Raw genomic sequence first — 57,671 nt, 5'->3', positions numbered from 1 at the left:
TGTGCGAAAGCGGCGACATCAGTGAGCAGGAAAGGTATTGCGATACGCCCTCCAGTTCACCAACGGTAAAGGTCATCTCGCCATACGGCAGACGCAGTCCGATTTTTTCGCTGACTTTACGCACCGGCCAGATCTGGTCCGGTCCGGGGAAAATCAGTGCGCTGAGCATCCAGGGCGTGATAATACACCCCGTCCACTGTCCTTCAAACAACGTAAATTCAGAGACATATACCGGCATGTTCGGATGCAGGAAAGAGAGATCGTGCATTGAACGCCGGGCAACCTCTTCAAACGCGGCCTGAATTTGCATCTTCGGGGCCGTCTGAAAACCGACAAACTCCTCAGACATGAGCCGCCTCCCGCGGGATCGCTTCAACACCTGATTCGCGAAGCGCGGCAAGAACCTGCTCAAGCGCGGGTTCAATCATCGCTTCAACCGTTGGCGTTAGTCCGATATGCGGCTCCAGCGATTCCGGAATAACACCGACTAACGTCAGCTTTTTCGGGAACTCGCCGGTGAAACGCAGGGCCGACAATACGTCGGCCAGACCAAGCTGGTGCGGTGAGATTTTGTTGGTAAACAGCGCCGGGATCTCTTCATCCCGCAGGACCATCAGCGTTCCTGGCGTGTTTTTCTTCGACACAATGGCGTCAGCAATGATCAGATGATCTCTGTTCGCCATATCACCGAGAAGCTCCATCCCAGCCGTACCACCGTCCAGAACATCAACAAAGTCTGGCAGGACGTACCGTTGTTCTAATGCCTCAACGATACGTACTCCGATGGCTTCGTCGGTCAGCAAAATATTGCCGACCCCTAAGACTAATATCCGCATTACAGAACCTTAACTGAGACCACTTCGTTCCCATCAACGTCCACCACATGCACCGCACATGACATACAAGGGTCGAAGGAGTGAATGGTACGAACCACTTCCAGCGGTTTGTTTGGATCGGCAATCGGCGTACCTAACAGCGAGCGCTCATACGGTCCCACTTCATCATTAAAGTTACGTGGGCCAGAGTTCCAGGTTGACGGTACTACCGCTTGGTAGTTGCTGATAATGCCATCTTTGATCACCATCCAATGAGACAGCATACCGCGCGGCGCTTCGAGGAAACCGACACCTTTAAATTCACCCGTTGCCGGGATATCCGGTTTCACGAAGGTGGTGTGGTCGCCTTTGCCGATGTTCACAATCAGCGCATTGTACTGATCCTGCAGAACGTTCTGCAGTTCACAGCAGTGAACGGTACGGCCAATAATACGGCCCAACGTAGAGTGCAGCTGTGACACTTCGATAGTTTTACCGGTCAGTTTGGTGTAAATCGCGATGATTTCATTCAGCTTGGCATGGGTAGACTCGCGTTTGGCCGCCAGTTTACACAGCATGTTGGCCAACGGACCCACTTCAACCGTTTTACCGTAGAAGGTCGGTGCTTTAACCCAGGAGTACTTGCCATCATCTGACCAACCGGTGTAATCAGGAACCGTTGTGCCTTCCCACGGAGCCTGCGGCGCTTCGTCTTTGTACCACGCGTGTTTCGCACTCTCCTGAATCCCTTTGATCAGGTACTCATCGGAGTGAGAGGTGATCGGACGATAGGTCGACAGATCTTCATTGGTGATGTAACCACCCGGGAACAGGAAGCTGCCGTTTTTACCGTCAGTCGGGAATTCCGGTGCGCTCAGATAGTTAACCGCACCTTGACCACGTTCCAGCCACTCAGGGTAAAACGCAGCAATAACCGCGGTATCAACCTTGTAAACCTGCTCAACGAAGTCGCTCAGCTTATCGATAAAGGACTTGATATACATCAGGCGCTCGAGGTTCAGCACGCCAAGGCCGTCGAGGTTAATTGGGTTAGCAACCCCGCCTACCGCCAGGTTCTGAATGTGCGGCGTTTTACCGCCCAACAGCGCCACAACACGGTTAGCATCACGCTGGCATTCCAGCGCCTGCAGGTAGTGAGCGACCGCAATCAGGTTCACTTCTGGCGGCAGCTGCATTGCCGGGTGACCCCAGCAACCGTTGGCAAAAATGCCTAACTGACCGCTGGCAACAAGGTCTTTGATCTTGTTCTGAACCTTAGTGAACTCTTCTGCGCTGTTCAGGTGCCAGGAGGACACGCCGTTCAGCATGGCAGACGCTTTCGCTGGGTCTGCTTTCAGTGCAGAGGTGATATCCACCCAGTCCAGCGCAGAGAGCTGATAGAAGTGAACAATGTGGTCATGCGTGGTGTGCGCGGCCAGAATGATGTTACGGATATACTGTGCGTTCACCGGAACATCAATATTCAGCGCGCTTTCTGCTGCACGAACGGAAGAGATAGCGTGAGTGGTAGTACAAACGCCACAGATACGCTGCACAATCATCCAGGCATCGCGCGGATCGCGGTTTTTCACGATCTCTTCCATGCCGCGCCACATGGTACCGGAAGCCCATGCTTTAGATACCACGCCATTTTCGATTTCGCAGTCGATGCGTAAATGACCCTCAATACGGGTTACCGGATCAATAGTAATTCTCTGGCTCATGCTTTGCTCGCCTCATGACGATTTTGATCGTTTTGTTTTAAAGGAGGAAGTATCGGCAGTAGACGAATGAGTACGATGTATGCACAAATCTCAATAGCCACAAAACCAATAGAAATCAACAGTTCTTCCCAGGTCGGGAAGTAGTGGTAGCCACCACCAGGATTGAACGCCACCAGCGAATAGGACAGACGCCATGTCGCACAACCCAGCAATGCGCTCAGCGCAGACAGATACAGCATGCGCGAGTCGTTACGCAACTTAGTGACGCGCAGCACCACCAGCGGGAAGACCATCAGCACGACTTCAATCCAGAACATCAGGGAGTAAAGATCGCCTGAGAACGCATAGGACAGCTTGTCGCGATAGATCAGTTCGCCAAAGCGCAGGACCACGAAAATCGCCAACAGCACACTGATGGTATTCGTCAGCTTGATGAACAAACTTTTCTCGTCCGGACCATTACCTTTCAGCCCGGCTTGTACCAACGAGCCTTCAAAGATGACGATCGAGAAGCCCATAATAAAAGCGGTTAATACGGAGAAAAGCGGCAACATTTCATAAGCTTGCCATAGCGGATGCACCTTATAGCCCGCAGAAATCATCAATGACCCCATTGAAGACTGGTGCATAGTTGGCAGCAGCGCGCCAAGGGCAATAATAAAGAACATCACTTTATTCAAACGTTTGAGAGAGACTTTCCACCCCAGACGTTCAAACAAAGCCGGAGCAAATTCCAGCGCCATGATGCCGATATAGATGGTCATACAAACCGCCGTTTCGAACAGTACCGAGTTCACGTTGAAGTGGCCCGGAATGTAGAAATACGGCAGGTTCCAGTAACGACCGACGTCAATGGTGATCGACAGACCACCCAGCGAGTAGCCAAACAGACTCGCCAGCAGCGCCGGACGTACCAGTGGATGGTATTGTCCTCTGTTGAAAACATACACCGCCCACGCCAGCGCCCAGCCACCACATGCGAAGCCGGTACCAATCAGCAGGTCAAACGCGATCCATACACCCCATGGGAAACCGCCGTTCAGATCGGAGACTGAGCCCAATCCGAAGACCAGACGTTTCACGATCAGGAGCATACACAGGACGATAAGCGGCCCAAAAATAATGACCGGTTTGCTGATTATTTTTCCGCCCAGCGGTTTAGGATCATGACTCATGATCGTCTCCTCCATCGTGATGGTCGTTTTTCGTGTTACGACGAACCAGCACGGTTAAGCCCGCCAGCGCAGCCAGGGGTAATATCATGCCCTTGTACAAGGAATGTTGAACATGTTCGGAACGCGCACCGGTTGAAAGATCATCCAGTTTCGGCAGATCCAAATCCTCGTAAGGAACGCCCGTCAGTACCATAACCTGTGTACCACCACCCTCTTTCTCGCCGTACAGATGGGGGTAATACTTCGGTACCGTATGCAGATAGGTATCGCCTGCTTTCACCGTCTGACGCGGATAGTGGTATTCGCTGCCAGGCTTCAGCGCGAGACGTTTTTTCGCCTCAGCCATCAGCTCTTCACGCGTACCAAAAATCACCGCACCGGCAGGGCACACTTCAACACAACCCGGTAAACCGCCTTTATCCAGACGCTCAACACCTTTCTGGTTACACAGTTCACATTTGTGAAGCGCACCAAACGGGTTGTTGTAGTCATACTTAGGCACATTGTACGGGCAGGCGACCATGCAGTAACGACAGCCCGTGCAAACATCTTTGTCATAGTGGACGATGCCGGTTTTCGGATCCTTCTTCAGCGCGGAGACCGGGCAAACGGAGACACAGTTCGGATCGACACAGTGCATGCACTGCTTCTTAATGTATGCGTAGCCGTTTTCTTCCTGGTCTTTGTTGACACCTGTTCCGCTACGCCACACCTGGATGATGTTATTGGTATACGGTGACAGTTTGTCGTTGTTCGACCAGGTCTGCTCGCCTTCCGGGTTACGCGCCGGGAAGTTGATATCCTGACACTTGGTGACACAGGCCTGGCAGCCTACGCACAGCGTCGAGTCATAGAGCATCCCAAGAGAACCAGGGATCGGCGGACGGTTTTCTGCAGCCGCATGGCTGATGGACGGCGCAGCGCCCAACAGCAATGCCCCGCTGGAGGCTGCTTTAATAAAGTTACGTCTGTTCACGGTTATTCTCCCCGTGAGTCAGCGTTATCTTTCTTCTGCTGACGCCCCAGTTCACGAACCGCCATCACGCTGACACCGGCAACCAGTCCTACTACGCCACCAAGCAGCCCAATCGCCCCGGCAGAAATATTGCCGCCTTCTTTCATATTGACGTCAGGTTTCTCGGAACGCGGTGTTTGGTTTTCCACATGAGCAAGCTGGTGAATACCTTTATGGAAACCGACACCTTCTTCGTTACAGCCGTAGCAAGGGTGACCGATAGCCACCGGCCACACGCCGCCAACATCGCAGAATTGCAGCGTTGAGCAGTTGCCGTAGGTTTCTGGTCCTTTACAGCCCAGATGGTAGAGGCACCAGCCTTCACGGTGACCTTCATCGCCAAACTCTTTAGCAAAACGACCTGCATCGAAGTGCGGGCGACGTTCGCAGTGTTCGTGAATCAAACGACCATAGGCAAATGTCGGACGGTTTTTGGTATCCAGCTTCGGCGGCTTACCGTAAGTGATGATATGCGCGACCGTTGCAAGGAAGTTGTGCGGGTTCGGAGGACAGCCGGGGATGTTGATGATGGTTTTGCCTGGCAGAACTTCCTGCAAGCCGACGGCACCCGTTGGGTTAACGCCAGCAGCAGCAACACCACCCCACGCGGCACAAGAGCCGATGGCAATGATAGCGGCAGCGCCTTCTGCGGCCCGGCGGATGTGATCTACGATCGGCTCACCGGCAACCATGCAGTAAATACCATTGTCTTTCAGTGGGATAGAACCATCTACAACCAAAACATATTGCCCTTTGTACTTCTCCAGAGCGTTATGTTTATTCTCTTCGACCTGGTGGCCGAAGGCGGCAGAGAGTACCTCATGGTATTCCAGAGAGATTGTCTCCAGAACGAGGTTTTCCACTGTAGGGTGTGTCGCGCGAAGTAGCGATTCAGTACAACCCGTACACTCCTGCGCACCAATCCAGATAACCGGTGGACGCTGAGGACGAGAAACTGATTCGGCCATTTCTGCGGCGGCTTTGCTACTGAGCCCCATGGTAGCGGCCAGTGCTGCACAAAGCTTCATGAAATCACGGCGATTGATGCCGTTCGAATTGATGAGAGAGTTATCTCCAGTCATTTTATAGTTATTCCGTTGCGAAGACCTGGCTTTTATTTTGCACCTTTCGCATGTTGCATATTGCGATCGGCGCGCCATTTACCACACTTTTTATATGGTTATGTGCATTATAATACTTCGGCGGAGCAACAAAACGAAGGCGTAGGTCAATAGTGTAATTAATTAAAGCAAGATAATACCCCTTTCGGATCAAGCTTCGAGACGATAGCCAGCCATGAAAAAACGAATTGTTGTACTGGACTGGTTCTCTTTAAAGAAATCCATAACCATCTCTTTATCCAGCCCATAGCGACGCGTGAGGATCCCCGCTTCCCACGCGCTGAGCTGTCGATCGCCCGTTTTTTCAAACATTCGATGAGAAAATCCCAGCACAAAACCGCGTTTATAATCAGCACAAAAATTGGCCGCCGTGCGTGCGCTATCCGCACTTGACGCGTTTAATCCGGCCATCAAGCCTTTTCCAAAATGGTTGTCCATGCATAACCTCCAATCGCTATATAACAAATTATATAGCGATTTTTTAAGCAAAGACCAGAGGTATCACGTACTTTTTTATGCCCGCTTAAAAGGACACCCATTCATCCTTTTTAGCGGCCGCAGGCGTTTTGCTGTCTGCTGAAGGGGAAGCGGTACTGGCGGCGGCGTACTGCACATCGTTTGCTGAAAGGCGGAACTGTTGTACCGAGCGTTGCAGCTCCTCCGTTTGCCGTTCAAGCGCCACAGCCGCGGCGGAAACTTGCTCTACCAGCGCGGCGTTCTGTTGCGTTACGCTGTCCATCTGCGTGATCGCCACGCTCACCTGCGAAATGCCCTTATTCTGTTCTTCTGAGGCAGAAGCAATTTGCTTCATGATAACGGTCACTTCGGTGGCTCCGCGCAGAATCGCCTCCATGGTTAATCCCGTCTCTTTAACCAGTCGAGCGCCCTGATCGACGCGACGCGACGATTCGCCAATCAGCGTCTCAATCTCTTTCGCCGCCCCGGCGCTACGGCTGGCAAGGTTACGCACCTCACCGGCAACAACGGCAAAACCACGCCCCTGCTCACCTGCTCTGGCAGCTTCAACTGCCGCGTTCAGCGCCAGAATATTGGTCTGGAAGGCAATGCTATTAATAACAGACGTAATTTCCGCGATCTGTTTAGAGCTGGCGGCAATGCCGTCCATCGTCTCAACCACTTCTGAAACCAGGCTGCTCCCTTTACCTGCCGTCTCTGTCGCCGTATCGGCAAGCTGGCTGGCTTCACGCGCATTTTCGGCGTTCAGTTTTACCGTTGCGGTCAGTTGCTCCATGCTGGCAGCGGTCTCTTCCAGCGCCGCAGCCTGCTCCTCAGTACGCGATGAGAGATCGTTATTGCCGGTGGAAATTTCCGTAGCCCCTCGCCAGATGTTGTCACTACCTGAGCGAATTGTACTGACGGCTTCGCGCAGGCTGTCCTGCATCGCGCACAATAACGGCACCAGTTGGCCCACGCAGTTACGGCCAAAATCTTCGATTGGATGGCTGAGATCGCCCTGAGCAATCTGCTGGAACTGCTGGCGGATACGTCCCAGGGGTTTCACCATCATGGCGACGAGGTAACGATCTGTGAAGAACAGGAGAGCAATACCGAGGACCACGGCGGTAATAATTAGCGTCCTGATGATAGACGTTTTGCCATCGACCATGACACGCGTGGTATCAAGCCGCTCACCTGCCGTGGCGTTAAAACGTTCGGCACTGGCGCCAAATTCACGGCTCAGCGCTGGCGTAACGGTGCTGGCATGCTCCGCAAAGGCCGTAAGCGTGCCCTGCTGCGCCAGTTGCATTTGCGGAATCACCCCGTTATCCAGCAGCGCCTGCCACTTCGTCAGTACCGCCGCGGCAACGTCCGGATCCATAGGCCCCGGAGACAACGTTTTCATCTCCTGGAGTTTTTTGCTCATATTCTCCAGGGACTGCTGCGCTGGTGCAAAATCAGGCGTTCCGCCGCTCATTTTGACATCCATGGCGCGACTTAAGCGCGTTACGAAGCGAAAATACTGATCGTTCCCCTGACTGAGCACCGTCATCTGATGGACAAGATGACGGTCAATATCATTGCCTTCAGATATTTTTGATAAAGAATGAAGACTGAATAAACCCACGCCAGACCAGAGCAGGCAAAAAAGTCCCAGTATTGCCAACATGACAATACGAATAGTGAAGTTTTTCAGCAAACGCATAATAATTTCCTTGCCGTTGATGAGGAATTCGCCATCAGGCGATACTTATCCTTGTTATCGGCAGGCAACAGAGAAGATATAATGCATTCTTTATTTTTTTACTTTCTTAAGTGCATCCAATATTATTTACACTATATCAACATGAATGCTAATGAAATTAGCTAGCATTATTATTCAGATAATTAACCTGAAGCATTAAATAATCCCTTGTTTTCTATCGTAAATATTTGTTAAACCATGCAAGAGTACGCTCCCAGGCCAAATCAGCGGCAGCATTATCATAACGCGGTGTCGAGTCATTATGAAAACCATGATTAACGCCGGGATAGATATATGCCTCATAGACTTTCTTATTGGCTTTGAGCGCCGCTTCATAGGCAGGCCATCCCTCATTAATTCGGGTATCTAATTGCGCATAGTGCAGTAATAAAGGCGCTTTGATTTTAGGGACATCTGATGCAGGAACCTGACGCCCATAAAAAGGCACTGCGCAGGCCAGTTCAGGAAAAGCAACGGCTGCGGCATTCGATACGCCACCACCGTAGCAAAATCCGGTGATACCCACCTTTCCCGTCGCGCCTGAATAACGCTGCATAAATTCAATGGCGGCAAAAAAGTCATTCATCAGCTTTACGGGGTCAACCTGCTGCTGCAACTCCCGACCTTTATCATCATTGCCAGGATAGCCCCCTACTGAACTTAATCCATCAGGCGCGAGTGCAATATAGCCCGCCTTCGCCACCCGCCGTGCCACATCCTCAATATACGGATTCAGCCCACGATTCTCATGCACCACCACTACCGCCGGAACTTTCCCCGTCGCTTTCGCAGGTTTAACCAGATACCCACGCACATCACCATGCCCTTCAGGTGAAGGATAAGTCATGTATTCCGCCAGGATATCAGGATCGGTGAACTCCACCTGCGTTGCGAGGGCATAATTGGGTTTCAACACATTGAATAATGCCAGCGCCGTCATACCACCGACTGCATATTTCGCAGCAAGATTGAGAAACTCGCGTTTCGTTATTTTGCCATGAGCGTAATAGTCATAGTAGTCGAGCAATTCTTGCGGAAAGTCTTTGGCAGTTAGACGCGGCATGGCAGCACTCCAGATCGATGTTTTTTTAAGCAAAGCACAGTGGTCTGTTTTTGCCCAGTTTTTCATTCCAGTGTGACCTGGTGAACGGGATATTCATCATGAACCCGCTAGAATAGAAACGTTGTTTCGAAATTCACCTGCACTAAGGAGATCTCATGGACTGGTTTGCCAATCCTGAACGTTACGAGCAGATGCTCTATCGCTACTGCGGGCGCAGCGGTTTACGTTTACCCGCGCTATCGCTGGGTTTGTGGCACAGTTTTGGGCACGTTCAGGCGCTGGATTCACAGCGCGCTCTGCTGCGTAAAGCATTTGATTTAGGCATCACGCATTTTGATTTAGCCAATAACTACGGGCCGCCTCCGGGCAGCGCAGAAGAGAATTTTGGCCGATTACTGCGCGAGGATTTTGCACACTATCGTGATGAACTGATCATCTCCACCAAGGCAGGCTATGACATGTGGCCAGGGCCATACGGTTCTGGCGGTTCGCGCAAATACCTGCTCGCCAGCCTCGACCAGAGCCTGAAACGCATGGGCCTCGACTATGTCGATATCTTCTACTCGCACCGCGTTGACGAAAATACGCCAATGGAAGAGACCGCCTCAGCGCTGGCCCATGCGGTGCAAAGCGGTAAAGCGCTGTATGTCGGCATCTCATCCTATTCCCCGGAGCGTACGCAGAAAATGGCCGAGCTGATGCGGGAATGGAAAATTCCGCTGCTGATCCACCAGCCTTCTTACAACCTGCTTAACCGTTGGGTAGACAGCAGCGGTCTGCTGGATACGCTGGAATCCAACGGCATGGGCTGCATCGCATTTACGCCGCTGGCCCAGGGGCTGCTGACGGGGAAATACCTCAACGGCATTCCGGAAGGTTCACGCATGCAGCGTGAAGGGAAAAAAGTTCGTGGGCTGACGGAAAATATGCTGACGGAAGAAAACCTTAACAGCCTGCGTTTGCTCAATGAGATGGCGCAACAGCGCGGACAGTCGATGGCGCAAATGGCCTTAAGCTGGCTGCTGAAAGACAACCGGGTGACGTCGGTATTAATTGGCGCCAGCCGACCGGAGCAACTGGAGGAGAACGTTCAGGCGTTGGCTAACCTGACGTTCAGCGCCGAAGAACTGGCGCAGATCGATAAGCATGTCACGGATGGTAAACTGAACCTGTGGCAGGCCTCATCTGACAAATAGCCGTTTGTAACTCTGTGCCGGGAAGCGGCGTTAGCCTCCCCGGCACGTAACAGGGCCAGCCAATCCCTTCACACCTCTTCCGCTTAGATCTCTGGACGTTGAAATTCCGGCCACACCAGCGCGACAAGCGCAGGATAAGCCTCCAGACTGAACTCCCTGAAGCACTGGCGTAAGTTAAGCACATCCAGATCGGCATGCGGGACTTTCTCACCGCTCAGACAGCGCTTTTTTATATTGTCGTAATATTTATACACCGCAGAGTTGAGATCGCTACAACGCCGCTGTGCATCAAATAGCCCTGGCGTCTCATTTAGCTCTACCATTGTCATCCGCTTGATCGTTGAGTGGATAAAATCGATATATTCGTGATTAACGCGCCAATACCATACTGGGGTAATCGAATTCATCAGTACCGAAAAATGATCTTCCCCCTCTTCTTTACTCAGCATTTCCGGCTGGTTTTCAGAGTGCCCATTTTCTGCATATCGGTTTTTATTTGCACTGCGCATCAACAAAAGTACCCCGCAGGTAAGCAATAGCAGGGTAATAACAGAATAAAATATACTGTTCATATACTGGCTCCATTTTTTTTGATTTTAAAATTACGCCATGCTATTGTCAACGCAGCCTGGTTTATTTAGAACAACATATCATTGGCATCAAAGGATATTTCAACATGCTTCCCGAGCATCTTGTTCCCTCTCGTTTTCACTTATCCAGCTCATCTACTAATACCAGTCCCACAGATAATAGTGAAAATTTGACTCAGGGAAAGAGAACATTAAGCGATTACGAACCCGATATTTTGATTAGCTCTACCGCTAACGGCCAGGCGCGCAATATGTTATTTGAAGAGTGCGATCGCCATTTAAAAGAGCGCCTGTTTCGTGCCGCGAAAATTGAGTCCTTCACTCGCCTGCTCAATTCACTACAAGCGGAAGGCGACATTAACGCTCAAGAATTAAGTAAAATTTTATCGACAAAAACAGCCAGCGTAAATGAACAGGGCAATAAAATTTGGCTTAATTTAATTACGCGTGAGACCAGCGATCCTATTTTTTATTCTCTGGAAGAGAAATAAAATGAAAGATGTTGAGGATAATAATGTTTATTTGGCTTTAGATGACCATAAAAGCGATGAGTTTGTCTTAAAGCAAAATTTGGCCGTATTGATTGCCAATAAAAATGCGACGTTGGAAAGCGTTGCCCAGGAGATGGTCTCTATTCCCGCCGCGCTGGTGCGGATGAAATGGCAAAATCGTCGCGAAATTTATGCGCTGCAGGCTAAAGAAGAGATCTATGGCGCCGCGATTGAAGCCATTATGGAGCAGCTACCAGAACTACGGGACAAAATCATGGCCCGGCTGGAGAGCACATACCAGCATATACTCCAGCGAGAAACAGCCACCTTACGCCTGACGCGTAAACTGTCTGAAGGGAACTACGAACCCACCAGGATAACGGCAGTCGCACTGGATGAGGACAGATAAGGGCGTGTGGGGAGAGTTAAATCAGGAGAGGAAGGCCGGGTAAGGCAACAACCATTACCCGGCAATCAGGATTACTTCGCTTTCACGGTCTCTTCACCGACCAGACCAATCTTCAGGAAACCCGCCTGATGCAGCGTATCCATAACTTTCATCATGGTTTCATAATCGACGGTTTTATCCGCACGGAAGAAAATCGTGGTGTCTTTCTTCCCATCGGTCAGCGTATTTAATTCGCTAATCATGGTGTCATCCGTCACCTGATTGTTGCCAATAAACATACTCTTATCGGCTTTAACAGACAGGTAAACCGGTTTTTCCGGACGCGGCTGCGGCGTGCTGGTGGAAGCCGGGAGATTCACCTTCACATCCACCGTTGCCAACGGTGCGGCCACCATAAAGATGATCAATAAAACCAACATAACATCGATAAACGGCGTCACGTTGATTTCATGCATTTCACCGTTATCGTCCAGGTTTTCATTAAAGCTCATTGCCATGGAACATTATCCTACACGTAATTTCTGCGCAGCACGTACCGGATGGGCAGAAGCGCTAGCGTTCAGGTCCAGATCGCGACTTTGCAGCAACAGTACCTGTGCCGCGACATCGCCCAGCATCGCTTTATAGCTGCCAATCTGACGTGCGAAAATGTTGTAGATAACAACCGCAGGAATTGCCGCGACCAGACCGATCGCCGTCGCTAACAGTGCTTCTGCGATACCCGGCGCAACAACGGCCAGGTTGGTCGTTTGGGTTTGTGCAATCCCGATGAAGCTATTCATGATGCCCCATACGGTACCGAACAGACCCACAAATGGAGAGATAGCCCCGATGGTGGCCAGGTAGCCGTTACCACGTCCCATATGACGACCTACCGCCGCCACACGACGCTCCAGACGGAAGCCGGTACGCTCTTTAATACCTTCGTTGTCGTCGCTGCCTTCTGACAATTCCAGTTCGTTCTGCGCTTCGTAAATCAACTGTGCGCCCAGGCTTTTGCCATCAAATCCTGCAGCAATCTCATTTGCCTGGTCTAAAGAGCGGGCGTCCGCCAGCAGTTGCTGTTCACGCTTAAGGCGGCGTTTCTGAGTAAAGAACTCAAGGCTCTTACTAAAGAAGATAGCCCAGGTGACCACTGATGCCAAAATCAGCCCAATCATCACGCACTTAACCACGATATCGGCGTGCTGATACATACCCCAGACGGAAAGATCCGTCTGCATCAAATTATTACCCACTCTGTATCTCCAGGACGCAAATCACAAAATCTGAGCGTAATGATATCAAAACGACGTCGAATTGATAGTCGTTCTCATTACTATTTACATATTGCCGCACCTTTGGTTTCTTTTCCTTGCGCTTACGCAGTAAAAAAGTCACCAGAAGCATTTTGAGATTATTTTCTACTGTATGACCGTTCTGCAGGATGCGTCATCTTTGATTCATGGTAGTTTAGACATCCAGACGTATAAAAACAGGTAAGACGACATGGCAGATAAGCAACTTGAAACCAAACTCGTTCACGCAGGACGCAGTAAAAAGTACACGCTGGGCGCGGTAAATAGCGTGATCCAGCGCGCTTCTTCGCTAGTGTTTGACACCGTAGAGGCCAAAAAGCAGGCTACGCACAACCGTGCTAACGGTGCGCTTTTCTATGGACGTCGCGGAACCTTGACGCATTTTTCCCTGCAGGAGGCAATGTGTGAACTGGAAGGCGGCGCGGGTTGTGCGTTATTCCCCTGCGGCGCGGCGGCCGTTGCCAACACCATCCTCGCCTTTGTGGAACAAGGGGATCATGTGCTGATGACCAACACCGCCTATGAACCCAGCCAGGATTTTTGCACCAAAATTCTCGGCAAACTCGGCGTGTCCACCGGATGGTTCGATCCGCTGGTTGGTGCCGATATTGTGAAGCACATACAGCCGAACACTAAAGTCGTATTTCTGGAATCTCCCGGCTCTGTCACCATGGAAGTACATGATGTTCCTGCTATTGTTGCCGCCGTCAGAAGCGTCGCGCCGGATGCGATCATCATAATTGATAACACCTGGGCTGCCGGAGTGCTGTTCAAAGCGCTGGATTTTGGCATCGACATTTCTATTCAGGCTGGCACCAAATATCTGATTGGCCATTCCGACGCCATGGTCGGCACTGCGGTAGCTAATGCCCGTTGCTGGGATCAACTGCGCGAAAATGCCTATCTGATGGGGCAAATGCTGGACGCCGATACCGCCTATATGACCAGCCGCGGACTGCGTACGCTAAGCGTTCGCCTGCGCCAACATCATGAAAGCAGCTTAAAGGTCGCCGAGTGGCTGGCCAGCCATCCGCAGGTCGCCCGCGTGAACCACCCCGCGCTGCCCGGCAGTAAAGGCCACGAATTCTGGAAGCGTGATTTCACCGGCAGCAGCGGACTGTTCTCATTTGTATTGAATAAGAAACTAAATCATGAAGAGCTGGCCGCGTATCTCGACCACTTCAGCCTGTTCAGCATGGCCTACTCCTGGGGCGGTTTTGAGTCGCTGATTCTCGCTAATCAGCCGGAACACATTGCGGCAATCCGTCCCCAAGGCGAGGTGGACTTCAGTGGAACGCTCATCCGTTTGCATATCGGTTTAGAGAATGTTGACGATCTGATTGCCGATTTGGCCGCAGGATTTGCCCGAATCGAGTAAAATTGCCATAGATGGACATATATGCAGACACTTCTGGTGGAAAAGTCTGCAATTGTTGCGTCCGGGATCAAGGCATCCCGGACAATTCAGGAGTACAATCCACACATAAACGCTGTTCCACAGGAAAGTCCATGGTAGTCATTCAAGATATTGTCTCCGCGCTTTGGCAACACGATTTTGCCGCGTTGGCGGATCCGCACGTTGTGAGCGTGGTGTACTTCGTAATGTTCGCCACACTGTTTTTAGAAAATGGCCTGCTGCCTGCCTCCTTTTTACCCGGAGACAGCCTGTTATTGCTGGCAGGGGCGCTGATCGCTCAGGACGTGATGAGTTTTATACCTACCATAGCTATTCTGACTGCCGCAGCCAGTCTGGGCTGCTGGCTGAGCTACATTCAGGGACGCTGGCTGGGCAACACACGGACGGTAAAAGGCTGGCTGGCGCAATTACCTGATAAATATCATCAGCGCGCTACCTGCATGTTTGACCAACACGGGCTGATGGCACTGCTGGCTGGGCGTTTCCTGGCATTCGTTCGTACCTTGCTGCCAACAATGGCGGGAATTTCGGGCCTGCCAAACCGTCGGTTCCAGTTTTTTAACTGGCTGAGCGGTCTGCTGTGGGTCACCGTCGTCACCGGCTTTGGCTATGCGCTGAGCATGATCCCGTTCGTCAAACGCCATGAAGATCAGGTGATGACCTTTTTAATGATCCTGCCGATTGCCCTGTTAACCGCGGGTCTGTTGGGAACCCTGTTTGTAGTGATTAAAAAAAAATACTGTAGCGCCTGAGCATTAACCGTAGGCCGGGGTTCCCCCGGCATTTTCGCCTGATGACGTTTCGCTTATCAGGCCAGCGCTGAGCAAGTTTAACTCCCCTGCATCATTCGAATTCTGGCTGCATCCTCCCCCGGCGTTACGCCAAAGAAACGTTTGAATTCCCGACTGAATTGCGATGCGCTCTCATAGCCGACGCGCATGGCAGCCGCACTGGCCTTCATCCCGTCGTGGATCATCATCATCCGTGCTTTATGCAGACGATAGCTCTTCAGGTATTGCAGCGGCGACGTGCTGGTCACCGCTTTAAAATTATGATGAAACGCCGACACGCTCATGTTCGCTTCTGCCGCCAGCTGTTCGACATTGAGATTTTCGGTGTATTTGGTTTCAATGCGCTTCAGCACCCGGCTTATCAAACTGAAATGCGTCTGGCGACTGACCAGCGCCAGTAATGCGCCGCCGCGCGGCCCGGTCAGCACATGGTAGAGGATCTCGCGAATAATCTGTTTCCCCAGAATACGCGCATCCAGCGGTCGCTCCATCACATCCAGCAGGCGCTCAGCGGCGCACAGTATTTCGTCAGAAAGCGTCGCGGAGTTGATCCCGCTGGCCGCCATGGCGGGCTGGAACAGCTCATCTTCCCCAATGTCCATCAACAGCTCCTGCAATTGCAGAATATCGACATTCAGGTAGATACCGGCCAGGGGAACCTCCTGCGTTGCATACGTTTCACATTCAAAGGGTAGCGGTACGGTTAGCAACAGGTATTCGTTGGCGTCATAACGAAATACACGTTCATTGATATAACCAATTTTATGTCCCGAAAAGAGAAATATGATTCCTGGCTGATACATTACCGGTGTACGCGCTGCCGGCTCAGTGCCGTGCAGCAGGCGGACATCTGGCAGCAGTTCGCTGAGTTTATTTTCATTGTTTTTCAGCTGCTTAATTTTATCTGTCAGCAGAAGGCAGATCTCATCACGGTTCATAGAGCACCATTTCATCATCGGTTTGCAACCCTGACATAATGCGCAGATTTATCCGTTTTCTCCAGCAGTCTGTAGAAATGGGCAAGACATCGGCAGAAATGAGCATTGAGAGCAGCGCGGCTGACGACCACAATGTTCATCATCCGGCAGACACTCTCCTGCCCTCTTTTTTTTACCCACATAAGGGAACGAGCAATGAACAACTTTAATCTCCATACCCCAACCCGCATTCTGTTTGGTAAAGGTGCGATTGCTGAGCTGCGCGATCAAATCCCTCAGGATGCTCGCGTATTGGTTACCTATGGCGGCGGTAGCGTGAAAAAAACCGGTGTCCTGGCACAGGTTCAGGATGCGCTGAAAGGCCTGGACGTGCTGGAGTTTGGCGGTATTGAGCCGAACCCGTCTTATGAAACGCTGATGAACGCGGTAAAAATCGTGCGTGATGAGAAAGTGACGTTCCTGCTGGCGGTAGGCGGCGGTTCGGTGCTGGATGGCACCAAATTCATCGCGGCTGCGGCACAATACGCTGACGGCATCGATCCATGGCGCATTCTGGAAACCCACGGCAACGACGTAACAAGCGCTATCCCGATGGGCTCCGTATTAACCCTGCCAGCAACCGGCTCTGAATCTAACTCCGGCGCGGTCATTTCGCGTAAAACCACCGGCGATAAGCTGGCCTTTATGACCCCATTTGTGCAGCCGGTATTCGCCGTGCTGGATCCGGTTTACACCTATACCCTGCCGCCGCGTCAGGTTGCGAACGGCGTCGTAGATGCCTTCGTACATACCGTTGAGCAGTATGTGACTTATCCGGTTGACGGGAAAATTCAGGATCGCTTTGCTGAAGGTATTCTGCTTACGCTGGTAGAAGAAGGCCCGAAAGCATTGCAGGAGCCGGAAAATTACAACGTGCGTGCGAACGTTATGTGGGCGGCAACCCAGGCGCTGAACGGTCTGATTGGCGCAGGCGTACCACAAGACTGGGCAACGCATATGCTGGGCCACGAACTGACCGCAATGCACGGTCTGGATCATGCTCAAACATTGGCTATCGTTCTGCCAGCGCTGTGGAATGAAAAACGCGATACCAAACGTGCCAAACTGCTGCAATACGCAGAGCGTATCTGGAATATCACCGAAGGTTCCGATGACCAACGCATCGACGCCGCTATTGCCGCAACCCGCGCTTTCTTTGAACAAATGGGCGTACCGACTCGTCTGTCTGACTACGGCCTGGACGGTAGCTCCATCCCGGCGCTACTGGAAAAACTGCAAGCGCACGGCGGTACGAAACTGGGCGAACATCAGGACATTACGCTCGAGGTCAGCCGTCGGATTTACGAAGCTGCCCGCTAAGGTTTTTTCACCTCCGCCTTTCATTTTTGGGTATTTATATTCTAAATAATTCGAGTTGCATAAAGGCGGCAAAGGAGAGAATCCCCAGGAACTTACATAAGTCAGTGACTGGGGGTGAAACGACAAACCTGCCGGGAGCAGATTTGAACGCTGCTTGCAGCGGACCTGAAAGGGTGAGGCTCATGGATGGGCCGCGTAATAAAGCCAACGCATATGCAGCTTGAAGTATGACGAGGATAGGCCAGACTTAAGTCACACCTAACTTACCGGGGCTTGCCTCGGTAAACTCAATTCAGGGGAGGAATTATGACCGGTCCAACCATTATTAAACTACAGGATGGTAACGTCATGCCGCAACTGGGCCTGGGGGTCTGGAAGGCAAGTAACGAAGAGGTCATCACTGCCATTCATAAAGCGCTGGAAGTGGGGTATCGCTCAATTGATACCGCTGCGGCGTACAAAAACGAAGAAGGTGTCGGCAAAGCAATACGCGATGCGGGCGTACCGCGGGAAGAGTTATTCATCACCACCAAGCTATGGAATGATGACCAGAAACGTCCTCGGGAAGCCTTGCTCGAAAGCATGGAGAAACTCCAGCTCGATTACCTCGATCTTTATCTGATGCACTGGCCGGTTCCGGCGATCGACCACTACGTTGAAGCGTGGGAAAGCATGATCGATCTGCAAAAAGAAGGGCTGATTAAGAGCATCGGCGTGTGTAACTTTCAGGTCAATCATCTCCAGCGACTGATGGATGAAACCGGCGTACCACCGGTGATTAACCAGATAGAACTTCACCCGCTTATGCAACAGCGCCAACTGCACGCCTGGAACGCAACGCATAAAATCCAGACCGAATCCTGGAGCCCGCTGGCGCAGGGCGGCAAAGACGTCTTTGATCAAAAGATCATCCGCGATCTCGCGGAGAAATATGGCAAATCACCGGCGCAGATTGTCATCCGCTGGCATCTGGATAGCGGCCTGGTGGTTATTCCGAAATCAGTCACTCCTGCGCGTATCGCAGAAAACTTTAACGTCTGGGACTTCCGCCTGGATAAAGATGAATTAGGCGAAATCGCAAAGCTCGATCAGGGCAAACGTCTGGGACCAGACCCGGACCAGTTCGGCGGTTAACCCCTTCTCTCCTGCCCGACCTCTTGTCGGGCCTTTACTGATTTGAATTTCGACGTAGACCACGTGCACAGATCTGCCCCACTGGAAGCCGATTGAATCGCAGCAGAACCAATTTTTCGAGCAGTATGAAGGATATCTGTCGTCACACGATCGTGAACGGGCGGATGATGCAAAACTGGCCGCATTAGCGGCCAGAATTCGTGAGGCATAATTACTGAGCACTTCTGCCAGATGGCACCTTATCCGGCCGACGGTCTTTCAGGCCCGGTAAACATTTCACTCCCGGGCAAGACAGATTAGCGCCCAGCTACTTTCCCACGTTTTTTGTTCGCGGCGGGCGTCTGGCGCTGATGCGCCACAGGCGTGTGCTTGGTCAACGCCGGACGGGTATGACGGTTCTGGCGACGCGCTTCGCGCATCTCTTCCAGCGTAGGCGCCGGAACCAGACATTCGCGACGACCACCGATCAGATGCTTTTTCCCCATATCTTCCAGCGCCTGGCGGATTAACGGCCAGTTGGCTGGGTCGTGGTAACGCAGCAGCGCTTTATGCAGACGACGCTGTTTATCACCTTTCGGCACCACCACGTCTTCACTCTTGTAACCAATTTTACCCAGCGGGTTTTTCCCGGTGTAATACATGGTTGTGGAGTTCGCCAATGGTGATGGATAGAAGTTCTGCACCTGATCCAGACGGAAACGACGTTGCTTCAGCCACAGCGCCAGATTCACCATATCCTCGTCACGCGTCCCAGGATGCGCAGAAATAAAGTACGGGATCAGGTACTGCTCTTTACCGGCCTGTTTAGAGTAGGTGTCGAACAATTCCTTAAAGCGATCGTAGCTGCCCATCCCCGGCTTCATCATCTTCGACAGCGGGCCTTCTTCAGTATGCTCTGGCGCAATCTTCAGATAGCCGCCCACGTGGTGGGTCGCCAGCTCTTTGATATAGCGCGGATCTTCAACCGCGATGTCATAGCGCACACCTGAAGCGATAAGGATCTTTTTAATGCCTTTCAAATCACGCGCACGGCGATAGAGGTTAATCGTCGGCTCGTGGTTGGTATCCATATGCGGACAGATATCCGGGTAGACGCATGACAAACGACGGCAGGTTTGCTCCGCACGCGGTGACTTACAGCGCAGCATATACATGTTCGCCGTTGGGCCGCCGAGATCGGAAATCACGCCGGTAAAGCCCGGAACGGTGTCGCGAATAGCTTCGATTTCATTGATGATCGAATCTTCAGAGCGGCTCTGGATAATGCGGCCTTCATGCTCGGTGATCGAACAGAACGAGCAGCCGCCAAAACAGCCACGCATAATGTTGATCGAGAAACGGATCATCTCATAGGCCGGAATGCGGCTGTCGCCATACGCCGGATGCGGCACGCGCTTGTACGGCAGCGCAAAGACGCTGTCCATTTCTTCGGTAGAGAGCGGAATGGCTGGCGGGTTGATCCAGATGTAGCGATCGCCATGCTTCTGCATCAGCGCGCGCGCACAGCCTGGGTTGGTTTCGTGGTGCAGGATACGCGACGCATGTGCATACAGCACTTTATCGCCCTTCACTTTTTCGAAGGACGGCAGCAGCACGTAGGTTTTTTCCCACGGTTTCGGGCGCGGCGGCTGTACAGTTACCGCTTTCGCTTCCTGCTTTTTCGGTGCGACAGGTTTGTTGTCGGCACACGGCAAATCCTCGCCGTATGGATGCGGGATCGGGTCAATTTTGCCCGGCGTGTCGAGACGCGTGGAATCCACCCCACTCCAGCCCGGCAGCGCTTCTTTAACCATAATCGCGGTGTTACGCACGTCGCGGATCTGATCGATAGTTTCACCCATCGCCAGACGATGCGCCACTTCCACCAGCGGACGTTCGCCGTTACCGAACATCAGCATGTCGGCTTTTGAATCCACCAGCACGGAGCGACGAACGGTATCAGACCAGTAGTCGTAGTGCGCGGTACGGCGCAGGCTGGCCTCAATACCGCCGAGAATAACCGGCACATCTTTCCATGCTTCCTTACAGCGCTGGGTATAGACCAGCGTCGCGCGGTCCGGGCGTTTGCCCGCCACGTTGTCTGGCGTATAAGCATCGTCATGGCGCAGTCGGCGATCGGCGGTATAACGGTTGATCATCGAATCCATGTTGCCCGCGGTTACACCAAAGAACAGGTTCGGTTTACCCAAACGCATAAAATCGTCTTTGTTGTTCCACTCCGGCTGGGCGATAATCCCAACACGAAAGCCCTGCGCTTCCAGCATACGGCCGCAAATTGCCATGCCAAAGCTGGGATGATCGACGTATGCATCGCCGGTAACCAGAATGATGTCGCAGCTATCCCAGCCAAGTTGGTCCATTTCGTCGCGTGACATCGGCAAAAATGGTGCCGGGCCAAAACAGGCAGCCCAGTACTGCGGCCAGGAGAAAAGGTCTCTGTCCGGCTGGATCAGGGATATTGCGCTCATAGTGCTTCCAAAAATGGTAAAAAAATAATCAAAGGCCGGGGATTATACGCTGTATGTCGGCAAGAAATGAAGTGGAGTCTGAGTCAGACAAGTAGAAAGTGATTTAAATTGTTAAATTTTACGACGCCCATTTTTATCATTCATAATTAACACCATGCCGGCCAGCTGAGATAACTCTTTTTCGGCGGGGGATTTTTCATTGCGACTCAACGATTCACTGCATATTTCCCAGTTACGGGTAGTTGTTCACCTGTGCGGATTTCTGGTTCTTCTCTACAGCTTCTCCATGCTGCCGCCGATGGCCATTGCTCTGTTAAATAAAGAGCGGAGCTTTTTCGCCTTTTTCAGCACATTTATGACGTTCTTTACCCTCGGCAGTGGAGCGTGGCTGGCAACCAAACATGCAGGAATTCAACTACGAACCCGGGATGGCTTCGTCATTATCGTCCTGTTCTGGCTGCTGTTTTCGTTTATCAGCGCCATGCCGATGTGGATGGACGATGGCTTAAATCTCTCCTTTGCCGATGCCCTGTTCGAAGGGGTTTCCGGGATAACCACCACTGGCGCTACGGTGATTGACGACATCAGCGCCTTGCCGAAATCGTATCTGTACTATCGGGCTCAGCTCAATTTTATTGGCGGCCTGGGGGTTATTGTCCTTGCCGTGGCGGTATTACCCCTGCTGGGTATTGGTGGTATGAAGCTGTATCAGTCTGAAATGCCAGGTCCCTTTAAAGAAGAACGCCTCACGCCAAGGCTTGCTGATACCGCACGTACGCTGTGGCTGACCTACGTCATTCTCGGCCTTATTTGTACTCTGGCCTACTGGGTTGCCGGGATGTCGTTTTTCGATGCCTTATGCCACGGGCTGTCGACGGTCTCTCTCGGCGGATTTTCCACCCGTAGTGAGAGCATCGGTTTTTATAACAGCCACGCTATTGAGTTAGTCGCCGGACTGTTTTCACTGCTGTCTGCGTTTAACTTCACCCTCTGGTACGTAGCTATTGTGAAACGTACCTTTAAGCCCTTTCGTCGTAATGCCGAGCTGCGTTTCTTTCTGCTTATTGCGCTGGTTGTCACCTTGATCGCCACCTGGCAGGTCTGGCGGGCGGGTATGTACGGGATAACGGACAGCCTGGTGCATGCCTTTTTTCTGGCCAGTTCGATGCTGACAGATAATGGCCTGTCGACGGCGGATTATGCGCAGTGGCCTTCGCACACGATATTCATGCTGCTCAGCGCCAGTTTCTTCGGCGGTTGTGTCGGCTCGACCTGCGGGGGGATTAAGGTGCTGCGTTTTTTGATTATGTTCAAGCAATGCCGTCAGGAGTTACACCAGCTCGCGCATCCTCGCGCCCTGCTGAATATCAAAGTGGGCAATAACGTAGTAAGCGACCGAGTAGTGCGTTCGGTATGGAGCTTTTTCTTTCTCTACGTTTTATTTACCAGCTTTTTTATCTGGGCGCTCAATCTGATGGGCTACGATCTCTTCTCCTCATTCGCCACCGTTGCCGCCTGCATCAATAACATGGGGCTGGGATTTGGCATCACCGCAACGACGTTTGGCACCTTAAACGAGGAGGCAAAATTTCTGATGTGCGCGGCCATGATCATGGGGCGTCTGGAGATTTACCCCATTCTGATCCTGTTCTCGCGCATGTTCTGGCGGGCGTAACGGAAACTCCGGCGCATTACGGCGCCGGGTTCACCAACATCTGTCCGATCGAGCCACGATCCGCCATTTCCAGCGTCTGACTGTTAAAGTAGAACGGGAAATGAGCCCAGGAAGGTTGTCCGTAGTAGACCAGTAATTCAACCTGGCCGTCGACCCAGACGGTATCTTTCCAGCCCCGGTCTTCCGGGAACGGCATTGCGCCATTCACATTACGGATCAGGAACGAGACGCCTTCGATATGGAAAGACTGAGGCATATCCGCTCGTACCGTCCAGCGCTCCCAGGAGCCCTGCTGAGCGGTAATATCCATGCGGTTGACGTCCCACAGCTGACCGTTGATGCCGGGATCGTCATCCAGACTGATATCACGGCTGCGAATCGGTGAACCACTGAGGATTTCCGTTGGCAGCAGGCGCATTGGCAGACTGTCGGTCACCAGCGGCAGGAGACCGGTCGGGCGCAGCGTCAATACCAGCGTGGAGATGAGAATACTGGAAGGCTCAAAGAATCCGCGGATCCTGTCGACAATGCTGGCCGCCTCACCACAGGTGATAGAGACCTCATTTCCGTTAGTCATATCCACCAGGATCTCACGGCGCTCGCCAGGCGCCAGCGAGAGCTGCTTCACCGAAACGGGCGCAGGTAAAAAGCCCTGATCGCTGGAAATCACATGCAGCGCGCGGCCATCGCTCATTTGCAACTGGTAACGACGCGAGTTTGAAGCGTTCAGCAAACGCAAACGCACCCAGCCGCGAGAGACTTCGACATACGGGCTTTGCGCCCCGTTGACCAGCAGCGTATCACCGACAAAACCACCGCTGCCGGGTTCGCTGTATTCCGGCGTACCAAAGTTGTCCAGACGCTTGTCCTGGATAATGATCGGAAAATCATCCACGCCGTAGTGGTTGGGAATAGACAGTGATTTACTCACTTCATCTTCAATCAGCCACATTCCGGCAAGACCGTTATAAACCTGCTGGGCAGTACGATTTGGCGTATTGGCGTGATACCACAGCGTAGCGGCATTCTGACGAATCGGCAGCACTGGTGCCCAGTCTGCATTAGGGGACATCATGCGCGCCGGGCCGCCCATCAGCGGACCTGGCACCTGTAATCCAGCGACAGTCATCGAGACATTTTCAGTCAGACGGTTGCTGTAGATAAGTTTGACGTCATCCCCTTTCCAGACGCGGATCGTCGGTCCCAGGTAGCGACCGTTAATCCCCCAGACAGGTGCGCGCGTGCCTTGCGTGAAGGACCAGTGGGCGCGTTGCAGCGTCATAAATAACGGCTGCCCCCGACGGGACTCCAGCAGCGGAGGTACGGGTAACGGTTGTTGCTGACCGGCAGCATTAGCCTTCAGCGGAACAGCACCTGCACACAGTGCGATCCCCGATGCCTGAATGAACTGACGCCGACTGAATGACATATAAACTCCATGAAAAACTGGCGATTAACACGCAGGAAATCTTTTCCTGTAACAAACCCGAATTGCGCGGATTAAACCTTACCGGCGGCTTCCCGCTCAGCAACTTCTTTATCGAGTTCTGCGATTTTTTGTTCCATCAGCGTACGGCAATGCGCTGCCAGTTCACGAACCTGATCTTTCCCAAAATGGCTAATATCTACCGGTGGCAACATCTCTACAATCGCCAGACCATTATTGAGTCGGTTGAGTTTTATCTTGTTCGAGGTAGTTGAAACGCACACCGGAATAACCGGGACACCCGCCGCAATCGCCGCATGAAACGCGCCGGTTTTAAACGGCAGCAGACCGCGACCACGGCTGCGCGTTCCTTCCGGGAACATCCAGATAGAAATACGACGTTTTTTGAAATGATTCACCACCGCCGCAATGGTGCTGTGCGCTTTGGTACGGTTGTTTCTGTCAATCAGCAGGTTGCCGGTTAACCAGTACAGCAGCCCGAAGAATGGGATCCACAACAGGCTTTTTTTGCCTACTGTCACCGTCGGCGGCTGAACGATATTCGCAGCGGTAACCATGTCATAGTTGTTCTGATGATTACAAATATAGATAGCATTACCATAGTTCTGCGCGTCTGCCGGCATGCGGCACTCAACCTTCAGGCCATAAAGGGGAGCCAGGCGGCCAAACATATGACCGAACGTTGCGACGTGTTTTGGATTTCGTGGGCTGAACAGACAGTATATGCAACCGAAAATACAGACCAGAACGCAGTAAATAACAGTAATGATTAAACGAAAAATATATAGCATAACAACCTCTGAGGCCTAAGAGCCTGGCATTTTACGTCACCTGATTCATCACGCAGTATCAGGTTAGGGCTTTGTTAAGGGCGGCTCTCTGGAAAAGCGTATTGTTAATCGCAACGCACGAATAAACAACGGTTTCACGGGAATTTTTAACGTTGGCTCTCCCCGGGCTAAAACAGGGAGAGCCGGACGGTAGCGTTATTCTTCGCTGTCGCCGTGACTGGCGCGTCGAGGCGAGTCAATGTCAATGCGATCGATACGCTGCAGACCACGCATTAGCGTACCGCGACGGCCACGCTCGCCGGTCACTTTCTGCAACTCTTCAGGACGCAGTTTAATTTTGCGCTTACCGACGTGGATAGTCAGCGTGCTTTGTGGCGGCAACACGTAGAGCTGCGCCAGGCCATCTTCACCTTTCGCCGCTTCCGCTGAAGGGATATTGATAATCTTGTTCCCTTTGCCTTTTGACAATTGCGGCAAATCGCTTACCGGGAACATCAACATGCGACCGGCCTGGGTGATTGCCAGCAGCATATCGGTTTCATCTTCAATCACAACCGGCGGCATAACGCGCGAATTTTCTGGCAGCGTAATCAATGCCTTACCAGCACGGTTACGAGCTACCAGGTCGTTGAAGGTGCAGACAAAACCGTAACCCGCATCTGATGCCATCAGCAGTTTCTGATCGTCGCCTTCCATCAGCATGTGCTCAACCGTCGCGCCCGGCGGCAGCGTGAGCTTCCCGGTCAGCGGTTCACCCTGTCCACGCGCCGACGGCAGCGTAATCGGGTCGATGGCGTAGCTGCGTCCGGTCGAGTCCACGAACACCACTGGCTGGTTGCTCTTACCCTTCACCGCAGACTTAAAGCTGTCGCCCGCTTTATAGCTTAATCCCGGCGCATCAATGTCGTGGCCTTTCGCGCTACGCACCCAACCACTCTGAGACAGCACAATGGTCACTGGCTCTGACGGCAGCATGTCGTGCTCGCTCATCGCCTTCGCTTCTTCACGTTCCTGCAGCGGAGAGCGGCGTTCGTCGCCATAGGCCTCGGCATCAGCCTGCAGCTCTTTCTTCAGCAGGTTACTCATTTTACGCTCAGAAGCCAGAATGCCTTGCAGCTGATCGCGCTCTTTCGCCAGCTCATCCTGCTCGCCGCGGATTTTCATCTCTTCGAGTTTGGCAAGGTGGCGCAATTTCAGCTCAAGAATGGCTTCAGCCTGGGTTTCAGAAATGCCAAACCGCGACATCAGCTCGGGCTTAGGTTCATCCTCATGACGAATAATTTCGATCACTTCGTCAATGTTGAGGAACGCCACCAGCAAACCTTCAAGGATATGCAGGCGTTTAAGCACTTTTTCCAGACGATAGTTCAGGCGACGACGTACGGTATCGCGGCGAAACGCCAGCCATTCGGTGAGGATCTCCAGCAGATTTTTCACCGCCGGACGACCATCAAGACCGATCATATTCAGATTGATGCGGTAGCTTTTTTCCAGATCGGTGGTGGCAAACAGGTGGTTCATCACCTGCTCCATATCCACACGATTGGAGCGCGGGACAATCACCAGACGGGTCGGGTTTTCGTGATCCGATTCGTCGCGCAGGTCGTCTACCATCGGCAGCTTTTTATTGCGCATTTGAGCGGCGATCTGCTCCAGCACTTTTGCCCCGGAAACCTGATGCGGCAGTGCGGAAATCACCACCGCGCCGTCTTCTTTCGTCCATACCGCGCGCATACGTACGGAGCCACGTCCGTTTTCGTAAATCTTACGAATCTCTGCCCGCGAGGTAATGATCTCCGCTTCGGTCGGGTAATCCGGCCCCTGCACGATGTCCAGCAACTGATCCAGCGTCGTTTTCGGCTGCTCAATCAGGGTAATCGCCGCTTTCGCCACTTCACGCAGGTTATGCGGCGGAATGTCCGTCGCCATACCAACGGCAATACCGGTCGTGCCGTTCAACAGAATATTTGGCAGACGCGCAGGCAGCATCTTCGGCTCCTGCATGGTGCCGTCGAAGTTTGGCACCCAGTCCGACGTTCCCTGGCCAAGTTCACCCAGCAGAACTTCCGCATATTTAGACAGGCGGGATTCGGTATAACGCATCGCCGCGAAGGATTTCGGATCGTCCGGCGCCCCCCAGTTCCCCTGCCCGTCGACCAGCGGATAACGGTAAGAGAACGGCTGCGCCATCAGCACCATCGCTTCATAACAAGCGCTGTCGCCGTGTGGGTGGTATTTACCCAGTACGTCACCGACGGTACGGGCGGATTTTTTAAATTTGGCGCTGGCATTCAGCCCCAGTTCGGACATCGCGTACACGATGCGACGCTGAACGGGTTTCAAACCATCGCCAATAAACGGCAACGCCCTGTCCATGATGACGTACATGGAGTAGTTCAGATAGGCGGTTTCCGTGAATTCATGCAGCGCCAGGCGCTCTGCCATATCGCTCATTAATCGTGGTTCCTCAACTTTGTACCCCTCTATTGAAGGGCAATATTGCCGCAGATACTACCCTATCTGGCGTGTTGAGTCACAAAGAAAAGGGCCACGAGTGCGGCCCTGATGGGGATTATTTGGCAACTTTGGTAATCTGTTTCACGTCGATTTCAACGGAGTTCCAGTCTTTATCCACTTCCCCCTGGATTTCAACCACATCCTGTGGTGTGACGGTTACGCCGTTCCAGCGCTTGTGGTCGATATCCACATTCACCGTGCCAGTCGCATCTTTAAACACATACAGGTCGTCGGAAATACGCTCAACGATGTTCCCGCGCAGGGTAACCCAAGTGTCATCACGCAGTGATTTGGCGCTTTCTACCGTCGCGCTGCTACCATTCGGGCCGACAAATCCGCCATTTTGGCTTTGCGTGGTGGTTGTCGGTCCAGAGAAACCGCCCTGCTGCGCTGCCAGAACAGGTGCGGAACACAGTGCCATTACAGCAACCATTGCAGCTAATTTTTTCATCGTCATGTCTCCCTTTCATTTTGGTTTACGACTATTAAATAAGTTAATCCTTAACAAGTTCTTAAGGCAAAAAAAGATACTTTTTTTGCTGTACAGAGGCTGTAGTCACAAGGTTTACTGACGCTAATGAGAGCGGCTGCAGGGAAGAACATATGCGTATTTTACTGATCGAAGATGACACGTTGATCGGCGACGGCCTGAAAACAGGTCTGAGTAAAATGGGTTTCAGCATCGACTGGTTTACCGAGGGTCGCCAGGGGAAAGAAGCGCTCTACAGCGCCCCTTATGATGCGGTGATCCTCGACCTGACGCTGCCAGGCATCGACGGACGGGAGATCTTGCGCGAATGGCGAGCCAACGGGAAGCAGGAGCCAGTGCTGATTCTGACCGCTCGCGACGCGCTGGCGGAACGCGTTGAGGGTCTGCGTCTCGGCGCGGATGACTATCTGTGCAAACCCTTTGCGCTGATCGAAGTTGCCGCCAGGCTGGAGGCGCTGGTGCGCCGTGCCAGCGGCCAGGCGAGCAACATATTGCGCCATGGCCAGGTGACGCTTGATCCCGGCGCGCTGGTTGCCACGTCGGCAGATGAGCCTTTGTCTCTCAAACCCAAAGAGTTCGCTCTACTGGAGCTGCTGATGCGCAATAAGGGTCGCGTCCTGCCCCGCAAACTGATTCAAGAAAAACTGTATACCTGGGACGAAAACGTCTCCAGCAATGCGATTGAAGTACACGTCCATCACTTACGCCGTAAGCTCGGCAGCGACTTTATCCGTACCGTGCATGGCATTGGCTACACCCTGGGTGACGCATGAAACTCACACAACGCCTCAGCCTGCGCGTCAGGCTAACGCTTATTTTTCTGATTCTGGCATCAGCAACCTGGGCCGTTTCCAGCTTTGTAGCCTGGAAGCAGACCACCGACAATGTCGATGAGCTGTTTGATACCCAACTGATGCTGTTCGCCAAGCGGCTCAGTACGCTGGATATCAGCGACGTCACCACCTCAAGCAATATGGCTCGCACGCCGAAGAAGCTCAAGCACGGCCATATTGATGACGACGCGCTGACGTTTGCCATCTTCACCATCGACGGCAAAATGGTATTGCACGATGGCGACAACGGCCAGGATATTCCCTACAGCTACACCCACGAAGGCTTTACCGATGGCCAACTCAAGGGGGACAACGACGCATGGCGTTTTCTGTGGCTGAATTCCGCTGACGGCAAATACCGCATTGTGGTAGGCCAGGAGTGGGAGTATCGAGAGGATATGGCGCTGTCGATCGTCACCGCCCAGTTAACACCGTGGTTGATTGCGCTGCCGCTGATGTTGCTAATCCTGGTGGTCATGATTAGCCGTGAACTCAGGCCGCTGAAAAAACTGGCGCAGGCTCTGCGCTGGCGCTCACCGGAATCGGAAGAGCCGCTCGACCCGAAAGGTGTGCCAAGCGAAGTACGCCCGTTGGTTGAATCGCTCAATCAGTTGTTTACCCGCACCCATTCCATGATGGTCCGCGAACGGCGCTTCACTTCTGATGCTGCCCACGAGCTGCGCAGCCCGTTGACCGCGCTTAAAGTACAAACGGAAGTGGTGCAACTGTCAGACGACGACCCGCAAACGCGGGAAAAAGCGCTGGTACAGTTGCATGCGGGAATTGAACGCGCCACCCGGCTGGTCGATCAGTTACTAACGCTTTCACGCCTCGACTCCCTCGACAATCTTCAGGATGTGGCGGAAATCTCGCTGGAGGAGCTTTTGCAATCCGCGGTGATGGATATCTACCATCCAGCCCAGCAGGCGCACATCGACGTGCGTTTGCAGATTAACGCGCATAACATCATGCGCACAGGACAGCCGCTGTTACTGAGCCTGATGGTACGAAATCTGCTGGATAATGCGATCCGCTACAGCCCGCGGGGTAGCATTGTGGAAGTGACGCTCAACGCCCGTAATTTTAGCGTCAAGGATAATGGTCCTGGCGTTGCGCCAGAGGTCCTGACGCACATCGGGGAACGCTTTTATCGTCCACCGGGACAAAGCGTGACCGGCAGCGGTCTTGGCCTATCGATTGTCCGCCGTATCGCAATATTGCATGGAATGTCAGCCTCGTTTGGCAACGCTCCGCAAGGTGGCTTTGAAGCGAAGGTCAGTTGGTAATTGCGTTATTATTGCTCAAATAGCAAAAGACTTTGCACATTTTGCTAATTTCACCGCGTCGCTGGTAGGGGTAAAATCGTCTTCAAACGTATTTCCCTGAGGACACAAAATGAGCAACATTCTGATTATCAATGGTGCGAAAAAATTCGCCCACTCCAACGGTCAGTTAAACGACACCCTGACCGAGGTCGCGGATGGCCTTCTGCGCGACCTCGGGCATGATGTTAAAATCGTGCGCGCCGACAGCGACTATGACATTCCTGATGAAGTACAGAACTTCGTCTGGGCCGATGTGGTTATCTGGCAAATGCCTGGCTGGTGGATGGGTGCGCCGTGGACCGTGAAAAAATACATTGATGACGTGTTTACCGAAGGTCACGGTACGCTGTACGCCAGCGATGGTCGCACGCGTTCAGATGCGTCTAAAAAATACGGCTCCGGTGGGCTGATTCAGGGCAAAAAATACATGCTGTCACTGACCTGGAACGCACCGATGGAAGCTTTCACTGAAAAAGATCAGTTCTTCCATGGCGTTGGCGTTGATGGCGTTTATCTCCCGTTCCATAAAGCAAACCAGTTCCTGGGAATGGAAGCGCTGCCGACCTTTATCACCAATGACGTGATTAAAATGCCGGACGTCCCGCGTTATATCGCAGAATATCGCAAGCATCTGAACGAAATTTTTGGTTAACTGGTAACCTGGAATTAGAAGGAGTTAACCATGCTTACCGTTATTGCAGAAATCCGTACACGTCCAGGTCAACATCACCGCCAGGCGGTACTGGATCAATTCGCTAAAATCGTTCCAACCGTATTGAAAGAAGAAGGCTGCCACGGCTACGCGCCGATGGTCGATCATGCTGCTGGCGTCAGTTTTCAGACCACAGCCCCGGACTCAATCGTGATGGTTGAACAGTGGGAAAGCATTGCGCATCTTGAAGCGCATTTGCAGACACCGCATATGAAAGCCTATAGCGAAGCCGTGAAAGGCGACGTGCTGGACATGAGTATTCGTATTCTGGAGTCTGGCATTTAAGATTGTCGATTTGCCGGATAACGCCATAAACAGACGTATCCGGCTTATATTGCAATCCTCAGGCCTGGTAAGCCCAGCGCCACCAGGCATTCACGGTCAATTACCCTTCGAGATCCGCCAGGTCGCCTTTCTCCTGCAACCAGTTACGGCGATCTTCAGAACGCTTCTTGGCCAGCAGCATATCCATCATTGCGTTGGTACGCTGATCGTCTTCGTCATCGATGATGAGCTGCACCAGGCGGCGAGTGTTCGGATCCAGCGTGGTTTCACGCAGCTGCATCGGGTTCATTTCACCCAGACCTTTAAAGCGCTGCACGTTCGGCTTGCCTTTCTTGCGTTTTAACTGCTCCAGCACGCCCGCTTTCTCTTCTTCCGTCAGCGCGTAATACACCTCTTTACCGAGGTCGATACGGTATAACGGCGGCAGCGCCACATAGACGTGACCGTGTTTCACCAGCGTACGGAAGTGTTTCACAAACAGCGCGCACAGCAGCGTGGCGATGTGCAAACCATCGGAATCCGCATCCGCCAGAATACAGATCTTACCGTAGCGCAGCTGGCTCAGATCATCACTGTCCGGATCGATGCCGATCGCCACCGAAATATCGTGAACTTCCTGCGAGGCCAACACTTCATCGGAAGAGACTTCCCAGGTGTTGAGGATCTTACCTTTCAGCGGCATGATCGCCTGATATTCACGATCGCGCGCCTGTTTAGCCGATCCGCCCGCCGAGTCACCTTCGACGAGGAACAGTTCGGTGCGATTAAGATCCTGTGCGGTACAGTCCGCCAGTTTCCCCGGCAACGCCGGACCGCTGGTCAACTTTTTACGCACCACTTTTTTCGCCGCACGCAGACGACGCTGGGCACTGGAAATCGCCATCTCAGCCAGCAGTTCGGCTGATTGCACGTTCTGGTTCAGCCACAGGCTGAAAGCATCTTTCACCACGCCAGAGACGAATGCCGCGCACTGCCGCGAAGAGAGGCGCTCTTTGGTTTGTCCGGCAAACTGCGGATCCTGCATTTTTACCGACAGCACGTAAGCACAGCGATCCCAGATATCTTCCGCCGACAGCTTCACACCGCGCGGCAGAATATTGCGGTATTCACAGAACTCGCGCATTGCATCCAGCAGACCCTGACGCAGGCCGTTAACGTGCGTACCGCCCTGCATGGTTGGGATCAGGTTCACATAGCTTTCAGTCAGCAGCTCGCCGCCTTCCGGCAGCCAGAGCAGCGCCCAGTCCACGGTTTCTGTTTCACCGCTGAAATTACCGATAAACGGTTTTTCCGGCAGCGTCGGCAGGCCATTCACCGCTTCGCTCAGATAGTCATTCAGGCCATCCTGGTAGCACCAGCGCTGTTCACTGTTATTGACCTCATCCTTAAAGGTGATCTCAACGCCTGGGCACAGCACCGCTTTGGCTTTCAGTACGTGCGTTAAGCGCGAAACGGAAAAACGCGGGCTGTCAAAGAAGCTTTCATCCGGCCAGAAGTGCACGCTGGTTCCGGTATTGCGTTTACCGCAGGTACCGACAACCTGTAAATCTTGCACCTTATCGCCGTTCTCAAACGCGATGTTGTACACCTGCCCGTCGCGGCGCACGTTCACTTCCACACGCTTCGACAGGGCGTTGACCACGGAGATCCCCACCCCATGTAAACCACCAGAGAACTGATAGTTTTTGTTGGAGAACTTACCGCCTGCGTGCAGACGACAGAGGATCAGCTCTACCGCCGGAACGCCCTCTTCAGGGTGAATGTCTACCGGCATGCCGCGGCCATCATCAATAACTTCCAGAGACTGGTCGGCATGTAAAATCACGTCCACGCGTTTTGCGTGGCCCGCCAGTGCTTCATCCACACTGTTATCAATCACTTCCTGTCCAAGATGGTTCGGACGGGTTGTATCGGTGTACATCCCCGGGCGACGGCGTACCGGCTCAAGCCCAGTGAGTACCTCAATGGCATCAGCGTTATAAGTTTGCGTCATGGTTTAAATAAGCAATTCGAATTGATCGTCAGAAACTGTGCAGTCCAAGGAAATCGACAATCGGGTTGAAATAATCTTCGAAGCCCGTGAATGCGTGGTTTCCGCCCTCAATAACTGTCTGGCGGCAGGAGGCGTAATACGCCACCGCCTGGCGGTAGTCCAACACTTCATCGCCCGTTTGTTGAAGCAGCCAGATCAAATCCGGCGCTTCCAGCGGGTCAATCTGCATGACTTTAAGATCGTAAATATGGCGTGACTCTAGCACATATTGCTGCCCCGTGTAGGGGTTCTCGTTTTGACCGAGATAGTCGACCAGCAGTTCATAAGGTCGGACAGCAGGGTTCACCACCACCGCGGGCAGCATAAAACATTGCGACAGCCAGGTGGCGTAATAGCCTCCTAGCGAGGAACCGACAATTCCCAGCGACTCTCCGCCATGTTCGAGAATGATCGATTCCAGCATCTCTGCGGCCTGGGCCGGATACGGTGGCAACTGGGGTACGATCATCTCAACGTGCGGATGATGCTCCGCCAGCCAGTTTTTCAGCAAACATGCCTTCGCCGAACGAGGAGAACTATTAAATCCGTGAAGATAAAGAAGCGTAGACATCAGTAGCCTTCTGAAGCGGTATCAGGGTGGAACCGATTACCCTGCAGACGGCGTACCTGCGTCTGCAACGTCCCGTCAGCAAAAAGCTCCAGCGTCCGCCAGCCTGGGCTGATGGTATCTAGCGTGAAGTTGGAACAGTGTGGCTTAAACTGCACACAGGTCGACGGCGTCGCCAGCAGGCGGCGTCCGTTCCAGTCCAAATCCAGTTCCTGATGAATATGCCCACACAACAAATACTTGGCACGAGGATAATTCACCAGCACGTTATCCAGCTCTGCGGCATTACGCAGGCTATGCTGATCGAGCCAGCTACAACCTGCTGGCAGAGGATGATGATGCAGAAGCAGCAAAGTATTGCGCTCAGGCGCATCGGCAAGTTTACGTTCCAGCCATTCGAGCTGAAATTCGCTTAATTCACCGTGGGGAACGCCGAACACCTGGCTGTCCAGCAACAGGATTTGCCACTGTTCACCAATAAAGACGCGTTTAGCGGGTGAGATCCCCGCGTCCTGTAGCGCGCTGTACATTGCCGGCTGAAAATCGTGATTGCCCGGTAGCCAAACGCAGGGCGCACGAAAGCTTGCGATGCCCTCAGCAAAATGCTGATAGGCCGCAGCGGATTGGTCCTGCGCCAAATCACCAGTCGCGACGATCAGATCGTATTCAGGCGACTCTGCATGTATTGCATCCAGTACGGATTGATAGCTGTCCCAGGTGTTTACACCCAGCAGCGTTTCATGCTTTTCGGCAAACAGGTGAGTGTCTGTAATTTGTAAGATCCTGACTCTGGCCTCACCAGCCAAAGGAAGGGTTAACAGGCTTTCCAAATGGTGTCCTTAGGTTTCACGACGCTAATAAACCGGAATCGCCATCGCTCCATGTGCTAAACAGTACCGTAACCAGTCGGCCAGAAACTGATTAATTTGATGCTTTTCGTCGCGTTGATGCAACTTTTTATTTGGATAATCATACCGCGCTTTGAAGCGAAAGATCTGCTGACTCGAACACACTTCGGCCACCCTCGCGTCATGATACAGGCGGACTGTCAATGACGGCAGGCTCCAGTAAGTGACCGCGGGTGCCGTTTGTTCGATCGCGACAAGCGTAGTGTATCGGGTCGATTCAACGATCGTTAACCGATATTGTGCGTTTGCTACCTGATAGCTCACTGTTTCACCGGCTGCATCATTACGTGGCAGCAGGCGGCGCAATTGCGAATAGTTGGTTTCGCACAGGCGCATCATTTCAGGGAAGTCAGGTGTGTAACGCTTCATTTTTTCCACTCAGTTTTTAACTCTTGATAGTGCAGCTGTAACCATTGCAAGGCGATGACAGAAGCCGCGTTGTCGATTTTCCCCTCTTCAACCCATTGATAAGCCTGCTCCCGGCTCACCACATGAACACGAATATCTTCGTTTTCATCAGCCAGACCGTGGATCCCGCTCGCGGTCGTGGCGTCCACTTCGCCAACTAAAATAGACAGGCGCTCACTGGTGCCGCCAGGGCTTGCCAGATAGCTCAGAACGGGCTTGGTACGTTTAACTTCCAGCCCGGCCTCTTCCATCGCTTCACGACGAGCCACATCCTCAACGGTTTCGCCCTCTTCAATCATTCCGGCCACCATTTCCAGGAGCCAAGGGCTTTCGCTGGTATCAAACGCTGCGATACGGATCTGCTCGACCAAAACAACTTCGTCCCGCTCAGGGTCAAAGGGTAGCAAGACTGCCGCGTGTCCGCGCTCAAAAATTTCGCGCTTTACCTCACCGCTCATACCGCCGTTAAACAGGCGATGGCGGAACCGATAAAGATCCAGTGAAAAAAAACCGCGGTATAGCGTTTCTCGTGCAATAATTTCTACATCATTTTTAGTGAAAGTCATTGGCAAGTTGTCTGGTTTACGCATTGTGCTGTCCTGAAACCAATAGTGATTAAAATGTGAATTTCAAGGTCGTTTGACTGATGTTTGAACGCCCTTGTGTTAAATTGATGCAAATTAACGCCGTATGGCACGTAACGCCAACTTTTTGAAGTGACGGATTCTGCTAGAATCAGCAAATATTTTTACAATTTGATCAGCGCTAAATACTGCTTCACAACAAGGAATGCAAATGAAGAAATTGCTCCCCATCCTTATCGGCCTGAGCCTGTCGGGGTTCACTACTTTGAGCCAGGCAGAAAACCTGATGCAGGTTTATCAGCAAGCACGCCTGAGCAACCCGGAATTGCGTAAATCCGCCGCCGATCGCGATGCTGCATTCGAAAAAATTAACGAAGCGCGTAGCCCATTACTGCCGCAACTAGGTTTAGGTGCCGATTACACCTACAGCAATGGCTACCGTGATGCAAATGGCGTCAACTCCAACGCAACCAGCGCGTCATTACAATTGACTCAGACGCTGTTCGACATGTCTAAATGGCGTGCCCTGACGCTGCAAGAAAAAGCAGCAGGCATCCAGGACGTAACGTATCAGACCGATCAGCAAACGCTGATCCTGAATACCGCTACCGCTTATTTTAACGTACTGAACGCGATTGACGTGTTGTCTTACACTCAGGCACAGAAAGATGCGGTCTATCGTCAGTTAGATCAGACTACACAGCGTTTTAACGTGGGCCTGGTCGCCATCACTGACGTACAGAACGCCCGTTCACAATACGATACCGTACTGGCGAACGAAGTTACCGCGCGTAACAATCTGGACAACGCGGTAGAACAGCTGCGCCAGGTGACCGGTAACTACTACCCGGAACTGGCTTCGCTGAACGTTGATGGCTTTAAAACCAACAAACCGCAGGCGGTGAACGCGCTGCTGAAAGAAGCAGAAAACCGCAACCTCTCATTATTGCAGGCGCGTTTGAGCCAGGATCTGGCGCGTGAACAGATTCGTCTGGCGCAGGATGGTCACTTACCGACGCTGGGTTTGACCGCCTCTACCGGCGTTTCTGACACCTCCTACAACGGGTCGAAAACCAACACCTCCCAGTATGACGACAGCAACATGGGCCAGAACAAAATCGGTCTGAACTTCTCGCTGCCGCTGTACCAGGGCGGGATGGTTAACTCGCAGGTGAAACAAGCGCAGTACAACTTTGTTGGCGCGAGCGAACAACTGGAAAGCGCACACCGTAGCGTGGTGCAAACCGTGCGTTCTTCGTTCAACAACATTAATGCTTCTATCAGTAGCATTAACGCGTACAAACAAGCGGTTGTCTCTGCCCAAAGCTCTTTAGATGCGATGGAAGCAGGCTATTCCGTAGGTACCCGTACCATCGTGGATGTGTTGGATGCCACCACCACGCTGTACAACGCCAAGCAGCAACTGGCGAATGCGCGTTATACCTATCTTATCAACCAGCTTAACGTCAAATCTGCACTCGGTACGCTGAACGAGCAGGATCTGGTGGCGCTGAACAATACGCTGGGTAAACCGATCCCGACTTCTCCGGATAGCGTCGCGCCGCAAAATCCGCAGCAAGATGCCGCTGTGAATGACTTTAACAGCAACGGCAATATGCCTGCGGCTCAACCAACGGCTGCACGTTCAACCAGCAGCAACGGTAACAACCCGTTCCGTAACTGATGCTGATGACGGGGCTTCGGCCCCGTCTGAACGTAAGGCAACGTAAAGATCCACCCCTTCTTCCGCATTCTCGCCTCTTCCCGCTTCAATTTCGACCAGTCATCCTCTATTCTGAGCAGAGTTACCACTGGGTCCTGGAAGACATAAATGAAACGGACAAAATCTATACATCACGCCTCGTTCCGCAAAAGCTGGAGCGCGCGCCACCTGACTCCTGTCGCTCTGGCAGTTACCGCTGTTTTTATGCTCGCGGGCTGTGAAAAGAGTGACGAAACGGTTTCGCTTTATCAGAACGCGGACGACTGCTCTGCAGCTAATCCGGGTAAAAGCGCCGAATGTACCACCGCGTTTAACAATGCGCTGAAAGAAGCTGAACGCACCGCGCCAAAATACGCCACTCGCGAAGACTGTATCGCTGAATTCGGCGAAGGCCAGTGCCAACAGGCACCTGCACAAGCGGGCATGGCGCCGACCGGTGAAGGTCAGGCTCAGGCGCAGAATCAAAGCAGCGGCAGCTTCTGGATGCCGCTGATGGCAGGCTATATGATGGGCCGCATGATGGGTGGCGGTATGGGCGCTCAGCAGCCGCTGTTCAGCTCGAAAAATCCGGCCAGCCCGGCATACGGCAAATATACGGATGCCGGCGGTAAAAACTACGGCGCCGCAACGCCAGGTCGCACCATGACCGTACCGAAAACCGCCATGGCGCCGAAACCGGCTACCACCTCTACCGTAACCCGCGGTGGATTTGGCGAATCTGTGGCTAAACAGAGCACCATGCAGCGTAGCGCAAGCGGTACTACCACTCGTTCAATGGGCGGCTGATCGTCATGGAAAGAGTCAGTATTGTTGAGCGCCCGGACTGGCGCGATAAAGCCACCGAATACGGTTTCAACTTTCACACTATGTACGGCGAGCCGTACTGGTGTGAGGATGCGTATTATAAGCTCACGCTTGCTCAGGTCGAAAAGCTGGAAGAGGTCACCGCAGAGCTGCATCAAATGTGCCTCAAAGTGGTGGAAAGGGTCATCGCCAGCGATGAGCTGATGACCAAGTTTCGCATTCCGAAGCATACCTGGGGCTTTGTCCGCCAGTCCTGGCAGACACAGCAACCGTCGCTCTATTCGCGTCTCGATCTGGCGTGGGACGGCACGGGCGAGCCTAAGCTGTTAGAAAACAACGCCGATACGCCAACCTCTCTGTACGAAGCTGCGTTTTTCCAGTGGATCTGGCTGGAAGACCAACTCAATGCAGGCAACCTGCCGGAAGGCAGCGATCAATTCAACAGTCTGCAGGAAAAGCTGATCGAGCGTTTCGCCGAGCTGCGTGAGCAGTATGGTTTTCAGTTGCTACATCTGACCTGTTGTCGCGATACGGTGGAAGATCGCGGAACGATCCAGTATCTGCAGGATTGCGCTGCCGAAGCTGAAATCGCCACTGAATTCCTCTATGTCGAAGATATTGGTCTTGGTGAAAAAGGTCAGTTCACGGATATGCAGGATCAGGTCATTGCTAACCTGTTCAAGCTCTATCCGTGGGAATTCATGCTGCGCGAAATGTTCTCCACTAAGCTGGAAGACGCTGGCGTTCGCTGGCTGGAACCAGCCTGGAAGAGCATCATCTCCAACAAAGCGTTATTACCGCTGTTGTGGGAAATGTTCCCGGATCATCCGAATCTGCTGCCTGCGTATTTCGCCGAAGATGACTATCCTCAGATGGATAAATTCGTCGTAAAGCCGATCTTCTCACGTGAAGGCGCGAACGTTTCAATTATCGAAAACGGTAAAACGATCGAAGCAGTGGAAGGGCCGTACGGCGAAGAAGGTATGATCGTGCAGCAATTCCATCAGCTACCGAAGTTTGGCGACAGCTATATGTTGATCGGCAGCTGGCTAATCAACGATCAACCAGCTGGCATTGGCATTCGCGAAGACCGCGCGTTGATCACGCAGGATCTCTCGCGTTTCTATCCGCATATTTTTGTCGAATGACTGAGAGTGCCGGGTGGTGGCTGCGTCTTACCCGGCCTACAGCATGAACTGTAGGCTCGATAAGCGCAGCGCCATCGGGCATTTATCATCCGACCTGCACCGACAACATACTCAAACTTCCCATCTCAATCCCGTCAACAGGAATAGTCACCGGCTCTTTGCCGTCCCAGGCACCTAATACGTACAGCAGCGGCAGATAGTGATCCGGTGTCGGGTTCGATAACGATCCCCCTTCATGATCGAGATAGTTCACCAGCGGGTGCTGTTCAACCGGTCCCTGCCATGTCAGGTTTGCTTTAACATATTCGTTGAATGAGGTCGCCCACGGATATGGCGTGTTCTCACCGTGCCAACGCGCAGTGCGCAGGTTATGCACCACGTTACCGCTGGCTACCAGCATAATGCCCTCATCACGCAGTGCCGCCAGCTTGCGGCCAATTTCAAAATGCCAGGCCGCAGGTTTGGTACTGTCAATGCTCAGCTGCACCATCGGAATATCCGCATGCGGGTACATCTTGATCAGCACGCCCCATGAACCGTGATCAAAACCCCACGCCTCTTTGTCTAAGGTAACGGGCGCTGGGGCCAGCAAGTCAACCAGATGCTGCGCCAGTTCCGGTGATCCAGGAGCCGGGTAATGGGTGTCATACAGCGCCTGCGGAAAACCGCCAAAATCGTGGATCGTTTTAGGCGCTTCCATCGCCGTCACGCCCGTGCCACGAGTGAACCAATGCGCCGAGACCACCACAATGGCTTTCGGGCGCGGCAACGTTTCCCCCAGTTGCTGCCAGGCGCGGGTATAAACGTTATCTTCCAGAACATTCATCGGGCTACCGTGACCCAAAAACAATGCTGGCATACGAGTTGAAGACATGATGATATCCTTACTGAGGGAGTCATTTTGATACCACCACAATACGCTTATTCGGCTGATGAAGAACTCAGATAACCATGATGAAGATCATCAGTTATTTTGACGATCCGACCCGGACAGCAGATTGATAAGGAGTTTTATTTGTCGATGTCAGTACCTTTACTTCTGACTTTACTGGCAGGCGCCGCCACGTTTATCGGCGCATTTCTCGGCGTGTTAGGGCAAAAACCCTCCAACCGCGTACTTGCCTTTTCGTTAGGCTTCGCCGCAGGGATTATGTTACTGATCTCACTGATGGAGATGCTCCCAGCCGCACTGGCTGCTGAAGGTATGTCGCCGGTATTGGGCTACGGAATGTTTATCGTTGGCTTACTAGGATACTTTGGCCTGGACCGCCTATTGCCGCACGCGCACCCTCAGGATCTGGTACAGAAAACCACGCGGCCTCTGCCCGGCTCCATCAAACGTACCGCGATTTTATTAACGCTCGGCATTAGCCTGCACAACTTCCCGGAAGGGATAGCGACGTTTGTTACCGCCAGCAGCAACCTCGAGCTGGGCTTTGGTATTGCCCTTGCCGTCGCATTACACAATATTCCTGAAGGATTAGCCGTTGCGGGTCCAGTCTATGCAGCCACGGGCTCCAAACGGACGGCGATATTCTGGGCCGGGATCTCGGGCATGGCGGAAATCCTGGGCGGCGTACTGGCGTGGTTAATTCTGGGAAGCCTGATCTCACCGGTAGTGATGGCGGCAATAATGGCAGCAGTCGCAGGAATTATGGTGGCGCTGTCCGTCGATGAGCTAATGCCGTTGGCAAAAGAGATCGATCCGAATAATAATCCCAGCTATGGGGTACTTTGTGGAATGTCGGTGATGGGGTTAAGTCTTGTCATCCTCCAGTCCATGGGGATCGGCTAATTCAGAGGGCGGATGCCACCCTGCTAATTTACAGCATCCGCTCATCCATAGCAGAACGTGAAGGACTATTCCTGTTCCTTAACCGCGCTGTTATCTTCGCCAGAACGACGAAAGAGTTTGTTTCGCGCCTCGAGTAATGCATCCCGGTCTTGCCGAAATGCCCGACAATAACGCTTCATATGGCAATAATAACCAACTGCAACGAGTGCAATTAATACAATCCAGTACCAGGCGATAAACATTCTTTTACCCTTAAAATTTAACATCATTAAACATTTAACGTTAAAATTTTACACAACCTTATTCTGACATACTCCTATAGTGGCATATTCCAGAAACAAATATATGATTTCGATCATATAAACCAGCAGCTATGCAAATAGTTAACACCGTTATAAAAAATAAAACAATGTCGACAAGATCACACTGCGCAATAATAAATATTGCCCTTAAAATAACGCACTCATACCATCCAAAAAATAATAAAAATTAGCACCTGCAAAATAATACATTTCATCAATATTAATATATTCACCATAAAAGTAGCATCGGCAATACCATTTTTTATTATATTCACATCGTAAAAACATAATATATTCAGCACTGTTATATTTAAAGATAATATAAGGAGATATATCCATGCTTACACAGTACCGAAAAACACTTCTAGCCGGAACGCTTGCACTGACGTTTGGCTTTGCCGCAGGGAATTCATTTGCCGCAGGTTTCCAACCAGCCCAGCCCGCAGGAAAATTGGGTGCGATAGTCGTTGACCCATACGGAAACGCCCCTCTTACCGCACTGGTTGAATTAGATAGTCACGTTATTTCGGATGTTAAAGTCACCGTTCATGGTAAAGGTGAAAAAGGAGTCCCAATTACCTATACCGTCGGCAAAGAATCCCTCGCCACCTACGATGGGGTTCCTATTTTTGGCCTTTATCAAAAGTTCGCTAATAAGGTCACCGTTGAATATAAAGAAAATGGCAAGGCCATCAAGGAAGATTACGTGGTGCAAACATCTGCCATCGTTAATCACTACATGGATAACCGTTCTATTTCCGATTTACAGCAAACAAACGTTATAAAGGTCGCACCTGGCTTTGAAGACCGTCTCTATCTGGTGAATACCCACACCTTTACCGCGCAGGGCGCAGAATTCCACTGGCATGGTGAAAAAGATAAAAATGCCGGTATCCTGGATGCAGGTCCGGCCGGTGGCGCATTACCCTTTGATATCGCACCCTTTACCTTTGTCGTTGATACGGAAGGTGAATATCGTTGGTGGCTGGATCAGGACACTTTCTATGACGGTCATGACATGGATATCAACAAGCGCGGTTACCTGATGGGCATACGAGAGACACCGCGCGGCACCTTCACCGCCGTACAGGGCCAGCACTGGTATGAATTCGATATGATGGGCCAGATTCTGGCCGACCATAAGCTGCCGCGCGGATTCCTCGACGCATCGCATGAGTCCGTCGAAACGGTGAACGGCACCGTACTGCTTCGCGTGGGTAAACGGGACTATCGCAAGGAAGATGGCATTCACGTCCAAACTATCCGCGACCAGATTATTGAAGTCGACAAATCCGGTCGTGTTGTTGACGTGTGGGATCTGACAAAAATTCTCGATCCGATGCGTGATGCACTGCTGGGTGCGTTGGATGCGGGCGCGGTATGCGTCAACGTGGACCTCGCTCATGCCGGCCAGCAGGCAAAACTGGAGCCAGATACCCCCTACGGTGATGCCCTCGGCGTGGGTGCGGGTCGTAACTGGGCGCACGTTAACTCTATCGCCTTTGATGCTAAAGATGACGCCATCATTATCTCTTCCCGCCATCAGGGGGTTGTCAAAATCGGTCGCGATAAACAGGTGAAGTGGATCCTTGCACCGTCTAAAGGCTGGAATAAGGCGCTGGCAAGCAAGCTGTTAAAACCGGTTGATGATAAAGGCAACGCACTGAAATGTGATGAAAATGGCAAGTGCGAGAATACCGATTTCGATTTTACCTACACTCAACACACCGCATGGCTCTCCAGCAAAGGAACGCTTACCATTTTTGACAACGGCGATAGCCGCGGACTCGAACAACCGGCTTTACCAACGATGAAATACTCCCGTTTCGTCGAATATAAAATTGACGAGAAAAAAGGGACCGTCCAGCAAATTTGGGAGTACGGAAAAGAGCGCGGTTATGATTTTTATAGCCCTATCACCTCGGTTATCGAATATCAAAAGGATCGCGACACCATGTTTGGCTTTGGTGGTTCGATTAATTTATTTGACGTTGGACAGCCAACCATCGGCAAAATCAACGAAATTGACTACAAAACAAAAGAAGTCAAAGTCGAAATTAATGTCCTGTCCGATAAGCCAAATCAAACTCACTACCGTGCATTGCTGGTTCATCCACGCCAAATGTTTAAATAATTAGATTAAGGATTAATTATGTCATCTAAATGGATCACTTCATTATTTAAAAGCGTGGTATTAACCGCCGCGCTGGCCTCACCGTTTGCAGCATCAGCGTTTACTGAAGGCACTGATTATATGGTTCTGGAAAAACCAATTCCCAATGCTGATAAGACGTTGATCAAAGTATTCAGTTACGCCTGCCCATTTTGCTACAAATATGATAAAGCCGTGACAGGGCCCGTGTCAGACAAAGTCGCCGATGTCGTTACTTTCACTCCATTTCATCTGGAAACCAAAGGGGAATACGGTAAACAGGCCAGCGAAATCTTTGCCGTAATGATTGCCAGGGACATGGCTGCAGGTATTTCATTGTTTGACGCTAAATCACAGTTTAAAAAAGCCAAGTTCGCTTATTACGCCGCCTACCACGATAAGAAAGAGCGCTGGTCAGAGGGTAAAGATCCCGCCTCATTCATCAAAACAGGGTTGGATGCAGCGGGCATGAGCCAGGCTGATTTTGACGCGGCATTGAAGGATCCAGCCGTCCAGCAAACGCTGGAGAAATGGAAAGCAGCATATGATGTCGCCAAAATCCAGGGCGTTCCGGCTTACGTCGTCAATGGTAAATACCTGATCTACACCAAAAATATCAAATCTATTGATTCCATGGCTGAGCTTGTCAGAGTGCTCGCGAAAAAATAAACAGGGACCCGGCTATGGCTTTCATAAAAGGATCGTGGCGAGACTTACGCAATACACCGGTTGATACCCTGGTGAGATGGCAGGAACAGCGCTTTCTGTGGCTGTTGATGGCTTGCGCAATGGGTGGATTGATTATTCTGGCGCACTCGTTCTTCCAAATCTATCTCTACATGGCCCCCTGCGAGCAATGTGTCTATATTCGCTTTGCCATGCTGGTGATGGTTTTTGGCGGATTGATTGCGGCAATCAACCCCAAAAATGTTGTTCTGAAGCTCATCGGTTGTATCGCGGCATTTTACGGCAGCATCCTGGGCATTAAGTTCTCCATCAAACTTAACAGCATTCATTATGCTGTACATAACCCGGACCCGGATTCGCTGTTTGGCGTACAGGGATGTTCCACCGATCCGACATTCCCTTTTAATTTTCCTCTGGCCAACTGGGCACCGGAGTGGTTTAAACCCACAGGAGATTGCGGCTATGACGCTCCCATCGTTCCCGACGGCGTGGCGCTCAGCAGTACGCAAAAGTGGTTTGTCGATCTGTACCAGCAGTCAGAAGGCTGGTATCTGATCCCGCCTTGGCATTTTATGAACATGGCGCAGGCCTGTTTGTTGGCCTTTAGTTTGTGCTTACTGTTGCTCGTCATTATGAGCGGCGCATGGGCATTAAAGCGGGTGAGAACCAAATAATCGGAGCAAGAAACAAAAAAACCGAAGCCTGGAAGATGGCTTCGGTTTTTTATGCTTACCGCGACTAACGTGGTAATTTGCGATTAGCTGGCTTTGCGCTCATGCGCCTGACGGTAAGCCACCAGGTCTTCGATAGTAACTACCGCCATATTATGCTTGCCGGCAAATTCGATACATTCTGGCGCACGCGCCATGGTGCCATCGTCATTAGTCAGTTCGCACAGCACGCCTGCCGGTTTAAACCCTGCCAGCGTCATCAGGTCGATGGTTGCTTCAGTGTGACCACCGCGGGTCAACACGCCACCTGCCTGAGCACGCAGCGGGAAAACGTGCCCCGGACGGTTAAGATCGGAAGGTTTAGCGCCATCCTGAATTGCCGCACGTACCGTAGTAACACGGTCCGCAGCGGAAACGCCGGTGGTCACGCCTTCTGCGGCTTCAATGGTGACGGTAAAACCGGTACCGTAAGCGCTGGTGTTATTTTCCACCATCATTGGCAGATCGAGCTGTTTGCGTCGGTCTTCAGTGATGCACAGGCATACAATACCGCTGCCGTGACGGATGGTCAGAGCCATCTGTTCAACGGTCATGGTTTCTGCCGGGAAAATCATATCGCCTTCGTTTTCACGATCTTCGTCGTCAAGCACCATCACACCGCGTCCTTCACGCAGCGCAGACAGCGCAAGTTCAACACGTTCGAAAGGCGTACCAAAAGAGGAAAGTAGCGTCTGATTCATGGTAAAAAAACCTCACTAAAATTATGGTTACCAGAATCAGGGCAGTCTTAGGAGTACCGTCTAAGCGGCAAAAAAATAACGTGAGCGGGTCCATGCCCGACTGGATCGTTACTCTCTCCCATCCGGACTCTAACCGTCGGCCCCGGAATTACACCGGATCTGCTGACCTTTGAGTTTGCACCCAAAGCGCTCGCGGGCTTTCAACCTGAGTTGATTTACCGCCGGTGGGGAATTTCGCCCCGCCCTGAGAATAAGCGGGTTAACTATAACGCTATTGATTACCTTCATCAACGCCTTTGCTCGTCTTAGCTTCACACAATTCTGGTTTATGCCTGTGCCAGTTCGCACTACAATAGGCAACAACACGTACCAGTTCAGGGAAACCACAATGATTGACCCGAAAAAAATTGAGCAGATTGCTCGTCAGGTTCACGAGTCGATGCCGAAAGGGATCCGCGAGTTTGGCGAAGACGTCGAGAAGAAAATTCGTCAAACGCTGCAGTCACAGCTGACCCGTCTGGATCTGGTAAGCCGTGAAGAGTTTGATGTACAGACTCAGGTTTTGCTGCGTACCCGTGAAAAGCTGGCGCTGCTTGAGCAACGTCTGACTGAGCTGGAATCGCGTGAAAAAATGGCAGAAGTTAAGCCTGCTCCCGCGATCCCGTCAGTCGATCCGCAAGAGTAAAAACGACAACGGGCCGCAAGGCCCGTTTTTTCTGTTAGTGTTCCAGTTCTAGCTTCCTGGCCTCCGTCGCCTGCTGGCAGTACAGCGCATAGCGTTTGCAAAACCAGCTACGATGTTCTTCATCCATATTCCCAGTTATCGCCTGGATATCTACGGGATGGCCCTCAGCTTGCATCCTGGCAAAACTACGGGCCAGGAAATCGAAATTGTTCATTGAATACATATTGCTGTTCATGAGCATACCCTCCAGTTATTGAATATCTGTTAAGGCCATATGCTTTTTCTAATTTCAGTATTTCCCTGGATGCGAAGTTATTCTGTACATATTGTGCGCAAACCCACTGCGCTGGTTCACAGTTTCCCACGAAATCTAAGAGGGGTCGGATTTAAGGTCAGCGTGACGCACGCTGATTGTAACGTCATGTAAGAGTAAATCGGGGGGAGAAATCCCCTCTCCCCTTATTCCTTTACTCTGGGTTAAAGAAAACAGCAGCATCAATAGCAAGAAACGTATCGAATCCAAAAGTTCGATACGTTTCCAGCATTTGTTATTTATCGCTGTCTTTTTGGATCTTCTTGATGATATTGGTCGTTGAGCAGCCATCTTCAAAGTTCAGCACCAGCACTTCTCCGCCGTTCGCCCACACTTCTTTGCTGCCCGCAATATCTTCCGGCTTATAGTCGCCGCCTTTTACCAGCAGATCCGGCAGGATGCCGGCAATCAGACGCTGTGGTGTGTCTTCTTCAAAAGAGACCACCCAGTCGACGGCTTCCAGCGCGCCCAGCACGATCATGCGCTGTTCCAGCGGGTTGACCGGACGCGTTTCGCCTTTCAGACGTTTGGTCGAAGCATCGCTGTTTACCGCCACGATCAGACGATCGCCCAGCTTGCGCGCATTCGCCAGATAGGAAACGTGGCCCGCATGTAGGATGTCGAACACGCCGTTGGTCATCACCACTTTCTCACCGCGCTTGCGGGCGCTGGCTACGGCCTGTTTCAGCTCAGACTCGCTCATCACGCCAAAGCCAGTATCGGCCCGACCGCGCACGGCGTTTTCCAGTTCAATCGGGGAAACGGTGGAAGTCCCTAGTTTACCGACGACAACACCCGCTGCGGCATTAGCAAAATAGCACGCCTCTTCCAGAGTGTTCCCCGCCGCCAGCGTCGCTGCTAGCACGCCGATCACCGTATCGCCCGCCCCCGTCACGTCATACACTTCCTGCGCCTGCGTCGGCATATGCAGTGGCGATTTGCCCGGTTGCAGCAGCGTCATACCCTGTTCGGAACGCGTGATCAGCAGCGCGGAAAGGTCGAAATCTGCAATCACTTTCATGCCGCGCTCAACCAGTTCATCTTCGCTTTTGCACTTACCGGCCACCGCTTCAAATTCAGACAAATTCGGCGTCAGCAGCGTTGCGCCACGATAGCGTTCAAAATCGGTCCCTTTCGGATCGATAAGCACCGGCACCCCAGCCTTACGCGCCAGAGCAATCATCTGCTGCACGCTTGCCAGCGCGCCTTTGGCGTAATCGGAGAGCACCAAAGCGCCAATGGAGCCCAGAGCCTGGTTAATACGCTCATGCAGTGGCTGCGGATCCACGCCTTCAAAACCTTCTTCGAAATCCAGGCGAATCAGTTGCTGGTTGCGGGAAAGCACGCGCAGTTTGGTGATCGTCGGATGAGTTGGCACAGAAACGAAGTCACATTTTACGTTCACATCCGCCAGCGTTTTGCTCAGCGCACGCGCCGCGTCGTCAATCCCAGTCAGGCCGACCAGACGCGAATTCGCTCCCAGAGAGGCAATGTTCATCGCCACGTTTGCTGCGCCACCGGGACGTTCTTCAATGGTATCAACCTTCACCACCGGAACCGGCGCTTCAGGTGAAATACGGCTGGTAGGACCGTACCAGTAGCGATCTAGCATCACATCACCGACAACCATGACTCCTGCACGTTCAAACTCTGGCAGCGTTACTTTCATTCCTGTCTCCTGAGAGATTCTCTGAGGGTCTTAAAATTTGCGCGCGATAATAGCACACTTCACTCGGCAACCAGCCACTTCTGCCAGCTGTCACGCACCAGCGTACGTTCAGCGTCGAAGTGCTCCGGTGCCACATGGCCCGGAAGTTCCTGCAATGCAAGATGATGAAGTTCATCGCGCAGCGTCGTATAAGCACGGGTAAGCGCCAGCGCTTCCTGCTCATCCATAATGTCGTTTTGCGCCAGTAACTCCAGAATGCGCACGTTATCCGACCAGCGCGTCAGCTTCGGTTTTTCATGCGCATAGCGCAGCACCAGGTATTGCGTAATAAACTCAATGTCGGTGATGCCGCCTTCATCCGCTTTGATATCAAAACGATCGCGATGCTTATTGCCCAAATGGGCACGCATTTTCTCACGCATTTCGCGCACATCGGTCTGCAAGGTTTTCGCGTCGCGGACGAGGGTCATGATATCGCGACGAATCGCATCAAACTGAGAGGTCAACCGTGGGTCGCCGTACACCACTCGAGCGCGCACCAGCGCTTGATGCTCCCACGTCCAGGCTTCGTTGCGCTGGTAATCAGCGAAAGCCTCGGTTGATGTCACCAGCATTCCCGCAGCGCCGGACGGACGCAGCCGCGCATCCACTTCATATAAAATACCGGATGAGGTGCGGGTGCTGAAAAGGTGCATAATGCGCTGCGACAGACGCAAATAGAACTGTCGCCCGTCAATCTCACGCTCACCATCCGTCATCACGTCCATAGGACAGTCATGCAGGAAGATCAAATCAAGATCCGAACTGTAGCCCAGCTCCCAGCCGCCCAGTTTGCCATACCCGACGACGGCAAAACCGCGCCCCTCGCGCCCGTCAAGATGAGTGGGTTGCCCGTAGCGAGCGACCATCTGCATCCACGCCTGCTGGACTACCGCATCAATAATAGCTTCCGCCAGCCAGGTTAAGTGGTCGCTCACCTTCATCACCGGCAGCGTACCAGCGATATCTGCCGCGGCAATGCGCAACAGCTGCGTTTGCTTAAACTGACGCAGCGCTTCCAACTGCTGCTCTTCGTCATCTTCCGGCACGCGCAGCAAATACTGGCGCAGTTCATCACGGTAGGCATCCGTCGCGGTGGGTTGATACAGGGTGTTCGGATCCAGCAGTTCATCGAGCAACAGCGGATACCGCGCCAGCTGGCTGGCGATCATCGGCGAGGCGGCACATAACGAAATCAGATGCTTAAGCGCTCCGGGGAATTCGCTCAGCAGCTCCAGATAGGTCGTACGGGTCACTATGCCTACCAGCAGCGGTGTGATGCGCGACAGCGGGACTGAGGCGTCGTCACGCGAACAGACATCGCTCAGCAGATGCGGCATTAAGTGATCCAGCACCTGGCGTCCGCGTGGGCCAATGGTGCGTTTATCCAGCTCTTTGCGAAAATCGGCAATCAGAGACAGCACGCGCCGGCGATCGTCATCCGCCAGATGCGTCAGCACCGGCGTGGTGTCATCTTCCTGTAATGCGTCCTGCCACAGTTCACGCCACTGTTCTGAGAGCGACTCTTCCTGGGTTTCTGCTTCGTCATCGCCAATCAACTCGTTAAACACCCGGCGCACGTTGTCCATATGACTGGCCAGCACATCGGTTAGCTGCTGCCAGTCATCGACGTTCATCCCCCACGCCAGCCGCGCGCGATTCAGTTCATCGCCTGGCAACGTCTGGGTCTGCTCATCATTGATACTTTGCAGCAAGTTCTCCAGACGACGTAAATAGAGATAGGCGGCGCGCAGTTGTTCCGCGTCGGTGTCTGACAGCAGGTGCAACGCATTGATGGCGCTGAGCGTGGGTAACAGCGAGCGGGATTGCAATGACGGCTCGCGCCCACCGCGAATAAGCTGGAATACCTGCACGATAAATTCGATTTCACGAATACCGCCCGCGCCCAACTTAATGTTGTCTTTCAGACCACGGCGGCGCACTTCGCGGGCAATCATTCCTTTCATGTTACGCAGAGACTGGATCACGCTGAAATCAATATAGCGGCGGAAAACAAAAGGCCGCAGCATAGCGCGAAGCTCACTGACGTAAGTACCGTCGGAATCGCCCATAATGCGGGCCTTGACCATCGCATAGCGTTCCCAGTCGCGCCCTTGTTCCTGGTAATAATCTTCCAGCGCGGAGAAGCTCAGCACCAGCGGGCCGCTGTCGCCAAACGGGCGTAAACGCATATCCACCCGATAGACAAATCCATCCATTGTGGGCTGATCCAGCACTTTGATGAGCCGCTGGCCCATACGGGTAAAGAACTGCGCGTTATCCAGCTCGCGACGTCCACCCTGCGTACTGCCGTGCTCCGGCCAGGCAAAAATTAGATCGATATCAGAGGAAAAATTCAGTTCGCCGCCGCCCAGTTTCCCCATGCCTAAAATCAGCAGCGGTTGCGCAACACCTTGTGGATTACAGGGCGTACCCCATTCACGACAGCAGGCGGCGTATAACCAGTCACGCGCGGCGACGATCAACGTTTCAGCCAAATGGCTTAGCTGCTGCAAGATACTCTCTTCCGTCACCAGCGACAGCGTCTGCGCCCAGGCGATACGCACCATGATGCGACGGCGAAACAGGCGCAGCTCACGCATCAGCGTGTTTTCATCGCTAACGTCGACCAATGCTTGCTGTAACCAATCAGCATAGTGTTGCCATTCATCCGCCCCGGGTGGCGTGCTTTCCAGTTCGACCAGCCATTCGGGATGGGCAATAATGCTGTCGCGAAAAAAATCACTGAATGTAAGCACTGACTTCGCCTGAATGCTAAGCGAGGACTCAGATATTGCTGCTGGCAGCCGCTCAACAACGGTCGGCCAGTAATGCTGTAACGGTGAAGAGAGCTGCTTCATTTATGGATTATCCTTTGAATAGTACCGGGCAGCGGCATGTTGCCTTATCCAGCCTACATGACGCATCCGCCCATCGCGTAGGCCTGATAAGCGCAGCGCCATCAGGCATCCCGGCCTCACCCTGATTATCGTTTTCCGCTGTGCAGCCAGAACGGTTCCAAAGCAATCGCCTCGTTGCGGAAGTGTTCAATTTCAATGTATTGGTTGGCCGCAATGGCGTGACGTAAACCCTGCCAGGTGGCGATCCATTCCGATGCGACCTTTTCGTCGTAGTATCCCGCCAGCATCAGCATGCTATCAATGTTGCGCGTCAGGCGCGGAAGCTGATCGGCGTACTGCTCGCCCAGCGGCTGAGCAAAAGCTGTTTTCAGCTCAGCGGCATGGCGCGAGAGATGGGTATCTGAGAAACGCTTAAAGGAGTCGGCTATTTTACCCTGCGCCTTCGCATCAAGGAACGGCTGCCACCCTTTGGTCACCAGCCATTCGGTCAGCGCCAGCTTGGCCATCGCCGTTTGCGTGCTGTAAACCGCGGAAACGGCAGAAACGTCAGACGCAATGATCGCTTCCGACTGGGTCAGCAAATCACGTAAGTGAGCACTCGCTTTTCGTGGCACATTACCGCCAAACAGCATCAGAATGTGACGCACCAGGCCCATCGCCTCCAGCACCTCGGCTTTCGCCCCTTTGACGCCACGCACCCACAGCTCTTCATGGTACTGCCACTGTGATAATGCCAGCTCCAGCGCCGCTTCCAGCCCTTGCTCAATACTCGCTTTTGCCGGAACCTTCAAAATGCGCGTCGGTTTGAGTTCACGCGGTGCATTCCCCTGAGCCAGATGATAGCCGCGCGCCGCTTTACTCAGGCTGCCCTGGCGTAAACCGGTTTGCGATACCAGCTGGTTTGCCAGCTTCAATACCGCACGGGTATCGCCGCTTAACAGCTCCAGTTCAAGCTCACAGATAGGTTCAGCCAACTCGCCCGCTTTCACTTCCCCGAGATCGAGGGCCATTTCAATGCGGCTACCGTCGATATCAAGGTGCCATTTCTCACGGTAAAAATCGGTGCTGAAGAGCGGCTGTACATGAGAGGCAAGTTCAGCGGGCAGTTCGCCATCAGGCCAGACTTCCGTTGGGAACAGGGAGAGATCCAACTCTGGCGCGTTCAGCGCAACGTTAAACTCCGGCCGCTGATGCAGGCCGCCCGTCACTCGTCCGGCAATTTTCATGGTCATTTCGTAACGACCGTTTTCACCGCGAATACGCAGCCCCATATCGTGACCACGCAGCCACGCATCCGGCGTTTCGTAGTAGATATTCAGCAACTGGCTGGGCGCATGATGCTCTCCCCCCAGCGTATTCAGACGTTCACGTAGCGCATCTACAGCGTCACTATTGACGATAAATTTTAATTCGATTTCCTGGGCCATGGTCTTGTACTTATGGGTTATGTCACAGTTGAGAAAACTGACTGCGAACTAAGCTCGTTCTTTATGGTCAGTAGATAGTATTTTGCGCCAAATTGCCATGCAACGAGCAATTTGACGGGCGTAAAAGTTTTGGGTGGTGGCAAAAAGGACACAGATGATTCCGATTGATGTCGAATGCTTTGCGTAGAGACACTGATGCCACTACTATCGTTCCACTTTCTATGACAATAACGACAGCCTGATGCCAAAATTACGCCTGATTGGATTAACTTTACTCGCACTTAGCGCCACTGCAGTCTCTCATGCCGAAGAAAAGCGCTATGTTTCTGACGAACTGAACACCTGGGTCCGCAGCGGTCCGGGAGATAATTATCGCCTCGTGGGTACGGTTAACGCCGGCGAGGAAGTCACGCTATTACAGACCGATGCCAACACCAACTACGCCCAGGTGAAAGACAGTACCGGACGTACCGCCTGGATCCCACTGAAAGAGCTGAACAGTACGCCGAGCCTGCGTACCCGCGTTCCCGATCTGGAAAACCAGGTCAAGACCTTGACCGATAAGCTCAATAATATCGACACCACGTGGAATCAGCGCACCGCCGATATGCAGCAAAAAGTGTCGCAAAGCGACAGCGTAATCGACGGGCTGAAACAAGAAAACCAGAAGCTGAGGAACGAGCTTATCGTGGCGCAAAAGAAGGTCAGCGCAGCCAACCTTCAGCTTGATGACAAACAGCGCACCATCATCATGCAGTGGTTTATGTACGGCGGCGGCGTGCTGGGTCTGGGTTTGTTGCTCGGCCTGGTTCTGCCACACATGATCCCCAGCCGTAAACGCAAAGATCGCTGGATGAACTGAATCGCCTTCTCCGCCACACTGACATATGATTAAGGGATCATAATTTCAAAAGGAAAGTGGTGTGAAGATTTATCTGGTCGGTGGTGCTGTTCGGGATGCGTTATTAGGGCTACCGATTAAAGATAAAGATTGGGTTGTTGTCGGCGCCACGCCGCAAGAGATGCTCGACGCGGGCTACCAGCAGGTAGGCCGCGATTTTCCCGTGTTTCTGCATCCGCAAACCCGGGAAGAGTATGCGCTGGCGCGTACCGAACGCAAATCAGGCTCGGGGTATACCGGATTCACCTGCTACGCCGCGCCGGATGTGACGCTGGAGGCCGATCTTCAGCGTCGCGATCTGACCATCAACGCAATGGCCCGCGATGACGACGGCGAGATTATCGATCCGTATAACGGACGCGACGATCTGGAAAACCGTCTGCTACGCCATGTGTCCCCCGCCTTTAGCGAAGACCCATTGCGCGTGCTGCGCGTGGCGCGCTTTGCTGCCCGCTATGCGCACCTCGGTTTTCGTATCGCTGAAGAAACCATGACGCTGATGCGCGATATGAACGCCGCAGGGGAACTGGAACACCTGACGCCAGAGCGGGTGTGGAAAGAAACGGAAGGTGCTTTAACCACCCGTAACCCACAGGTATTTTTTCAGGTCCTGCGCGACTGCGGCGCACTGCACGTCCTGTTTCCGGAAGTAGATGCCCTGTTTGGCGTTCCCGCGCCCGCGCAATGGCACCCGGAAATTGATACCGGTATTCACACGCTGATGACGCTGTCGATGGCGGCCATGTTAAGTCCGGAGGTCGACGTGCGTTTTGCCACGCTGTGCCACGATCTTGGCAAGGCATTGACGCCAAAAGCGCTGTGGCCACGCCACCACGGTCACGGTCCGGCTGGCGTGAAGCTGGTCGAGCAACTGTGCCAACGCCTGCGCGTGCCGAATGACATCCGTGATTTAGCCAAACTGGTAGCCGAGTTCCACGACCTCATTCATACCTTCCCGATCCTGCAGCCGAAAACCATCGTTAAGCTGTTTGATTCCATCGATGCCTGGCGCAAACCGCAGCGCGTGGAGCAAATCGCCCTGACCAGCGAGGCCGACGTGCGTGGGCGAACCGGTTTTGAGGCGGCGGATTATCCGCAAGGCAGGCTGTTGCGTGAAGCCTGGCTGGTTGCGCAGGCGGTACCAACGAAAGACGTCGTTGAGGCTGGATTCAAAGGTCAGGCTATTCGCGAGGAACTGACCCGGCGTCGGATCGCGGCGGTGGCCGACTGGAAAGAACAACGTTGCCCGAAAGCGTAGACAGTGCATTGCCGGATAAGCGTTAACGCCGCTATCCGGCAAGCTAGTAAAATCAGAAGAACACGACGTAAACGGCAGCCGCCACAATAAAGCGGTAAATCGCAAACGGAATAAACGAGATGCGCTTAATCAGCTGTAGGAAGGTTTTGATCGCCACCAACGCCACGATAAACGCCGTCACGAAACCAACTGCAAACATCGGAATATCTGATGCGCTGAGGAACGTCCAGCTTTTGTAGAGATCCAGCGCCGTTGCGCCCATCATCATCGGCACGGCCAGCAGGAAGGAGAATTCGGAGGCCGCGTAACGGCTTACTCCCATCAGCATACCGCCAGAAATCGTCGCCCCTGAACGAGAAAAACCCGGCCACAGCGCCAGACACTGGAAACAGCCAATCATAAACGCCTGGCGATAAGTCATATCATCCAGACCCGGCGCACGCGGCTCTTTCGGCTTCAGGCATTCTGCGGCAATCAACAGCACGCCCCCTACCACCAGCGCATACATGACGTTGATCGGGTTAAACAGAGATTTGATGATGTCGTGGAAAATCAGTCCCAGTACGACGGCAGGAACCATCCCCAACAGAATATGGCCCAGCGTCAGCCGACCTTTGCCAGTGCCTTCATGTGGGACCTTACCGAAGTGAATGCCAATCAGGCCAAACAGGCGTCGCCAGAACATCACCACGACAGCCAGGATAGAGCCCAACTGGATAACCACCTCAAATGTTTTTGCGGTGTCACCCTCAAAACCCAGTAAGTGGCCAACAATAATCATATGGCCGGTACTGGAAACGGGTAAAAACTCCGTCAATCCTTCGACCACACCCAAAATTGCCGCCACCAGCAGCGAGTGCATATCACTCATTAATGAACCTCTAGATAGATAAACCACGGCGAAAACGAGCCGACATAAAGACCCTTTTATACCCGTTTGGTTTAGATATTATTATTTTAATTATTTTCTTTCAGATTATTGCCACGCTCAATGATAACCCCGACGTTCGCCGCACGGGCTACCGCGCCAGGTTTACTGAGTTTGATCCGCACCCATGGAGAATTAAAACGGCTAAGCAGCAGATCCGCCACTTCTTCCGCCACGCGTTCGACCAGCGCAAAGCGCCCGCCTTCCACATGATTAACAACCGTTTGAGCAATATCAGCATAGCTCAGGCAATCAGCCACATCATCGGTTTTAGCCGATTTACGGTTATCCCACGCCATTTCGATATCGAACACCAACTGTTGTTCGATCGTTTGTTCCCAGTCGTAAACACCAATAGTGGTGATTACAGAAAGTTGCTCTATAAATACAATATCCATCACGACCTGCCTGCTTTTTGGCTAACCCGGATACCACTTCCGGCGAAATATGCGTATTATCCACAGAAGTAGCGTTTTACACGACATTTTCAAAACGGAACAGCTTATGAGTGCAATCGCGCCTGGAATGATTATCTTCGCGTACCTCTGTGGCTCAATTTCCAGTGCTATTCTGGTATGCCGCCTTGCTGGATTACCGGACCCGCGTGACAGCGGATCTGGGAATCCGGGCGCGACAAACGTATTGCGCATCGGTGGCAAAGGAGCCGCCGTCGCGGTGCTGATTTTCGACGTCCTGAAAGGTATGTTACCCGTCTGGGGTGCCTATGCGCTAGGCATTAGCCCCTTCTGGCTGGGATTGATCGCGATCGCCGCCTGTCTGGGTCACATTTGGCCGGTCTTCTTCGGCTTTAAAGGTGGGAAAGGCGTTGCCACCGCCTTTGGCGCAATTGCGCCGATTGGTTGGGATTTAACCGGCGTGATGGCCGGAACCTGGCTGCTGACCGTCTTATTAAGCGGCTATTCATCATTAGGCGCTATCGTCAGCGCGCTGATCGCCCCCTTTTACGTCTGGTGGTTCAATCCCCAGTTCACTTTCCCGGTGTCCATGCTGTCGTGCTTAATTCTGTTACGCCACCATGACAACATTCAGCGTCTGTGGCGTCGTCAGGAGCCAAAGATCTGGACCAAGCTGAAGAAAAAACGCGAAAGAGACCCAGAGTGATTTTAATGTCGGATAGCGACGCCACAGCGTCTTATCCGGCGTGGGGAATGTGATACCCCTCTACCGGTTTGCCTAATCGGTGCTGGCACCACGTCGCCAGAAACTCCACGCACACCCGAAGCTTCACGCTGCGGTACAGCGGCTCCTGATAAACCGCCCAGATATTGGCGCTTTGCGCATAGTCCGGCAGCACGCGCACCAGTTCACCGCTTGCCAGAAACGGCTGCAGGTCCCATTCGGAACGCAGCATAATCCCTTTTCCCTGTAGCGCCCACTGCAACACAATCTCGCCGCTGTTAGAGGAGAGATGTCCCGCCACCTTGACCGACTTTTTCTCCTGGCCGTTATCCAGCTCCCACACCCCGTGCGTCATATCGCGTTCTTTAGTGACCAGGCAATCATGACGACTTAATTCCTGCAGCGTTGTCGGCTCACCGTATTTTTGTAAATACGTCGGCGCTGCACATAATATTCTTCTATTTTTCGTTAACAAATGCGCAATATAATAATCCGGAATCTCGTCATTAATACGAATATCCAAATCGATATTATCCTGCGCCAAATCAATTTGCCGATCATAAAGTTCAAAATGCACCTGTAATTCAGGATAGCTATGCATCAGTTCGGTAATAGCCGGTGCAATATAACTGCGCCCAAAGCCAAA

General features: G+C 52.6%; 56 protein-coding genes, 1 pseudogene and 1 riboswitch (2 of these 58 only partly in view). Of the genes and pseudogenes, 24 read left to right on the top strand and 33 right to left on the bottom strand.

Annotated elements, in window-relative coordinates; all coding sequences use genetic code 11:
• From hybE to yghX, 9 genes are all read right to left on the bottom strand, one after another.
• On the bottom strand, positions 1-349 hold the 5' portion of the coding sequence (hybE, locus tag HV345_RS04030; RefSeq protein ID WP_181636274.1) for a hydrogenase-2 assembly chaperone. The gene continues 140 nt to the left of window position 1, outside the view; the window shows 349 of its 489 coding nt (coding positions 1-349); it begins with the start codon at positions 347-349; its stop codon lies off the left edge, out of view.
• Complete coding sequence (locus HV345_RS04025; RefSeq protein ID WP_181636273.1) at positions 342-836, bottom strand: HyaD/HybD family hydrogenase maturation endopeptidase; 495 nt, start codon at positions 834-836, stop codon at positions 342-344. The genes hybE and HV345_RS04025 overlap by 8 nt, the downstream gene beginning before the upstream one ends.
• Entirely contained in the window at positions 836-2,539 is a 1,704-nt protein-coding gene (gene hybC / locus HV345_RS04020; RefSeq protein ID WP_181636272.1) for a hydrogenase 2 large subunit, read from the bottom strand. The genes HV345_RS04025 and hybC overlap by 1 nt, the downstream gene beginning before the upstream one ends.
• The gene (hybB, locus tag HV345_RS04015) at positions 2,536-3,714 is read right to left on the bottom strand and encodes a Ni/Fe-hydrogenase cytochrome b subunit (protein ID WP_016154492.1); all 1,179 of its coding nucleotides are present in this window, start codon (positions 3,712-3,714) and stop codon (positions 2,536-2,538) included. The genes hybC and hybB overlap by 4 nt, the downstream gene beginning before the upstream one ends.
• Positions 3,704-4,690, bottom strand: a complete 987-nt coding sequence (gene hybA, locus HV345_RS04010; RefSeq protein WP_003828357.1) for a hydrogenase 2 operon protein HybA — start codon at positions 4,688-4,690, stop codon at positions 3,704-3,706. The genes hybB and hybA overlap by 11 nt, the downstream gene beginning before the upstream one ends.
• Before the next feature lie 2 nt (positions 4,691-4,692).
• Positions 4,693-5,811: a hydrogenase 2 small subunit gene (hybO, locus tag HV345_RS04005; protein WP_016154493.1), complete on the bottom strand. Its 1,119-nt coding sequence runs from the start codon at positions 5,809-5,811 to the stop codon at positions 4,693-4,695.
• A 189-nt stretch (positions 5,812-6,000) separates the two neighbouring features.
• Positions 6,001-6,288, bottom strand: coding sequence for a DUF2623 family protein (locus HV345_RS04000; protein ID WP_016154494.1), 288 nt, complete (start codon positions 6,286-6,288; stop codon positions 6,001-6,003).
• 85 nt (positions 6,289-6,373) lie between these two features.
• Entirely contained in the window at positions 6,374-8,014 is a 1,641-nt protein-coding gene (locus HV345_RS03995) for a methyl-accepting chemotaxis protein (protein WP_181636271.1), read from the bottom strand.
• A gap of 214 nt (positions 8,015-8,228) precedes the next feature.
• Positions 8,229-9,116: a YghX family hydrolase gene (gene yghX, locus HV345_RS03990; RefSeq protein WP_047499231.1), complete on the bottom strand. Its 888-nt coding sequence runs from the start codon at positions 9,114-9,116 to the stop codon at positions 8,229-8,231.
• Between the two features lie 155 nt (positions 9,117-9,271).
• Between yghX and HV345_RS03985 the strand changes: the two genes are divergently transcribed.
• Positions 9,272-10,312 carry an aldo/keto reductase gene (locus HV345_RS03985; protein ID WP_101700279.1) on the top strand — a complete coding sequence of 347 codons (1,041 nt, stop codon included), beginning with the start codon at positions 9,272-9,274 and terminating at the stop codon, positions 10,310-10,312.
• An 83-nt stretch (positions 10,313-10,395) separates the two neighbouring features.
• Here HV345_RS03985 and HV345_RS03980 read toward each other — a convergent pair whose 3' ends face one another.
• Entirely contained in the window at positions 10,396-10,884 is a 489-nt protein-coding gene (locus tag HV345_RS03980; protein WP_181633238.1) for an ESA_00282 family adhesion-associated protein, read from the bottom strand.
• Positions 10,885-10,988: 104 nt separating this feature from the next.
• On the opposite strand from HV345_RS03980, the gene HV345_RS03975 reads away from it, so the two are divergent.
• On the top strand, positions 10,989-11,393 hold the full coding sequence (locus HV345_RS03975; protein WP_046276175.1) for a hypothetical protein: 405 nt from the start codon (positions 10,989-10,991) through the stop codon (positions 11,391-11,393).
• Between the two features lies 1 nt (position 11,394).
• On the top strand, positions 11,395-11,802 hold the full coding sequence (locus tag HV345_RS03970; protein WP_016157473.1) for a hypothetical protein: 408 nt from the start codon (positions 11,395-11,397) through the stop codon (positions 11,800-11,802).
• A gap of 71 nt (positions 11,803-11,873) precedes the next feature.
• Here HV345_RS03970 and exbD read toward each other — a convergent pair whose 3' ends face one another.
• Complete coding sequence (gene exbD / locus HV345_RS03965; protein ID WP_016154501.1) at positions 11,874-12,299, bottom strand: TonB system transport protein ExbD; 426 nt, start codon at positions 12,297-12,299, stop codon at positions 11,874-11,876.
• Positions 12,300-12,305: 6 nt separating this feature from the next.
• Positions 12,306-13,040 (bottom strand): tol-pal system-associated acyl-CoA thioesterase, encoded by a 735-nt coding sequence (gene exbB, locus HV345_RS03960; protein ID WP_016154502.1) that lies wholly within the window; start codon positions 13,038-13,040, stop codon positions 12,306-12,308.
• Between the two features lie 250 nt (positions 13,041-13,290).
• Between exbB and metC the strand changes: the two genes are divergently transcribed.
• Together metC and yghB are read left to right on the top strand one after the other, a co-directional pair.
• On the top strand, positions 13,291-14,478 hold the full coding sequence (gene metC, locus HV345_RS03955; protein WP_016157474.1) for a cystathionine beta-lyase: 1,188 nt from the start codon (positions 13,291-13,293) through the stop codon (positions 14,476-14,478).
• 131 nt (positions 14,479-14,609) lie between these two features.
• Positions 14,610-15,269 carry a DedA family general envelope maintenance protein YghB gene (yghB, locus tag HV345_RS03950; protein ID WP_016154504.1) on the top strand — a complete coding sequence of 220 codons (660 nt, stop codon included), beginning with the start codon at positions 14,610-14,612 and terminating at the stop codon, positions 15,267-15,269.
• Between the two features lie 77 nt (positions 15,270-15,346).
• Here the strand turns inward: yghB and HV345_RS03945 are convergent, their stop codons facing one another.
• A complete protein-coding gene (locus HV345_RS03945) occupies positions 15,347-16,246 on the bottom strand; it encodes an AraC family transcriptional regulator (protein WP_165501421.1) in 900 nt (299 codons plus the stop codon).
• Between the two features lie 195 nt (positions 16,247-16,441).
• Between HV345_RS03945 and yqhD the strand changes: the two genes are divergently transcribed.
• The 3 genes and pseudogenes from yqhD to HV345_RS26345 all read left to right on the top strand — a co-directional run.
• Positions 16,442-17,605: an alcohol dehydrogenase gene (gene yqhD, locus HV345_RS03940; protein WP_003838168.1), complete on the top strand. Its 1,164-nt coding sequence runs from the start codon at positions 16,442-16,444 to the stop codon at positions 17,603-17,605.
• A gap of 306 nt (positions 17,606-17,911) precedes the next feature.
• Entirely contained in the window at positions 17,912-18,739 is an 828-nt protein-coding gene (gene dkgA, locus HV345_RS03935) for a 2,5-didehydrogluconate reductase DkgA (protein ID WP_181636270.1), read from the top strand.
• 70 nt (positions 18,740-18,809) lie between these two features.
• A pseudogene (locus HV345_RS26345) lies at positions 18,810-18,950 on the top strand (hypothetical protein); the annotation flags it as partial.
• A gap of 85 nt (positions 18,951-19,035) precedes the next feature.
• Here the strand turns inward: HV345_RS26345 and HV345_RS03930 are convergent.
• Positions 19,036-21,207 carry a YgiQ family radical SAM protein gene (locus HV345_RS03930; protein ID WP_003024532.1) on the bottom strand — a complete coding sequence of 724 codons (2,172 nt, stop codon included), beginning with the start codon at positions 21,205-21,207 and terminating at the stop codon, positions 19,036-19,038.
• Positions 21,208-21,406: 199 nt separating this feature from the next.
• Here HV345_RS03930 and HV345_RS03925 point away from each other — a divergent pair, with 199 nt between their 5' ends.
• Positions 21,407-22,882 carry a TrkH family potassium uptake protein gene (locus HV345_RS03925; protein ID WP_181636269.1) on the top strand — a complete coding sequence of 492 codons (1,476 nt, stop codon included), beginning with the start codon at positions 21,407-21,409 and terminating at the stop codon, positions 22,880-22,882.
• Positions 22,883-22,898: 16 nt separating this feature from the next.
• Here the strand turns inward: HV345_RS03925 and ftsP are convergent, their stop codons facing one another.
• The 4 genes from ftsP to HV345_RS03905 form a co-directional block, all read right to left on the bottom strand.
• Positions 22,899-24,311 carry a cell division protein FtsP gene (gene ftsP / locus HV345_RS03920; RefSeq protein WP_016154508.1) on the bottom strand — a complete coding sequence of 471 codons (1,413 nt, stop codon included), beginning with the start codon at positions 24,309-24,311 and terminating at the stop codon, positions 22,899-22,901.
• 71 nt (positions 24,312-24,382) lie between these two features.
• Entirely contained in the window at positions 24,383-25,120 is a 738-nt protein-coding gene (gene plsC, locus HV345_RS03915; protein WP_016154509.1) for a 1-acylglycerol-3-phosphate O-acyltransferase, read from the bottom strand.
• 195 nt (positions 25,121-25,315) lie between these two features.
• Positions 25,316-27,574, bottom strand: coding sequence for a DNA topoisomerase IV subunit A (gene parC, locus HV345_RS03910; protein WP_016157479.1), 2,259 nt, complete (start codon positions 27,572-27,574; stop codon positions 25,316-25,318).
• A gap of 118 nt (positions 27,575-27,692) precedes the next feature.
• On the bottom strand, positions 27,693-28,088 hold the full coding sequence (locus tag HV345_RS03905) for a YgiW/YdeI family stress tolerance OB fold protein (protein WP_016154511.1): 396 nt from the start codon (positions 28,086-28,088) through the stop codon (positions 27,693-27,695).
• A gap of 152 nt (positions 28,089-28,240) precedes the next feature.
• On the opposite strand from HV345_RS03905, the gene qseB reads away from it, so the two are divergent.
• The 4 genes from qseB to HV345_RS03885 all read left to right on the top strand — a co-directional run bounded on the left by qseB (position 28,241) and on the right by HV345_RS03885 (position 31,282).
• Entirely contained in the window at positions 28,241-28,900 is a 660-nt protein-coding gene (gene qseB, locus HV345_RS03900) for a quorum sensing response regulator transcription factor QseB (protein ID WP_047358644.1), read from the top strand.
• Positions 28,897-30,246, top strand: coding sequence for a quorum sensing histidine kinase QseC (qseC, locus tag HV345_RS03895; protein ID WP_053388755.1), 1,350 nt, complete (start codon positions 28,897-28,899; stop codon positions 30,244-30,246). The genes qseB and qseC overlap by 4 nt, the downstream gene beginning before the upstream one ends.
• 109 nt (positions 30,247-30,355) lie before the next feature.
• Positions 30,356-30,937, top strand: a complete 582-nt coding sequence (locus tag HV345_RS03890; RefSeq protein WP_019077693.1) for an NAD(P)H-dependent oxidoreductase — start codon at positions 30,356-30,358, stop codon at positions 30,935-30,937.
• 30 nt (positions 30,938-30,967) lie between these two features.
• Positions 30,968-31,282 carry a putative quinol monooxygenase gene (locus tag HV345_RS03885; RefSeq protein ID WP_016154515.1) on the top strand — a complete coding sequence of 105 codons (315 nt, stop codon included), beginning with the start codon at positions 30,968-30,970 and terminating at the stop codon, positions 31,280-31,282.
• Positions 31,283-31,382: 100 nt separating this feature from the next.
• On the opposite strand, the gene parE is transcribed toward HV345_RS03885, so the two are convergent.
• From parE to nudF, 5 genes are read right to left on the bottom strand one after another with little or no spacing between them, the layout of a single operon-like run.
• A complete protein-coding gene (gene parE, locus HV345_RS03880; RefSeq protein ID WP_003024571.1) occupies positions 31,383-33,275 on the bottom strand; it encodes a DNA topoisomerase IV subunit B in 1,893 nt (630 codons plus the stop codon).
• 28 nt (positions 33,276-33,303) lie between these two features.
• The gene (gene yqiA, locus HV345_RS03875) at positions 33,304-33,885 is read right to left on the bottom strand and encodes an esterase YqiA (RefSeq protein WP_003024575.1); all 582 of its coding nucleotides are present in this window, start codon (positions 33,883-33,885) and stop codon (positions 33,304-33,306) included.
• A complete protein-coding gene (gene cpdA, locus HV345_RS03870) occupies positions 33,885-34,712 on the bottom strand; it encodes a 3',5'-cyclic-AMP phosphodiesterase (RefSeq protein ID WP_016154517.1) in 828 nt (275 codons plus the stop codon). The genes yqiA and cpdA overlap by 1 nt, the downstream gene beginning before the upstream one ends.
• A gap of 24 nt (positions 34,713-34,736) precedes the next feature.
• Entirely contained in the window at positions 34,737-35,159 is a 423-nt protein-coding gene (locus HV345_RS03865) for a DUF1249 family protein (RefSeq protein ID WP_003024582.1), read from the bottom strand.
• Positions 35,156-35,788 (bottom strand): ADP-ribose diphosphatase, encoded by a 633-nt coding sequence (gene nudF, locus HV345_RS03860; protein WP_016154519.1) that lies wholly within the window; start codon positions 35,786-35,788, stop codon positions 35,156-35,158. The genes HV345_RS03865 and nudF overlap by 4 nt, the downstream gene beginning before the upstream one ends.
• A 199-nt stretch (positions 35,789-35,987) precedes the next feature.
• Between nudF and tolC the strand changes: the two genes are divergently transcribed.
• From tolC to HV345_RS03845, 3 genes are all read left to right on the top strand, one after another.
• Entirely contained in the window at positions 35,988-37,466 is a 1,479-nt protein-coding gene (gene tolC, locus HV345_RS03855) for an outer membrane channel protein TolC (protein WP_094168678.1), read from the top strand.
• A 147-nt stretch (positions 37,467-37,613) separates the two neighbouring features.
• On the top strand, positions 37,614-38,291 hold the full coding sequence (locus tag HV345_RS03850) for a DUF1190 family protein (RefSeq protein ID WP_016154521.1): 678 nt from the start codon (positions 37,614-37,616) through the stop codon (positions 38,289-38,291).
• 5 nt (positions 38,292-38,296) lie between these two features.
• Complete coding sequence (locus HV345_RS03845; protein WP_016154522.1) at positions 38,297-39,457, top strand: glutathionylspermidine synthase family protein; 1,161 nt, start codon at positions 38,297-38,299, stop codon at positions 39,455-39,457.
• Positions 39,458-39,542: 85 nt separating this feature from the next.
• Here the strand turns inward: HV345_RS03845 and ygiD are convergent, their stop codons facing one another.
• Positions 39,543-40,331, bottom strand: a complete 789-nt coding sequence (ygiD, locus tag HV345_RS03840; protein ID WP_131380106.1) for a 4,5-DOPA dioxygenase extradiol — start codon at positions 40,329-40,331, stop codon at positions 39,543-39,545.
• 147 nt (positions 40,332-40,478) lie between these two features.
• Here ygiD and zupT point away from each other — a divergent pair, with 147 nt between their 5' ends.
• Positions 40,479-41,252, top strand: coding sequence for a zinc transporter ZupT (gene zupT, locus HV345_RS03835; RefSeq protein WP_016157488.1), 774 nt, complete (start codon positions 40,479-40,481; stop codon positions 41,250-41,252).
• Between the two features lie 65 nt (positions 41,253-41,317).
• On the opposite strand, the gene HV345_RS03830 is transcribed toward zupT, so the two are convergent.
• Positions 41,318-41,494 carry a hypothetical protein gene (locus HV345_RS03830; RefSeq protein WP_016154525.1) on the bottom strand — a complete coding sequence of 59 codons (177 nt, stop codon included), beginning with the start codon at positions 41,492-41,494 and terminating at the stop codon, positions 41,318-41,320.
• 397 nt (positions 41,495-41,891) lie between these two features.
• Here HV345_RS03830 and HV345_RS03825 point away from each other — a divergent pair, with 397 nt between their 5' ends.
• Genes HV345_RS03825 through dsbI form a run of 3 tightly spaced genes read left to right on the top strand, consistent with a single transcriptional unit; the run spans position 41,892 to position 45,067 of the window.
• Positions 41,892-43,688 (top strand): aryl-sulfate sulfotransferase, encoded by a 1,797-nt coding sequence (locus HV345_RS03825; protein ID WP_181636268.1) that lies wholly within the window; start codon positions 41,892-41,894, stop codon positions 43,686-43,688.
• Positions 43,689-43,706: 18 nt separating this feature from the next.
• Positions 43,707-44,375 (top strand): thiol:disulfide interchange protein DsbA/DsbL, encoded by a 669-nt coding sequence (locus HV345_RS03820; protein ID WP_181636267.1) that lies wholly within the window; start codon positions 43,707-43,709, stop codon positions 44,373-44,375.
• A 14-nt stretch (positions 44,376-44,389) separates the two neighbouring features.
• Positions 44,390-45,067, top strand: a complete 678-nt coding sequence (gene dsbI / locus HV345_RS03815) for a protein-disulfide oxidoreductase DsbI (RefSeq protein WP_181636266.1) — start codon at positions 44,390-44,392, stop codon at positions 45,065-45,067.
• Between the two features lie 83 nt (positions 45,068-45,150).
• Here the strand turns inward: dsbI and ribB are convergent, their stop codons facing one another.
• Positions 45,151-45,804: a 3,4-dihydroxy-2-butanone-4-phosphate synthase gene (ribB, locus tag HV345_RS03810; protein WP_016154529.1), complete on the bottom strand. Its 654-nt coding sequence runs from the start codon at positions 45,802-45,804 to the stop codon at positions 45,151-45,153.
• Positions 45,805-45,910: 106 nt separating this feature from the next.
• Positions 45,911-46,060, bottom strand: a riboswitch (FMN riboswitch).
• 132 nt (positions 46,061-46,192) lie between these two features.
• Between ribB and ubiK the strand changes: the two genes are divergently transcribed.
• On the top strand, positions 46,193-46,489 hold the full coding sequence (gene ubiK / locus HV345_RS03805) for a ubiquinone biosynthesis accessory factor UbiK (protein WP_047358651.1): 297 nt from the start codon (positions 46,193-46,195) through the stop codon (positions 46,487-46,489).
• Positions 46,490-46,523: 34 nt separating this feature from the next.
• On the opposite strand, the gene glgS is transcribed toward ubiK, so the two are convergent.
• From glgS to HV345_RS03785, 4 genes are all read right to left on the bottom strand, one after another.
• A complete protein-coding gene (gene glgS, locus HV345_RS03800) occupies positions 46,524-46,730 on the bottom strand; it encodes a cell surface composition regulator GlgS (RefSeq protein WP_019077704.1) in 207 nt (68 codons plus the stop codon).
• A 307-nt stretch (positions 46,731-47,037) separates the two neighbouring features.
• Complete coding sequence (gene hldE, locus HV345_RS03795) at positions 47,038-48,471, bottom strand: bifunctional D-glycero-beta-D-manno-heptose-7-phosphate kinase/D-glycero-beta-D-manno-heptose 1-phosphate adenylyltransferase HldE (protein ID WP_016154530.1); 1,434 nt, start codon at positions 48,469-48,471, stop codon at positions 47,038-47,040.
• A 59-nt stretch (positions 48,472-48,530) separates the two neighbouring features.
• On the bottom strand, positions 48,531-51,371 hold the full coding sequence (glnE, locus tag HV345_RS03790) for a bifunctional [glutamate--ammonia ligase]-adenylyl-L-tyrosine phosphorylase/[glutamate--ammonia-ligase] adenylyltransferase (RefSeq protein ID WP_181636265.1): 2,841 nt from the start codon (positions 51,369-51,371) through the stop codon (positions 48,531-48,533).
• Between the two features lie 125 nt (positions 51,372-51,496).
• The gene (locus tag HV345_RS03785) at positions 51,497-52,798 is read right to left on the bottom strand and encodes an inorganic triphosphatase (RefSeq protein ID WP_181636264.1); all 1,302 of its coding nucleotides are present in this window, start codon (positions 52,796-52,798) and stop codon (positions 51,497-51,499) included.
• Positions 52,799-53,039: 241 nt separating this feature from the next.
• Here HV345_RS03785 and HV345_RS03780 point away from each other — a divergent pair, with 241 nt between their 5' ends.
• Both HV345_RS03780 and HV345_RS03775 read left to right on the top strand, forming a co-directional pair.
• Positions 53,040-53,660, top strand: a complete 621-nt coding sequence (locus HV345_RS03780; RefSeq protein WP_016154533.1) for a TIGR04211 family SH3 domain-containing protein — start codon at positions 53,040-53,042, stop codon at positions 53,658-53,660.
• Positions 53,661-53,721: 61 nt separating this feature from the next.
• Complete coding sequence (locus HV345_RS03775; protein ID WP_109017378.1) at positions 53,722-54,957, top strand: multifunctional CCA addition/repair protein; 1,236 nt, start codon at positions 53,722-53,724, stop codon at positions 54,955-54,957.
• Positions 54,958-55,009: 52 nt separating this feature from the next.
• Here HV345_RS03775 and bacA read toward each other — a convergent pair whose 3' ends face one another.
• Both bacA and folB read right to left on the bottom strand, forming a co-directional pair.
• Complete coding sequence (gene bacA / locus HV345_RS03770) at positions 55,010-55,828, bottom strand: undecaprenyl-diphosphate phosphatase (RefSeq protein WP_016154535.1); 819 nt, start codon at positions 55,826-55,828, stop codon at positions 55,010-55,012.
• A gap of 86 nt (positions 55,829-55,914) precedes the next feature.
• On the bottom strand, positions 55,915-56,283 hold the full coding sequence (gene folB / locus HV345_RS03765; RefSeq protein ID WP_181636263.1) for a bifunctional dihydroneopterin aldolase/7,8-dihydroneopterin epimerase: 369 nt from the start codon (positions 56,281-56,283) through the stop codon (positions 55,915-55,917).
• 106 nt (positions 56,284-56,389) lie between these two features.
• Between folB and plsY the strand changes: the two genes are divergently transcribed.
• Entirely contained in the window at positions 56,390-57,007 is a 618-nt protein-coding gene (gene plsY / locus HV345_RS03760) for a glycerol-3-phosphate 1-O-acyltransferase PlsY (RefSeq protein WP_016154536.1), read from the top strand.
• A 31-nt stretch (positions 57,008-57,038) separates the two neighbouring features.
• On the opposite strand, the gene HV345_RS03755 is transcribed toward plsY, so the two are convergent.
• Positions 57,039-57,671: the 3' portion of a LysR family transcriptional regulator gene (locus tag HV345_RS03755; RefSeq protein WP_016154537.1), read on the bottom strand. 309 nt of this gene lie beyond the right edge of the window; the window shows 633 of its 942 coding nt (coding positions 310-942); the start codon falls outside the window, past its right edge; the stop codon is at positions 57,039-57,041.

Source organism: Citrobacter sp. RHBSTW-00986 (genome assembly GCF_013783065.1).
Lineage (GTDB): Bacteria > Pseudomonadota > Gammaproteobacteria > Enterobacterales > Enterobacteriaceae > Citrobacter > Citrobacter braakii.
This window is presented reverse-complemented; position numbering and strand designations above follow the sequence as displayed.

Coding starts and splice junctions, on each gene's coding strand:
- HV345_RS04000 (WP_016154494.1), bottom strand. CDS start 6,288: ATGGACAACCATTTTGGAAAAGGCTTGATGGCCGGATTAAACGCGTCA.
- parC (WP_016157479.1), bottom strand. CDS start 27,574: ATGAGCGATATGGCAGAGCGCCTGGCGCTGCATGAATTCACGGAAACC.
- yqiA (WP_003024575.1), bottom strand. CDS start 33,885: ATGTCTACGCTTCTTTATCTTCACGGATTTAATAGTTCTCCTCGTTCG.
- yghX (WP_047499231.1), bottom strand. CDS start 9,116: ATGCCGCGTCTAACTGCCAAAGACTTTCCGCAAGAATTGCTCGACTAC.
- yqhD (WP_003838168.1), top strand. CDS start 16,442: ATGAACAACTTTAATCTCCATACCCCAACCCGCATTCTGTTTGGTAAA.
- HV345_RS03980 (WP_181633238.1), bottom strand. CDS start 10,884: ATGAACAGTATATTTTATTCTGTTATTACCCTGCTATTGCTTACCTGC.
- HV345_RS03850 (WP_016154521.1), top strand. CDS start 37,614: ATGAAACGGACAAAATCTATACATCACGCCTCGTTCCGCAAAAGCTGG.
- dsbI (WP_181636266.1), top strand. CDS start 44,390: ATGGCTTTCATAAAAGGATCGTGGCGAGACTTACGCAATACACCGGTT.
- hybB (WP_016154492.1), bottom strand. CDS start 3,714: ATGAGTCATGATCCTAAACCGCTGGGCGGAAAAATAATCAGCAAACCG.
- bacA (WP_016154535.1), bottom strand. CDS start 55,828: ATGAGTGATATGCACTCGCTGCTGGTGGCGGCAATTTTGGGTGTGGTC.
- hybC (WP_181636272.1), bottom strand. CDS start 2,539: ATGAGCCAGAGAATTACTATTGATCCGGTAACCCGTATTGAGGGTCAT.
- parE (WP_003024571.1), bottom strand. CDS start 33,275: ATGACGCAAACTTATAACGCTGATGCCATTGAGGTACTCACTGGGCTT.
- HV345_RS03970 (WP_016157473.1), top strand. CDS start 11,395: ATGAAAGATGTTGAGGATAATAATGTTTATTTGGCTTTAGATGACCAT.
- ribB (WP_016154529.1), bottom strand. CDS start 45,804: ATGAATCAGACGCTACTTTCCTCTTTTGGTACGCCTTTCGAACGTGTT.
- plsC (WP_016154509.1), bottom strand. CDS start 25,120: ATGCTATATATTTTTCGTTTAATCATTACTGTTATTTACTGCGTTCTG.
- HV345_RS03930 (WP_003024532.1), bottom strand. CDS start 21,207: ATGAGCGCAATATCCCTGATCCAGCCGGACAGAGACCTTTTCTCCTGG.
- HV345_RS03825 (WP_181636268.1), top strand. CDS start 41,892: ATGCTTACACAGTACCGAAAAACACTTCTAGCCGGAACGCTTGCACTG.
- glgS (WP_019077704.1), bottom strand. CDS start 46,730: ATGCTCATGAACAGCAATATGTATTCAATGAACAATTTCGATTTCCTG.
- HV345_RS03830 (WP_016154525.1), bottom strand. CDS start 41,494: ATGTTTATCGCCTGGTACTGGATTGTATTAATTGCACTCGTTGCAGTT.
- HV345_RS03820 (WP_181636267.1), top strand. CDS start 43,707: ATGTCATCTAAATGGATCACTTCATTATTTAAAAGCGTGGTATTAACC.
- metC (WP_016157474.1), top strand. CDS start 13,291: ATGGCAGATAAGCAACTTGAAACCAAACTCGTTCACGCAGGACGCAGT.
- HV345_RS03885 (WP_016154515.1), top strand. CDS start 30,968: ATGCTTACCGTTATTGCAGAAATCCGTACACGTCCAGGTCAACATCAC.
- HV345_RS04025 (WP_181636273.1), bottom strand. CDS start 836: ATGCGGATATTAGTCTTAGGGGTCGGCAATATTTTGCTGACCGACGAA.
- HV345_RS03785 (WP_181636264.1), bottom strand. CDS start 52,798: ATGGCCCAGGAAATCGAATTAAAATTTATCGTCAATAGTGACGCTGTA.
- HV345_RS03985 (WP_101700279.1), top strand. CDS start 9,272: ATGGACTGGTTTGCCAATCCTGAACGTTACGAGCAGATGCTCTATCGC.
- folB (WP_181636263.1), bottom strand. CDS start 56,283: ATGGATATTGTATTTATAGAGCAACTTTCTGTAATCACCACTATTGGT.
- exbD (WP_016154501.1), bottom strand. CDS start 12,299: ATGGCAATGAGCTTTAATGAAAACCTGGACGATAACGGTGAAATGCAT.
- qseC (WP_053388755.1), top strand. CDS start 28,897: ATGAAACTCACACAACGCCTCAGCCTGCGCGTCAGGCTAACGCTTATT.
- ubiK (WP_047358651.1), top strand. CDS start 46,193: ATGATTGACCCGAAAAAAATTGAGCAGATTGCTCGTCAGGTTCACGAG.
- HV345_RS03975 (WP_046276175.1), top strand. CDS start 10,989: ATGCTTCCCGAGCATCTTGTTCCCTCTCGTTTTCACTTATCCAGCTCA.
- nudF (WP_016154519.1), bottom strand. CDS start 35,788: ATGCGTAAACCAGACAACTTGCCAATGACTTTCACTAAAAATGATGTA.
- zupT (WP_016157488.1), top strand. CDS start 40,479: ATGTCAGTACCTTTACTTCTGACTTTACTGGCAGGCGCCGCCACGTTT.
- glnE (WP_181636265.1), bottom strand. CDS start 51,371: ATGAAGCAGCTCTCTTCACCGTTACAGCATTACTGGCCGACCGTTGTT.
- qseB (WP_047358644.1), top strand. CDS start 28,241: ATGCGTATTTTACTGATCGAAGATGACACGTTGATCGGCGACGGCCTG.
- tolC (WP_094168678.1), top strand. CDS start 35,988: ATGCAAATGAAGAAATTGCTCCCCATCCTTATCGGCCTGAGCCTGTCG.
- dkgA (WP_181636270.1), top strand. CDS start 17,912: ATGACCGGTCCAACCATTATTAAACTACAGGATGGTAACGTCATGCCG.
- HV345_RS03905 (WP_016154511.1), bottom strand. CDS start 28,088: ATGAAAAAATTAGCTGCAATGGTTGCTGTAATGGCACTGTGTTCCGCA.
- hybO (WP_016154493.1), bottom strand. CDS start 5,811: ATGACTGGAGATAACTCTCTCATCAATTCGAACGGCATCAATCGCCGT.
- plsY (WP_016154536.1), top strand. CDS start 56,390: ATGAGTGCAATCGCGCCTGGAATGATTATCTTCGCGTACCTCTGTGGC.
- HV345_RS03945 (WP_165501421.1), bottom strand. CDS start 16,246: ATGAACCGTGATGAGATCTGCCTTCTGCTGACAGATAAAATTAAGCAG.
- HV345_RS03995 (WP_181636271.1), bottom strand. CDS start 8,014: ATGCGTTTGCTGAAAAACTTCACTATTCGTATTGTCATGTTGGCAATA.
- ygiD (WP_131380106.1), bottom strand. CDS start 40,331: ATGTCTTCAACTCGTATGCCAGCATTGTTTTTGGGTCACGGTAGCCCG.
- ftsP (WP_016154508.1), bottom strand. CDS start 24,311: ATGTCATTCAGTCGGCGTCAGTTCATTCAGGCATCGGGGATCGCACTG.
- HV345_RS03865 (WP_003024582.1), bottom strand. CDS start 35,159: ATGAAGCGTTACACACCTGACTTCCCTGAAATGATGCGCCTGTGCGAA.
- HV345_RS03780 (WP_016154533.1), top strand. CDS start 53,040: ATGCCAAAATTACGCCTGATTGGATTAACTTTACTCGCACTTAGCGCC.
- HV345_RS03845 (WP_016154522.1), top strand. CDS start 38,297: ATGGAAAGAGTCAGTATTGTTGAGCGCCCGGACTGGCGCGATAAAGCC.
- yghB (WP_016154504.1), top strand. CDS start 14,610: ATGGTAGTCATTCAAGATATTGTCTCCGCGCTTTGGCAACACGATTTT.
- hldE (WP_016154530.1), bottom strand. CDS start 48,471: ATGAAAGTAACGCTGCCAGAGTTTGAACGTGCAGGAGTCATGGTTGTC.
- HV345_RS03890 (WP_019077693.1), top strand. CDS start 30,356: ATGAGCAACATTCTGATTATCAATGGTGCGAAAAAATTCGCCCACTCC.